Here is a 55,574-nt window from a genome sequence, read left to right on the forward strand (position 1 = left end):
TCGACCTCATTGAGCCAGCGCTCGGCCGCATGCCGACCGCGCCGGGAGGTGGCGCGCGCCGCGTCGTATTCCTGCGGCGTCGTCGCGCGAGCCTCGTCGAGATAGGCGCGCAGCTTCGGCGGCAGCTCCTCGCGATGGTTGGCGTATTCCCAGGCGAGTGCCTGCGTCGCCTCCCAATTCTGCAGCGGGCCGTGGGCATGGAAGGTCTCGGCGAGCTCGATCGGCGTTGCGATGTCCATCACGGTCGCGCCGCCTTTACGGGCGAAATCGGCGATGCGCTGCAGCGCACCCTCGCAGGAGGGTTCCGGCTTATCGGTGAACTCCTGCCGGCAGAGGCCAAGTTTCAGCCCGTCCAGCGTGGCCTCGGGCGCATCGAGATCCGGGCGGCCGGTCAACGCCGCCAGGGCGAAGCCAAGATCGTCGGCGCTGGCCGCCATCAGGCCGAGCGTATCGAGCGACCAGGAGAAGGGCTTCACCCCGACCGTCGGCAGAAGTCCATAGGACGGCTTGATCGCGGCGACGCCGCAATAAGCGGCGGGGCGGATCACCGAGCCGCCGGTCTGGGTGCCGATGGCGAGCGGGATGAGGCTGGCAGCGACTGCCGCAGCCGAGCCGGCCGAAGAGCCACCGGGACTGGCCGATGGGTCATGCGGATTGCGGGTCGGGGCGGGATCGAGGAAGGCGAAGGCCGTTGTCTGGGTCTTGCCGGCGACGGTCGCGCCGGCCGCCTTCAGCGCCATCACGATCGGCGCATCCGCCTTGGGCCGGTGGCCGTCATAGATCGGCGAGCCCATGCCGGTCGGCAGATCGGCGGTGTCGATGATGTCCTTGATGCCGACGGCGATGCCGGCCAACGGCCCCTCGCCGGCCGGGAGACTCTCGGGGCGGGCCGCGAAGGCGCGCAGATCGGCGTCCCGCTCGTCGATTCGCCGCTCGCTGTCGGCGAGAGCGGCCTGGGCAGATATCTCGCCATTGGCGACGCGGCGAGCGATATCGCGAACCGAAAGCATGAGCTTGTCCCTGGAATGCCTGACCGAGCGGCCGATGCGGCCATGCTGGCACGAGGCCGACGCCGGAAGGAAGCCGGGAACGGGCTCTTGCAGACAGGGTATGCAGCCGGCGCGCCGCGACGGGGCGCGACTCAATAGGTCGCGCGTCCGCCCGAAAGATCGAAGATGCCGCCGGTCGAGAAGGAACAGTCGTCGCAGGAGAGCCAGAGTACCAGCCGCGCCACCTCCGGCACCTCGACGAAACGCCCCATCGGGATGCGCGACATGATGTCGGCTCGCCGCTCGGCCGAGATCTCCCTGGCCATCGCGGTCTCGGCGGCGGCCGGCGTCACCGCCGTGACGATGATGCCCTCCTTGGCCGTCTCCTTGGCGACGCTCTTGGTCAAGGCGATCAGCCCCGCCTTCGAGGCGGAATAGGCGGCGGCCAGCGCCATGCCCTCCTTGCCCTGGATCGAGGCGATGTTGACGACATGGCCGCGCAATGGATGGCCGTCCGGCGAGCGCCGCGGCTCCTGGCGCAGCATCCGGCCGACGACGGCGCGGGTGACCAGATAGGCGCCGAACAGGTTGACCTGCAGCACGCGCTGGAAATTCTCCGGCGTGGTCTCCCAGATCGGCTTCACTTCGCCGAGCACGCCGGCATTGTTGATCAGGATGTCGATGCGGCCATGGGCGGAGACAGCAGCATCGGCGGCAGCATCGACCGCGTTGACGTCGCGGATGTCGAGCTGGCGCTGGCTCGCCCGGCGCCCAAGATCGGCCACGGCCTGCGCCAGGCTGTTCGCATCCTGGTCCCAGAGCTCGACGCTGGCGCCGGCCTCGATCAGCGCCCGGGCGATGCCGCGGCCGAGCCCGCCTGCCCCCCCGGTGACGATCGCATGCCGGCCGGAGAGATCATGACGCACGCTCATCAGCCGGCGCTCCAGGCGGTCTTGGTCCGAGTGATCTGGTGGCGGTAGAGGCCGAGCGAGAACGGCCCCTCGCCGCCGAGCGCCTGCAGCGCCTCCGCCGCGAGCTGATCGCGCGCCAGCGCAGCGAATTCGGCCTCGTCGCCCCAGCCTTCGACCAGCAGCACCCAGCGCGGCACGGCATTGGCGACGCCGCGCGCCTTCTGCTCGGCGGTGGCGACACCGCTCGCTGCGCCATCCGCCGCCAGCAGGTGGACACCGGCGACGCCGCGGGTGGCGAGGAGATCCGGCACCAACCCGCGCAGCAGCGCCGCCTTATGGGCCGATGCGATGTTGTCAGGCACGTCGTAGCGCAGGGTCGCGATGAGCCCGCCCTGGGCCGGCCCGCTGGTATGGGCGACACGGCAGATGGCGCGCGACACGGACCGAAAATGCTTCACCGCCGAGAGCGTCCAAGGCGTCGGCGCGTTGACCCTCGCCGTATAGTCCTGCCCCTTCAACACCTCGACCGTCTGTGCCTCGTAGAGGTTGAAGAATTCGAGGTCGGCGTCGATCGCGACATAGCGGCGTCCGCGCAGGAAGCCGGGGATACCGACCCGCTCCGGCATGTGCTCCTCGCCATGCCAGGCATAGAACTCCGCCCTGCCCTCCGGCGCGATGTCGTGCCAGATCGCGACCGCCCCCTCACCTGCCAGGCTCATCGTTCTCTCCACCGACTCACTCTGCGGGCCGCGTTGACTCGGCCTCGCCCCATCTCTATACGAAAACGAAATCCAAATTGGAAATGATTTCCAATTCTAATCGAAACAGGGCGGGAACGGGTGACGATCGCGGCGGTCGAACGTGCATTCAAGCTGCTGGAAGCGCTGGCGGACGAGGCCGACGGCGCCGATCTCACCGTGCTCGCCGAGCGGCTCGACCTGCCGGTCAGCGCGACCCACAGGCTCCTGGCGAGCCTGGCCGAGCGCGGCTTCGTCACGCAGGATCCGCAATCGGGCGCCTATGGACTGACGCTGAAGCTGTCGCAGCTCGCCTTCCGCAATCTCGACCTGCGCGGCCTGCCCGATGCCGGCCAGATCGTGCTCGACGAACTCGCCCGCGCCACCCGCGAATATTGCCGCCTCGCCGTGGTCGAGGGCGAGAACCTGACCTGGATCGCCCGCGCCCAGGGCGCGACCGCCGGCCTGCGCTACGAACCCCCGATGGGGATGGGCATCGTCCTGCACGCCACCGCCACCGGCAAGGCCTGGCTCGCCTCGCTGCCGGAGCAGGAGGCGCTGCGCATCGTCTGTGCACGCGGCTTCGATGCCGACGGGCGCACCGGCCCGAACGCGCTCGGCGATGTCGACGCCCTGCGCCGGCATCTCGGCGAGACACGCCAGCGCGGCTTCGCACTTGCCATCGAGGAAGGGGAGATCGGCACCGTCGCGATGGCGACGACCTTCCGCGCCGGCCCCGATGCGGGCGCACCGATCGCCGGCACGCTCAGCGTCGCCGGGCCGTTGCCACGCATGCACGAGCCGCGGCGCGGCGAGATCGCGGCGGCGCTCGCCGCCGCCGCACGGGACATGGCGGCGATCTGGCCGCTCAGGCGGCGACAGATCGGCGCCGTCCCCACCGTTTCGACAGAGGCAGCGCTGCGCGCGCTGCCGACAGAGACATCAGCATGAGCAGCGACACCGCGACCACAGGGGCCACTCCTCAGACCGCCGGCAAGGCGGCCGCCTGGGCCTCGGCCATCGCCTGGCCACTGGCGAGCTTCGCCGTGCTTCTGGTCGCCTGGCAGCTCCTGGTGCCGATGGCGGGCATACCCGAATACATCCTGCCGGTACCGAGCGCCTTCTTCGAGCGGCTCTGGATCGACCGTGCCCTGATCTTCCAGCACACGCTGGTGACGGCCAACGAGATCGTGCTCGGCTTCCTGATGGCGGCGGTGATCTCGATCCCGCTCGGCTACACCATCGTCTCGGTGAAGCTCTTGGAGAAGGCGATCTATCCGCTGATCGTCTTCTTCCAGCTCGTGCCGAAGATCGCGATCGCGCCGCTCTTCGTCGTCTGGTTCGGCTTCGGCCTGTTCCCGAAGGTGCTGCTGACCTTCCTGCTCTGCTTCTTCCCGACGCTGGTCGCGAGCATGACGGGCTTTCGGGCGCTGGACGAGCGCGTGCTCTATCTGACGCGCTCGATGGGCGCCTCGGCCTGGCAGACCTTCCGCTATGTCCGGGTGCCGGCGGCGCTGACTTACATCTTCTCCGGCCTCAAGGTCTCGGCCGTGTTCGCGGCGACGGGCGCGATCGTCGGCGAGTTCGTCGGCGCCAATGCCGGCCTCGGCTACCTCTTGCTGCGCGGCACGAGCTTCCTCGACATGCCGCTGATCTTCGCCTGCCTGGTGGCGCTCAGCGTCGTCGGCATCCTGTTCAGCTATCTCGTCGACGGGCTCGAAGTGCTGCTGATGCCCTGGCAGCGCAAGGGCTGATCCGATCGCATCTCGCCGGAGCCAACCGGCAACACTGGGAGGAGACAAAGATGAAACGCAGGATCTTGCTGACGAGCGCCGCCATCCTCGCCCTGAGCAGCGGCATGGCCTTCGCCCAAGGCGCCAAGCCGATGAAGATCACGCTGAACTTCCTCGCCGCGGCGCCCAATGCCGGCTTCATGATGGCCAAGCAGATGGGCCTCTACGAGAAGGCCGGCATCAACCTGACGATCGAGGAAGGCAAGGGCTCGGGCACCACCGCGCAAATGGTCGCGACCGGGCAGACCGATGTCGGCTTCGCCGACGCGCCTGCCGCGATGCAGCTGCGCACCAAGGGCGCGCCGGTGAAGATCATCGCGCCGGTGCTGCAGACCAATGGCTTTGCCATCATCGCGCTGGAAGACAGCGGCATCGCCTCGCCCAAGGACCTCGTCGGCAAGAAGCTCGCGGTCCAGCCCGGCACGGCCCAGACGACGTTGCTCGACGCGATCCTCGCCAGCAACGGCATCGACAAGGGTAAGGTCGACGTCATCAACATCGACCCCGGCGCCTTCGTCGGCGCGCTCCTGGAGAAGAAGGTCGACGCCATCCTCGGCGGCGCCGACTTCCATTCGGTGCAGATCCGCGAGCGCGGCTTCAAGGTCCGCGACATCTTCTATCGCGATGTCGGCGTGCCGACGGTCGGCCTCTCGATCATCGCCCGTGACGACAAGATCAAGGCCGATGCCGAGCTCTACAAGAAGTTCATCGAGGCGAGCCTGCAGGGCTGGGACGCCGCCCGCAAGAACCCTGACGCAGCCGCCGACGCAGTCGTCGCGCAGTTTCCCTCGGTGAAGAAGGCGCAGGTGCTGGCGCAGTTCGACGTCGTCAACAAGCTGCTCTGCGCCCCCGGCGCCGCCTCGCTCGGCAAGGTGCCGGAGAAGAACTGGAGCGTGAGCTTCGACCTGCTGACGCAGTATCTCGGCCTGCCCAAGGACAAGCCGATCACCGACTACTACACGACCGAGCTGCTCCCGGCCTCCGCACCGGCCTGCTCGTAGTCGACGAGGACAGGGTATGACTGCAGCAGCCGCCTCTCCCGCCGCCTCCATCACCGGGCGCGGGATCGTCAAGAGCTTCGGCGGCTTCACTGCCGTCGACGATCTTACGCTCGACATCAGGAGCGGCGAATTCGTCAGCCTGATCGGCCCGTCCGGCTGCGGCAAGAGCACCTTCATGCTCATGGCGGCCGGGCTGATCCCGACCAGCGGCGGCGAACTGCTGGTCAACGGCAAGCCGTTGAGCGAGCCGCTGACCGATATCGGCATCGTCTTCCAGGATCATCTTCTGCTGGAATTCCGGACGGCGCTGGAGAACGTCATGCTGCAGGCCGAAATCCGCGGGCTGCCGCTCGCTCCGGCCAAGGAGCGGGCGCTCGAGCTCTTCGCCAAGCTCGGCATCAGCCATGCGGCCGATCGCTATCCGAAACAGCTCTCCGGCGGCATGCGCCAGCGCGTCTCGATCGCTCGCGCGCTGATCCACAACCCATCGGTGCTGATGATGGACGAGCCCTTCGGCGCGCTCGACGCGATCACCCGCACGCAGATCCGGCATGACCTCGAACTGCTCTGGCTGGAGACGGCCAAGACCGTCGTCTTCATCACCCATTCGATCGAGGAGGCGATCGGCCTCTCCGATCGGGTGCTGGTGATGTCGCCGACGCCAGGCCGGGTCGTCGACGAGATCAAGATCGAGCTGCCGCGGCCCCGCCCGGCGCATCTCGGCGACTATCCGAGCTTCAACGCCTATGCCGACCGCATCCATGATGCGTTCCGGCGGTTCGGGGTGATCAAGTACTAGTGGGCGTCATTCTCGGGCGAAGCGAAGCGCAGACCCGAGAATCTCGTAACGAGAAGGCGCTTTTCGGCGCCTCTTCCGGCCTGAGATGCTCGGGCCAAGCCCGAGCATGACGTGCCCCGCTCCCTCAGCCCGGCCGCTTCGGGATCTCCAGACCGCGCTGCACGGCGGGACGCGCCAGACCACGCTCCAGCCACGCCGGGACGAGCTTCAGCTTGTCGTATTCGACCAGCTCGCCAGCGCCGTAGAAGCCGACGAGGTTGCGGACCCAGCCGAGCGTCGCGATGTCGGCGATGGTATACTCGTCGCCCATCAGCCAGTCGCGGCCGGAAAGCCTGGTCTCGAGCACGCCTAGCAGGCGCTTGCTCTCATTGGCGTAGCGGTCGCGCGGGCGCTTGTCCTCGTATTCGCGGCCGGCGAACTTATGGAAAAAGCCGAGCTGGCCGAACATCGGGCCGATCGCCGCCATCTGGAAAAACACCCATTGCAGGGTCTCGTAGCGGCGGGCCGGGTCGGTGGGGAGGAACTTGCCGGCCTTGTCGGCGAGATAGACCAGAATCGCACCCGATTCGAAAAGCGCGAAGGGCTTGCCGCCCGGACCATCCGGATCGAGGATCGACGGGATCTTGCCGTTCGGGTTGAGCGAGAGGAATTCCGGCGTCCAGGTCTCGTTCTTGCCGATGTCGATGGTGTGCGGCTCATAGGGGATGCCGGTCTCCTCCAGCATGATCGAGACCTTCACGCCATTGGGCGTCGGCAGCGAATAGAGCTGCAGCCGGTCGGGATGCTTGGCAGGCCAGCGCTGCGTGATCGGAAAAGCGGAAAGATCGGACATCGAGATTTCCTGGGGTAGCGGGCTAGGCGCCGGCATTGCCTGGCGCGCCCTGTAGGCGGGACGCCGATGGCGCGTGCCATGACGTTGCAGCGTAGCTTGGAGCGGCCCGTCGGACGACGCAACCGCACGGAGCTTGCAGCGCTGCCGAACCACCACGGCAAATCAGAAATCAGGGGGTTAACAGCACACCGGCCGGAAAGCGCAGCGTTAACCGCCGCTTAACGCCATCGGCAAAGTTAATCCGCCCGTGGCTTCCAGGACGCAGCCGGTCAACAAACCGTTCACCCAACGCCTCGCATTTGATCAGTCATGCGTCGCGTTCATCTCACCCTCATCGCGCTCGGCGTCATCGGCGTCGGCCTTGCCGGCTGCGGCAAGTTCCAGAAGCCGCAGCGCGCCGCCTGGCGTGACCAGGCCGAAGCCCAGTGCCTGGCCTCGCGCCAGGTACCGCTCTCGGCCTATGTCAGCCTGCGCGAGAAGGCCATAGACGGGCCGGGCACCTGCGGCATGGAAAAACCCCTCAAGGTCGCCGCCTTCGCCAATGGCAGCGTTGCCCTGACTAGCAATGCGACGCTCGCCTGCCCCGTCGTCGCGACCACCGACAAATGGTTCACCGAAGTGGTGCAGCCGGCGGCGATGAACGTGCTCGGTGCGCAGGTGATCGAAATCCGTGCCGGCTCCTATTCCTGCCGCGCCATGAACAACGGCACCGGCACCAGCCGCACCTCCGAGCACGCCTTCGGCAACGCCGTCGACGTCTTCTCCTTCCGGCTGAACGACAACCGTGTCGTCACCGTCAAGGATGGCTGGCGCGGCTCACCGGAGGAGCAGGCCTTCCTGCGCGAGATCTTCGTCGGCGCTTGCGAGCACTTCTCGACGGTGCTCGGCCCCGGCGCCGACGCCTTCCACTACGACCATTTCCACATCGACCTGGCGCGGCATTCCAAGGGCCGGCACATCTGCAAGCCGGTGATCAAATACGAGCCCAACTACAACCTGCCGCCGCCGGACCCGGCGCGGCCTGACCGGATGGCGCTGCAACAGCAGCAGCCCGGGATGCGCGATACCTTGCCGCCGCCGATGGTGGCTAGCAATTCCGGCGGCCTGCTGCGTCAGCCGAGCGGCGGCCTGCGCCCGCCCGGCGCGGTCAACGGCGGCTATCCGGTCGCACATCAGCAACATGGCGGCCTCGAAGGGCAGCGGCGCTATATCGAGGAGGCGCCGCAGCCGCAGATGACGCAGCGCTATCAGCCGCAGCCGGTGCCGAGCGAGATGCGCGGGCCATTGCAGCTGCCGGGCTCTACGCCACCGACCGAGGAGCTGATCGTCGGCGACGACGAGGGCAACGGCATCCTCGACGGGGCGGGCGAGAGCGAGCCGCCGATCAGCCCACGCAACGACCCGTTTGCCTATCGGCCGCAAGGCCAGCAGACCGGGACGATCCGACGGTGAGAGCGTAGCGGCGGCCTGTCATGCAGGTCGCCGCTACCATCCTCAGGCTTTGGCGACCTCCCGGGCAGCCTCGTCGATCAGCCCAGCCACCTCCCCCGCCCGCGAAGCCAGGGAGGCATGGCTCGCATCCAGCGTGAGGATGCGGCGCGGCTTCATCCGCTCGGCCATGCGATACTGGTTGTCCGGATGGATCATCCGGTCATCGGTGGAGAGCTGGTACCAGACCGGCTTCTTCTTCCAGGCCGGCGCCGTGATCGTATCGCCGAAGGTCGATGCCAGCGGCGCCTTCTGCGCGACCGCCATGGCGAGCGCCTCGTCGGCGCTAAGATCCGGGCAGAAGCTCTCATGATACTTGTCGTATTTGATCCAGAGATAGCCATCGCTGTCGGGAGCGAGATTGGCGAAGGCCGCCGGCGGAGCCGCCTGGCTGATGCCGCCGGGGCTTTCGCCGGCATCCGGCGCGAAGGCGGCGATGTAGACGAGGCCGACGACATTCGGCAGGTCGCCAGCCTCGGTGATGACGGCGCCGCCATAGGAGTGGCCGACGAGCAGCACCGGACCGGCCAGCTGCTTCACCATCTTGCGGGTGCGCTCGGCGTCTTCGGCGAGCGAGGTCAGCGGCATCTCGACGGCCCGCAGGTCGGCATGGCCCATGCGGGCCAGCTCGACGATGACCTTGCTCCAATGAGCGGCCCCGCCCCAGAAGCCGTGAACGAGAACGATGGTCGGATTGGCACTCATCATGCTCTCCTCTGATCGACAGCATAGCCACACGGGCGGGACGCCCCGCGCCCAGCCAGGCTGGGCCGCCACTATGACAGAGGAAAGGTGGGCCCGACTACTTTGCTAGCGCGACACCAGAACCTGCCGGCACTCGGCCGGCAATGCCTCGATCGACATCGGCGGCTTGGGCTTCGGCCGAGGCCCCGGAGGGGGCTTGGGCTTTGGTCCGAAGATCGCCTTGTGCTGGCGCTCGACCCAACCCGTGAGCTCCTCGCCGCAGCCATCGCCGAAATTGGGCGGCTCCTGGCCGTCGCAGCCCTCGACGCCCGGCGGGCAGCTCAGCCTGATGTGGAAATGATAATTATGCCCCCAGATCGGCCTGACCTTGTTCAGCCAGCTCTTGTCCGCGCCGGCCTCGCGGCAGAGCGCGACCTTGAGCGCCGGATTGACGAAGATGCGCTCGACCCTGGGCTCGCTGGCGGCCGCCTTGATCAGGCGGGTATGCGCCGGGGTCCAGTTCTTCGGGTCGATATCGCGCCAGTCGGAACGGGCCATATTGATCGCCGACATGTTCTCGCGGTCGTCGCTGTCGAGCCGCTTCCGCGGCATCGGCGTCAACCAGATGTCGGCGTCGAGCCCGATCTGGTGCGAGGCATGGCCGGTCAGCATCGGCCCGCCGCGCACCTGCGAGATGTCGCCGACCAGCAGGCCGGACCAGCCGGTGATCTTGGGCACCTCGCGGGCAAAGCGCTCGAGGAAGGAGATCAGCTCCGGGTGGCCCCAGTTGCGACTGCGGGCGAGACGCATGACCTGCCAGTTCTCGCCGTCGACCGGCAGCGCGGTCGCACCGGCAAGACAGCCGCGGGCATAGGAACCGATGGCGCGCGCCCTCATCGCGGCAGGGGTAGTCTTCTGGCCGAACAGAGCACGAGCCGCGTCGGGGTAGGCTGCGATATTGGCGGCGCGCGTTTTCGCCTCCGCCTCGGCGGTGGACTGCGCGTGGACGGTCCCGGCCGTTGCCAGCATCGGCAGGAGAATCAGGAGGGCGAAGCGGCGAAGCAGCTGCATGTCGGGAGAATCGCAGGCCACTCGCACCGAGGTCAAGCCGCAGCTCGATCAATGGGCTGGACAGGGCGCACGGGAGCCGGCAGCGTCTGCGCTGCCGAAGAACGGGCGGCAAGCCCTCCGGCGAACGCAGCTGGAGGAGAAACCCGACGATGAACTGCTTTTCTCTCGATCGCCGTATGCTGCTCGGCGGCCTCGGCGCCTCGCTCGCTCTGCCCACGGCTGGCCATGCGCAAAACCCCTGGCCGCAGGGACGCACGCCGAAGCTGGTCGTGCCGTTCACGCCCGGCGGCGCCACCGACATCCTCGGCCGGCTGGTCGCCGACAAGGTCGGGCAAGCGCTCGGGGCGACCTTCGTAGTCGAGAACCGCGCCGGCGCCGGCGGCAATATCGGCGTCGAGGCGGTGGCGCGCTCCGAGCCGAACGGCGACACGCTGCTGATCGTCTCGGTCGGCCTCGTCGCCAACCCGGCGCTCTACGCCAAGGTCAACTACGACCCGCTCACCGATTTTGCGCCGATCACCATGGTGGCGCTGGTGCCGAACCTGCTCGTCGTCAGCCCCGATCTCAAGGTCAAGGACACGGCTGAGCTGATCGCCTACGGCAAGGCCAATCCGGGCAAGCTGACCTATGCCTCCTCCGGCGTCGGCACCTCGATCCACCTCGCCGGCGAGCTTTTCCAGAAGCTGACCGGCATCAAGATGGTGCATGTGCCCTATCGCGGCTCGGCCCAGGCGATGCAGGACCTGATCGGCGGACGCGTCGACCTGATGTTCGACAACATCACCGCCGCGCTGCCCCAGGTCCGCGCCGGCACGGTGCGCGGTTTTGGCGTCACCACGGCGCAGCGCGCGCCGACCGCCGCCGAATTTGCACCGATCAATGATCTCGTGCCGGGCTTCGACGTCTCCTCATGGTTCGCCCTGTTCGCGCCGGCGAAGACGCCGCAGGCGATCATCGACCGGCTCCAGGCCGAGACCAAGGCCGCGATCGCCGACCCGGCCGTGCGCGGCAAGATGGACCAGCTCGCGGCCCAGCCGGTCGGCAACACGCCGGCGGAACTCGCCGCCTTCGTCCGCGCCGAGCAGGCGAAATGGGTCAGCCTGATCCGCGAGGTCGGCATCAAGGCGGAGTGATACTCCGGGAACCTACCGTTCGCGCCCGACGTTCTTTGGACGCACGCCCGTCGATCGGCGACGAGGCAAGCGGACGGAAGAAGGGGCGCGAGCCATGTCCACACTTCTCATCATCATCCTGCTCATCGTCCTGCTCGGCGGCGGCGGATATTATGGACATCGCAGCTATGGCGGCGCCGGGCTCGGCGGCGTGGTCGGCCTCGTGCTGATGATCGTGATCGTGCTGTGGCTGCTCGGGGCGCTCGGTGGTCCGGTCGTCAGGGTCTGATGTTGCGACAAGCGCAGGGCTGGGCCCTGCGCTTCAGTTCGCCAGCTTCCAGACCAGCATGGCGGCGGCGAGATCCTCGAGCGCAGTGCCGACCGATTTGAACAAGGTCACGTCGTCGCGCTCGGCCGCGGGGTCATATTCGCCGCGGCAAAGGCCGGCCAACGTTCCGGAGACCTGCTCCGCTCCATAGGCGCCCGCCTTGATCGCGACGGCGACGTCGCCGCCCTCATGCAACGCCGCTTCGGTATCGACGAAGACATGGGCGCGCTGCAGCGCCTCGTCATCGGCTTCCCGCATCGACAGATTGAAGGCGCCGACCAGGTCGAGATGGGCAGTGCGCTTCAGCCAGCGGCCGTGGATCAACGGCTCCCGCGACAGGGTCGCACAGGAGATGAGATCGGCCTGGCGCGCCTCGGCCTCCAGGTTCTCCGCGACGCGTGCTTCGATGCCGTCGCGCGCCAGCTCGGCGACGACCTCGGCCGCGGCCTCCGGGCGACGCGCCCAGATCGCGATTTCCTCGAAATTGCGGACGCTGCGATGCGCCTTGACCAGGAAGGTCGAGAGCGCGCCGGCTCCGACCATCAGCATCCGCTTGGTATCCGGGCGCTCCAGCATGCGCGAGGCGAGCGCCGAGGCTGCCGCGGTGCGCCACAACGTCAGGCGCGCCCCGTCCAGCGCGGCCAGCGGCGCGCCGGTCGCACCGTCCATCAGGAGGTAAGAACCCATCACGCTCGGCAGGCTGACCGTAGCGTTGCCGGGAAACACCGTGACGACCTTGGTGCCGAGGAAGGCGGGCTTTTCCTCCGACGCGGTCCAGGCCGGCATCAGCAACAAGGTCGCGGCGGCACCGGGCCGCTCGATCTCATGATGATGGCGCACCGGCGTGACGATGTCGCCGCGGAAGGCCGCGGAAAGCGCATCGATCAGCGCGGGGAAGTTGAGCAGGCCATCGATCTCGGCCGCGGAAAAGAAGCGCATGGTCGCAGCGTCAGACGCGGTTGGTCAGTGCGGGCAGTGCCGAATCCGGCACGGCGGCGCGCAGCGACTGCGCCTCGCCACGCAGCTTGTCGGCTTCGCGGCGGTTGACCCTCGCGGCCTTGCGGTGCTTGCCCTGCGCCAGCCAGGAGGCGAAGCCCCCGATCAGGATGCCGATGGCGATGGCGGCGAGGACCACGGCGAACAGCGGCAGGTCGAGGGCGAATGCCGGCGCATCGCGGCTGATCGGGTCGAGCGAGACCCGGACCGGGGCGCGGTTCGCCACCGAAAACAGCACCACGATCAATGCGACCGGGACAAGCACCAGCGCCTTGAAGAAAGCCTTCATCCCGCTCCTCCGGTCCGCTCAGGCCTTGCCGTTCAGCCGCATGCGCAGCTCCTTGCCGGTCTTGAAGACCGGCACGAACTTCTGATCGACCTTGACGGAATCGCCGGTACGCGGGTTGCGGCCGACGCGGGCGGCACGCTCCTTGGTCGAGAAGGCGCCGAAGCCGCGCAGCTCGACCCGATCGCCGCGCGAGAGCGCCTTGACGACCTCGTCGAGGATCGAGCCGACGATGTTCTCGATATCCCGCTGGTAGAGATGGGTGTTGCGCTCGGCAATGCGCTGGACGAGTTCTGATTTTATCATGGGTCCAATATAACCGCTTGTAACATCGTCACTTTTCGACGGCAGGCTGCCAGAGCGCCAAGGGCGCGTCAAGCCGCAGTCCGATGGGAGTTTCCGCAGCGCGCGAGATCAGCGCCGCAAGCTCCTCCAGGCCGGCGGCGCGCGCCATCGCCTCACTCGCGCTCCACAGCCCGTAGGAGGAAGATTCGCTCCGGCGGCGCCAGTCGCGCACCGGCAGGTCCTTGCCGACCCCCTTCTCGCGCTCGAGCCAGGCGATCGCCTCCTGCTCGCTGCCGACTTCGTCGATGAGCTTGAGCTTGACCGCCTGGCGGCCGGAATGGACACGGCCATCGGATACGGCGGCGACCTCGGGGTCGGCGAGCTTGCGGCGCTCGCCGACCAGCCGCTTGAACCAGTCGTAATTGTCGGCGATGACGCGCGCGGTTTCGGTCGCTGCCTCGGGCGAGGTCGGCTCGAGGCCGCTCGGAGCCGCTTTGAGCGGGCTCGAGCGGGTGATCTCGAACTTGACGCCGATCGTGTCGAGCAGCCTTGCTACATTGGGAATCTGGGCGATCACGCCGATCGAGCCGACCATCGAGGTCTGGCGCGCGACGATGCGTTCGCTGCCGAGCGCGACGATGTAACCGCCGGAGGCGGCGATACCGTCGACCACCGCAATGACCGGTTTCTTCGCGGCGAGACGACGAACCGCGTCGTACACCGCTTCCGAGCCAGTCACCGTGCCGCCAGGGCTGTCGATGCTGAGCAGCACGGCGCTGGCGCGGCTGTTCTCGAGCGACTTGATCAGCTCGAGCGTGCGGCGGTCGCCGGAGATGAAGCCGGAAATGGTGACGCGGGCGATATGGGCCTGGCTGGTGCTGCCCGGCAGGCGCCCGCTCCAGGTGAGCGCGCCGGCGACGATCAGGGCGACCACGCCGACCAGGGCAAGCAGCCGCCAGAGCGAGAGCTTGCGCCTCAGGCTGCGACGATCGGCGAGCAGATCGGCATCGGACGACATGTCTGCGGCTCCGGCTCTCACTTTGCGACAGAGGCCACGCTCCGATCACTTGCAGCGCAAGCTGGTCGGCGCAGGCTCCAGGGGCCCTGTGATGTAGCCCCACGGTGCGGGAGGGGCAAGGCAACAATGGCCGCGACAGGATGCCCGGCTCAGGCCTCGGCCAGCGCCCGCTGACGATCGAGCGCGAGCAAGGCGAGCCCGCTCGCCACCGAGCGGAAAGCGTCGCCGATATGAATACGCTCCGGGCTGAAGCGCCGGTCGAACAGCGCGCGCACCGCTGGCACATAGGAGGTGCCGCCGGTCATGAACACCGCCTCGATCTTGTCGCCATCGACACCGGCGGCGGCCAGCGCGTCGTCGAGCGCGCCCTCGATCGCCGCGACATCGTCGGCGATCCAGCGTTCGAACAGGGTCCGCGTCACGGTGCGGTCAATACGCACGCCCATCTGATCGAAGGCGAGTTGGGCCTCTTCCTGCGAGGAGAGCGCGATCTTGGTCGCCGAGACCGCGCGGTAGAGTTCGTAGCCGAGATCGTATTCGATCACCGTCATCAGATCTTCGAGCCGCTCGGGCTCGACCGCATCGCGGATCAGCGCCTTGAGCTCGGTCATGGTTTCGCGGCTCTTCATCAGCGAGAGCCGGTGCCATTGCGCGAAGGCGGCGTGGTAATGCGCCGGGATCGGCAGGCGCTTGCCGAAGGACAGATAGTCCGAGCCCTTGCCGAGCAGCGGCGAGACCGCATGCTCGATGATGCGGTAGTCGAAGCTGTCGCCGGCGATGCCGACACCGGCATGGGAGAGCGGAACCGCCTGTAGCCGACCCGCGCCACCGGGTTCGAAACGCATCACCGAGAAATCGCTGGTGCCGCCGCCGAAATCGGCGACCAGCATGGTCTGCGGGGTCTTGAGCTCGCGGGCGTACCAGTAGGCGGCGCCGAGCGGCTCATAGGCGAAGTCCACCGTCGGCATGCCGGCCTTGCCATAGGCTGCCGAGAGGCGCGAGAGCGCCAGCACCTCGTCGGGCCGATCGCCGGCGAAGACGACTGGGCGGCCGGAGAGAACGGCGCGTTCGCCGAGATCGTCGAGACCGGCGGAAAGATCCTTCAGGAAGACCGCGATCAGGTCCTCAAGCCGGAAGAGCTTGCCGAACAGGCGGGTCTCCTGGAAGGCGCGGCTCGACAGATACGTCTTCAGCGATTGCAGGAAGCGGTGCTCGGTGGTCATGCCGAGCGCCATGTCGAGCGCATCGGGGCCGCTGACATGGGTGACATGGGAATTGGGCGGCCGGCCCTCGCGCCAGAACATCAGGGCCGAGCGGTAAGCGTCGACGGCGCCCTGCCTGGTCGCGAAGCTGCGGGTCGTCACCGAACCATCGGGACGCGCGAGCGCGACCACGCTGTTGGTGGTGCCGAAATCGATCCCGATCGCCGCGTCCTGCATGTCCGTCTCCACTCATCTCGTCATGGTCGGGCTTCACCCGACCATCTCGGAAACCAGTGCCCTCTGGTCCCGAGCTTCTCGGATCTACGCTTCGCTCCGTCCGAGAACGACGACCTCGGCCGAAACAAAAGCCCGCGCGGATTTCTCCGCGCGGGCCGGTGGTCTGGTCGGGCCGCGAGACGCGGCCCGAAGATCACTTCTTCTCGGTCGTCGCCTTCTTGAGAGCCGCGCCGAGGATGTCGCCGAGCGAAGCACCGGAGTCGGCGGAGCCGTACTGGGCCATCGCCTCCTTCTCTTCGGCCATTTCCAGAGCCTTGATCGAGACCTGGATCTTGCGAGCCTTCTTGTCGAAGAGGATGACGCGGGCATCGACCTTCTCGCCGGCCGCGAAGCGCTCGGGGCGCTGCTCGGAGCGTTCACGCGCGATTTCGGCGCGCTTGATGAAGGTGGTCATGTCCGTGCCGGCGATCTTGACGTCGAGACCGCCTTCCTTGACCTCGACGATCTCGCAGGTCACGACCTGGCCCTTCTTGAACTCGCCGGCATCCACGAAGGGATCGCCGCCGAGCTGCTTCAGGCCGAGCGAGATGCGCTCCTTCTCGACGTCGACATCGAGAACGACCGCCTGGAGCATGTCGCCCTTCTTGTACTCCTCGATCACCTGCTCGCCCGGACGGTTCCAGTCCAGGTCCGACAGATGGATCATACCGTCGATATCGCCTTCCAGGCCGAGGAACAGACCGAACTCGGTCTTGTTCTTGACCTCGCCCTCGACCACGGCACCCGACGGATGCTGCTCGGCGAAGACCTCCCACGGATTGCGGAGGGTCTGCTTGAGACCGAGCGAGATGCGGCGCTTGACCTGATCGACCTCGAGGATCGCGACGTCGACTTCCTGCGAGGTCGAGACGATCTTGCCGGGGTGGACGTTCTTCTTGGTCCAGGACATCTCGGAGACGTGGATCAGGCCTTCGATGCCCGGCTCCACTTCGACGAACGCGCCGTAGTCCGTGATGTTGGTGACGCGGCCCTTAAGGCGCGTACCGACCGGATAACGGGCGGCGATGCCATCCCACGGATCGGCCAGCAGCTGCTTGATGCCGAGCGAGATGCGGTGCGTCTCCTGGTTGATCTTGATGATCTTGACCTGGACCGTCTGGCCGATGGTGACGACCTCGGACGGATGGTTGACGCGGCGCCAGGCCATGTCGGTGACGTGCAGCAGGCCGTCGATACCGCCGAGATCGACGAAGGCGCCGTACTCGGTGATGTTCTTGACGACGCCGTCGATGACCTGGCCCTCTTCGAGCGAGGCGACGAGCTCGGAGCGCGCCTCGGCGCGGGTCTCTTCGAGCACGGTACGGCGCGAGACGACGATGTTGCCGCGGCGACGATCCATCTTGAGGATCTCGAAGGGCTGCGGCTGACCCATCAGCGGGCCGACATCGCGGATCGGGCGGATGTCCACCTGCGAACGCGGCAGGAAGGCGACGGCGCCGTCGAGATCGACGGTGTAGCCACCCTTAACCGTGTTGAAGATGTTGCCCATGACCTTTTCGCGGGCCTCGAACGCCTTCTCGAGCTTGACCCAGCTCTCTTCGCGGCGGGCCTTGTCGCGCGAGATCACGGCTTCGCCGAGCGCGTTCTCGATCCGCTCGAGATAGACCTCGACCTCGTCGCCGACCTTCAGTTCGCCTTCCCGGCCCGGGCCGGTGAATTCCTTAAGCGCGACGCGACCTTCGGTCTTCAGACCGACGTCGATGATCGCCATGTCCTTCTCAATGGCAACGACCTTGCCCTTGATGACGGTACCTTCGAGGGCTTCGTTACGGGTGAACGATTCCTCGAGCAGGGCGGCGAAATCCTCGCGGCCCGCGTGATAGCTTTCGACAGCTGACATAAATGCTCCTGAACGCCGGCCGCGTATCCCGCGGATGTCCGGCATGGCGCCGCTTGGGTTGGTGTTGCACGCCGGATCGATCCGCGCGGGGCTCCGGTTACGGAGCTTGCCGTCCCTCAGGACGGCGGCGCCTGGCCGCAGGGGCCGATCCGCATCCGACAGGCCGTTTTCCAAACACCAAACGGGAGCCGGCCATTTCGGCCGCCCCCGGCTGTGATCGATCACGGCCCTTCGGACGAGGTTGACCTAGCGATTTCCGCCGCCAGTTGCAAGTTGCGCAACCAGAATCCTGCTATCGCCCCGGACGACAACGGCGAGCACACCGAACAGCGCCTCGCCAAATGCCGGTCGCACATGCGTGGAGCGGCCTTGCGAGGCGCCGGAAGGCTGCCGATCTTTCGCGGCGAAGCCCGGCCGCGAGCCGGCGCGATGCAAGGGAAAAGCCCAATGTTCCCGCTTTCCATCCTCGACCTCGCCTTCATCGCCGAAGGCGCGACCGCGGCAGACGCCCTCCACAACAGCCGCGACCTCGCCCGCCATGCCGAAAAGCTCGGCTACACCCGCTTCTGGCTGGCCGAGCACCACAACATGACCGGCATCGCCAGCGCCGCGACCTCGGTCGCGATCGGCTATGTCGCCGAAGGCACCAAGACGATCCGCGTCGGCGCCGGCGGGATCATGCTGCCGAACCATTCGCCAATCGTGATCGCCGAGCAGTTCGGCACGCTGGAGACGCTCTATCCCGGCCGAATCGACCTCGGGCTCGGCCGCGCGCCCGGCACCGACCAGCGGACATGGCGGGCGCTGCGGCGCGAGGCCGACGCGTCCGAACGCTTCCCGCAGGACGTGCTCGAGCTGCAGGCGCTGCTCGGGCCGCTGCAGCCGGACCAGGTGATCCAGGCCGTGCCGGGCACCAACACCAATGTCCCGCTCTGGATCCTCGGCTCCAGCCTGTTCGGCTCGCAGCTCGCCGCGGTGCTCGGCCTGCCCTATGCCTTCGCCTCGCATTTCTCGCCGGACGCGCTGATGGACGCGCTTTCCGTCTATCGCGAGCGCTTCCAGCCTTCGGCGCAGCGCGACAAGCCCTATGCCATGGTCGGCTGCAATGTCATCGCGGCCGAGACCGATGCCGAGGCGCAGTACCTCTTCACCTCGGTGCAGCAGCGCTTCGCCGACATGCTGCGCGGCCGGCGCGGCCTCCTGCCGAGGCCTATCGACGACATCGAGGACTATTGGTCCGGCCCGGAGAAGGCGCAGGCGCAGCGCATGCTGGCCTGCTCCTTCGTCGGCTCGCGCGAGAGCGTGCGGTCGCAATTGCAGGCCTTCATCGAGAAGACCAAGGCCGACGAGTTGATCGTCGCCTCGGCGATCTTCGACCACGCCGCGCGCAAGCGCTCCTATGAGATCCTGGCGGAGATCCAGCCGGCGCTGGGACTGGCGGCGGTCGCCGCCTGAGCGAGCGGTCGTTCAGGACCGGCCTTCGTGCTCGGCTGCGGTGAGGTTTCGCCGCAGCCGCACCATCTCCTCGCGCAGATGGCGCTGCTCCTCGGGGGCCAGGCCGGCCGAGCGCTGCATGCTGACCCGGACCGCCCTGCCCCGCTCGCGGAGCGCCCGGCCTTGCGCCGTCAGATTGAGGCGCACCTGGCGCTCGTCCTGCGGGTCACGGCGACGGGTGAGCACGCCCATCGCCTCCAATCGCTTGAGCAGCGGCGTCAGCGTGCTCGAATCCAGGAAGAGCTTATCGCCGAGCCCGCCGACAGTCTGGTCGGCTTCCTCATAGAGCGCGACCAGCGCGATGTATTGCGGATAGGTCAGCCCGAGCTCGTCGAGGAGCGGCTTGTAGACGCGGTTGAAGGCAAGATTGGTCGAATAGACCGCGAAGCAGAGGAATTCGTCGAGCCCTGGCAGCCGCTCGGCGCCGGCCTGCTCCTGTCCTGAATCGTCCGCCAATGCGTCTCTCCGGAAATTGATCGCTCACAGATATTTGATGCGCGATTTATTTTCAAGCGGTTGAACGGCCTCGCTCCATCATTTAATTGTCGAGAGATTAGATCGCTCGACAAGTAAATGATGGAGCACGAGATGACCCGCATCGCTCCCTTAACCGTCACGGCGCCCAACCCGGGCCGACCAGAAACCGCTCCTGCTCCGCGTCGCCTGCTGCTGGCGGCGATGCTGGCGGCGGCTACGAGCTTCGCCATGGCCTGCAGCGCCTTCACCGGCCCGCGCAGTTACGGGGCCGCCCCGGTCGCGTCATCAAACCCGCCGCCGCGGCGCGGCGCAACCCGCCCCTGACGCCCCGAGGAGACGTTCCATGAACCTCGCTCTCGCCTATCTCACCGGCGTCCTGACCATCGCCAGTCCCTGCATCCTGCCGGTCCTGCCCTTCGTGCTGACGCGTGCCGGTCAGCCTTTCCGCAGCAGCACCTTGCCGATGCTGCTCGGCATGGCGCTGGCTTTCGCTGCCGTGGCAAGCCTCGCCGCCGTCGCCGGCAGCTGGGCGATCGCGCTCAACAGTCATGGCCGCAGCATCGCCCTCGGCCTCGTCGCCCTGTTCGGGCTCGCCTTGCTGTTCCCGGCTCTGGCGATGCGTCTCGCCGCCCCGCTGACCGCTCTCGGCGAAAGGCTGACGCGCAGCACCGGTGCGGACGGTCGCACCGATCTGCGGCCAGCCTCGTCCGCCCTGCTCGGCGTCGCCACCGGCCTGCTCTGGACGCCCTGCGCCGGACCGGTGCTCGGCTTGATCCTGGCGGGAGCCGCGCTTGGCGGGCCGAGCCTCAGCACTGCTTTCCTGCTCTTCGCCTATGCCGCCGGCGCGGCGACGGCGCTGGCCGCCGTACTGCTGTTGGGCAACCGGCTGCTGGCGCGGGCTCGGCGACCCGCAGCTCTACTCGAACCTATCAGACGTGGCCTCGGCCTCGCCGTGGTCGCGAGCACGATCGCGATCGGCTTGGGCTTCGACACCAGTGTCCTCACCCGCCTGTCGGCCCCTACCACGGCCGCGATCGAGCAGCGCCTCCTCGACATCGCCATGCCAGCGGCACCTGGCCTCGTCACCACGGCGCAGGCGCAGCCCGCCTCCAAGCCACTGTTCGGCGCGAGGCAATGGCTCGACCGCGAGCCACTCACTGCCGAGAGCGTGCGCGGCAAGGTCGTGCTGGTGAATTTTTGGACCTATTCCTGCATCAACTGCCTGCGCACGCTGCCTTATGTCCGGGCCTGGGCCGAGAAGTACAAAGATCGCGGCCTCGTCGTGGTTGGCGTGCACACACCGGAATTCGCTTTCGAGAAGGACATAGGCAATGTCCGCAAGGCGGTCGCGGCGCTCGGCGTGAGCTATCCGGTCGCGATCGACAACGACTATGCGGTCTGGCACGCCTTCAGCAACCAGGCCTGGCCGGCGCGCTATTTCATCGACGCGCAGGGCCGGACCCGGCATCACGAGTTCGGCGAGGGCGACTATGCCGCCTCCGAGCGGGTGATCCAGTCGCTGCTCGCCGAGGCCGGTGGCAAGGTCGAGCCCGGCATCGCCAAGGTCTCGGGTGAAGGCGCGCAAGGAGCGCCCGATTTCGCCAATCTGCGCTCGCCCGAGACCTATCTCGGCCATGCCCGCAGCAACGGCTTCGCCTCGCCGGGTGGGATCAGGGCCGATGCGCCGGCCACCTATGAAGCCGCCACCTCGCCGCGCCTCAACCAGTGGAGCCTCTCCGGCAATTGGACCGTCGCCGGCGAGTTCGCCACGTCGCAGCAGGCGGGCGGGCGGATCACCCATCGCTTCCATGCCCGCGACCTGCATCTGGTGATGGGTCGTGCGCCCGGCAGCTCGCCGGTCCGCTTCCGCGTCACCATAGACGGCGCCGCGCCCGGCAGCGCCCATGGCGCCGATATCGACGCCGACGGCTATGGCACAATCAGCGGCGAGCGCCTCTATCAGCTCGTCCGCCAGGACGGGGCGGTGAAGCCCCGCGACTTCTCCATAGAGTTCCTCGATGTCGGCGCCCGCGCCTACGCCTTCACCTTCGGCTGACGGAACGCCTCAGCCCGTCCTGACCTGCGAGGGCGAGCGGCCGAAGCGCTTGCGGAAGCTGCGGTTGAAATAGGAAAGGTCGCCGAAGCCGCACTCGAATGCGACACTGCTGATCGAGATGGCGTCGTCCTCGGCTGACGTCAGCTTGAGCCAGGCGCGCTCGAGCCGGCGCTCCATCACATAGTCCGAGAAGGTGCGCCCCTCGGCGCCGAACGCCTTCTGGATGGCGCGCGGGGTCACGCCGTAAAGCCCCGCGATCATGTCGACCGAGAGTTCGCGCCGCTCCAGCCTGGTCTCGATATCGGCCTTGATCGCGGCGAGCCGGCCGCCGCGCCGGGGCGTGGCCGTAACCGGCGGCGCGCTGCGATCGGCCAGCATCACGCCGATCAGATCGTGGACGTGGCCGATGGCGAGATCGCGCAGCGGCGCCGAATTGAGCGGGAACAGGCCGCGCAGCAGCAACGCCCCGTAATGCGCCAGCACCTGCAGGCCGCGATTGCCGCGCGGGATGGCCCGCATCAATTCGTCAGAGGCAAGCTGAGCAAGCGGTGGGAGGCGCGCCGGATCGAGCGCGATCAAGTCGATGCGGCCAAGCTCGACCAGGGTGAAACGCGTCTCCTGCGCGAGGTCGAGGACTGCGGCATCGCGGGCCCGGAGCGAGACGCGGCGGCCCTCCTGCTCGATCACGCAGCGGCCATCGGACGGGCGAACGAGGATATAGCGTGCCTCCCGCCCGTTCCGGCGCGCCGGCCAGGTCCAGGGCGTCACCGGGGCAAAGCAGGACATCAGCCCGATATCGGGCCGCGTGGTCAGCACGCTGCGGGCGGCGAAAGGGAGGACGGCATCGGCGCGGATATCGTCGCCACCGGGAACATGGCCAAAAATCCTGAGTGCCATCGTCCGGATCTCATCCGGGGCCGCCTCGCCCGAGACCAGCCAGAACGGCGCGAAGGTCTCGGCCTCGATCGCCTCGGCGTTCACAGACCGTGACATCGCTGCCACAGGCGCTTCGTCCCGCATTGGAGTTCGCTTTTGTCCCATAGCGCGTTCGCGCAAGTCCAAGATGATGCTTTAGATATAACTTTAGAGATCACAAGAACACAACGCAGTGCGATCCCTTCGCCGCATAGATCAATGAATAAAACTAGTTTATTCTAGTTCTAAACTAAGATCGACACGGCACCACAACTTCAGATCGAGCGCCCGCGAGCGATACTCTCGCGCACAGACGCCGATCCGGACCGACGACGACAGGTGTCTTCATGAGCAAGCGCGCTTCCCTCTCCATCAGCCTGCCGGCTCTGCTTTGCGCTTCCGCAGCGGTGGCGCAGTCGCCCCAGTCCCGATCCAATGTGATCGACCTCGACACGATCACCGTTACGGCGGCGCGCACCGAGCGCAGCACGGCCGAGACGCCGCAATCGATCCAGGTGCTCGACCGGGCGCAGATCGAGGAGCAGCTTAAGTTCAGCCCGAATGCGGCGGCCGCGCTCGGCAAGCTGGTGCCCGGCTATTCGATGGCGACGCAGACCGTCTCGAGCGCATCGGAGAATTATCGCGGCCGCGACCTGCTCGTGCTGATAGACGGCGTGCCGATGAACACGCCGCTGCGCGACGTCTCGCGCATCCTCTCGCTGATCGACCTCAATACGGTCGAGCGCATCGAGATGGTCGCCGGCGCCTCCAGCCTCTACGGCGCCGGCGCAACCGGCGGCACGGTCAACTTCATCACGAAGAAGGCTGCGGACGGCAAGCCGAGGGTGACAGTCAACACCGCCGTACGCGGCTTCACCCAGGCTCTGGGCCGCTCGCTGGCGCCGGAAGCCTCGGTGACCGTCTCCGGCAAGATTCCTGATGGCTTCGACTACCTGATTTCCGGCAGCGGCCGCGGCGCGGGCCGTACCTATGACGGCGCAGGGCGCGAGCTGCCCTCGGATGGCCTGCTCGGCCAGGGTGGCGGCGACCGCTACAAGGCCGGCAACCTGCTCGCCAAGCTCGGCTATGATTTCGACGCCAGCAAGCGCATCGAACTGCAGGGCTCGCTGATCGCTTTCGACCAGGATCCGAAATACCTGACCAACTACGCCGCGCCCTTCGCCCGGCCGGACCGGACCAAGCTCTATACCGGCGAGAACGTCATCGAAGACACCAAGTCGGTCTCGCTGCGTTACAGCGACAGCGACTTCGCCCTCGGCAAGCTCAGCATCCTCGGCTACTACAACGACATCAAGAAGCGCTTCAATTTCTCGACCTTCTCCTACCCCTACAACAGCCAAGTCTACTACTCCTTCAACCCGGCCTCGCCGACGAGCCCGGACAACCAGACCACGCTCTATTCGCAGCGCGGCGGCGTGAACCTGACGATCGACACCCCGCTCGACCGGCTGCTGCCCGGCGCCAAGTTCACCTGGGGCGGCGACCTCAGCCATGAGAAGACCTGGCAGACCCTGACCAGCGGCCAGGACGTGTTCACGCCGCTGAAGCAGACCACCAGCGCGGCCTTCGGCCAGCTGCAGATCCCGATCGGCGAACGCATCACCCTGCGCGGCGGCTTGCGCTACGAGTACTTCTCGCTCGCGGTCAGCGACTATGTCCGCCCGGCCGCGTTTGCGGCGGTGGCCGCCAACAACGCGCAGGGCTTCCAGAGCTTCGTGCTGCCGGCCCTCAACGTCACCGGTGGCAACTTCGACTACAAGGCCTGGACCGGCAATCTCGGCGCGACGGTCAAGCTTTCCGAGAGCAGCGAGATTTTCGGCGGCTTCTCGCAGGGCTTCGCGCTGCCCGATGTCGGCGCCTTCACCCGGCGGGCCGGCATCTCCACCGCCTTCGCCTGCCCGGTCGCAAACCCGAACTGCCTGCCTGCCAACCGGCGCAATGTCAGCTACAGCACCATCGCGCCGGAAGCGCAGATCGTGAACAATTACGAACTCGGCATCCGCGGCAGCCATGGCATCTTCAAGGGCTCGCTGACCGGCTTCATCAGCACCTCCGGAAAGGGCGTGACCTTTGACCAGGCGAGCAACACGATCTCGCAGCAGAAGGAGCGGATCTGGGGCGTCGAGGCGACCGGCGATGTCGCCGTCACCGAGCAGTTCACCCTCGGCACCGTGCTGGCCTATCGCGAGGGTCGCTACGACACCAATGGCGACCGCAAGCTCGACAGCGCCCTGCCGAACAACCGCATCGGCTCGCCCTATCGCGGCATGCTCTATGGCAGCTACCGCTTCACCAACGGCATGCAGCTGCGGGTCGAGGGCGAGGCGTTCTCCGATCGCGACGTTGCGACCGATCTGCGTGGCACCCGCAACAAGCTGAAGGGCGCCGCGACGATGAACGTCGCCTTCACCGCGCCGGTGCTCGAGGGCGAGGCCTATGTCGCGGTCAACAACCTGTTCGACCGGAACTACCAGAATCCGACCGCGACCTCGGTGCGCAACCTCGCCAACTATGCCTGGGGCCGGACCGTGACGCTCGGCTTCCGCAAGACCTTCTGACGATGGTCAGCCTCGACAGCGATGCGGACGGCATCGTGACGCTGCGCTTCACGCCGCCCTATGCCGACAATGATGAGCGCGCCTATCTCGACGCGCTCGCCGAGCTCGGCCGGCGCGAGGAGCCTTTCCTGCTGCTGACCATCTTCGGCGGCGGCGGCAAGCTGTCCCAGGCCGGCGAGCGCGAGCAGGCGCTCTGGTTCAAGCGGACACGGGCGCAGTTCGGCGCTCTCTGCGGCGCCTGCGCCATCGTACGTCCCGGTGCGACCGAGGCGATGGCCGATGTTTTCCGCCGGCTCTGGCCCTTCCCGATCAGCCTGGAAGCCGACGAGTCCGCGGCGCGGCTCTTCCTGCTGAAGCACAGGAGAGCGGCATGAGCACGAGCGAGGCGACCATCGACGCTGCGCCGACCAGCAATGCCGCGCGCTACCGGCTTTTCGCCGTGCTCGGCGGGCTCTATCTCGCGCAGGCGATCCCGTCCTATCTCTTCGTCGCGGCGCTGCCGCCGATCATGCGCGAGGCCGGCGTTTCGCGCACCGCCATCGGTTCGATGAGCATCCTGCTGCTGCCGCTGGTGCTCAAATTCATCTGGGCGCCGTGGATCGACCGAATCAGGCCGTTCGCACGGGCGCACCGGGCCGGCTGGGTCTTCATCACCCAGACCGGCACGATCCTATGCATGCTGGCGTTGATCGCAGTCGGGCCGCTCGATGTCGGCAAGATCATCGCGATCGGCTTTGTCGCCTCACTGCTGATCTCGACCCAGGACATCGCCACCGACGGCTATGCCGCGAAATACCTGCCGGAGGCCGACCGCGCCATCGGCAACGCCATCCAGGGCGGCTCGATCGCCTTCGGCGTCGTCATCGGCGGCACGCTCGGCCTCGTCCTGCACCATTACATCGGCTGGACCGGCATGCTGGTCACCATCGCCGCGATCTCGTTACTGCCGCTCGTCGCGGCGGCGATGATGCGCGAGGGCGACCCGACGCCGGCCGAGAAAGCGAAACGCCCCTCGATCCGCGCCTTCCTGCGCCGGCCCGAGGCACGCCAGATCCTCTGGATCGCGCTGATCTATCGGGCGAGCGAGGGCCTGGTGAAGGCGATGGAAGGCTCTTACCTGGTCGACGCCGGCGTGCCGCTGAACCAGATCGGCTATCTCTCCGGGATATCGGCGACGACGGCCGGCCTCGCCGGCTCGGCGATCGCCGCCTGGCTGGTCAAGCGCCGGGGCATCGCCTTCGTGCTCGCCTTGCTCGGCGGCATGCGCACGCTCTGCTTCCTGCTCTTCGCCTGCCATGCGCTCGGGGTCGTCGTCGGCGCCTGGCCGCTGTTCGGCGCCGCCGGCTTCCAGACCCTGATCCGCTATATGGAGATCGTCGCGCTCTATTCGCTGTTCATGGCGGTGACGACGTCGGACCAGCCCGGCACCGACTTCACCATCCTCGCCTGCGCGCAATTGCTGGTCTATCTCGCCGGCTCGATGCTGGCCGGCAAGCTCGCCGATACGCTGGGCTATGGCGCGCTGTTTTCGCTGGCGACCGCGATCTCTGCGGTAGCGGTCATCGCCACGGTCAGGATGATCGCGCGCAGCAGCGTTGGAAAGCCGGCCTGACCGGCGCAAAGCGCTCGCGGCAAGCGGCGGCAGCTTCCCTAGCGTCGCCCTTCATGCGAGGTTGCCGGCGAGATCGCCTGTGCCGCAAGATCGCCTGTGCCGAAGGAGAACACCATGGGTTGGGTCGTCCTTGGACTGATCGTCGTCGTCGTGGTCTGGTTGATCATGACCTATAACGGCCTGGTCGCGATGCGCCAGCGCGTCAACCAGGCTTTCGCCGACATCGACGTGCAATTGAAGCAGCGCCACGACCTGATCCCGAACCTGGTCGAGACCGTGAAGGGCTACGCCAGCCACGAGAAGGAAACCTTCGACGCGGTGATCAAGGCGCGCAACCAGGCGCAGGCTGCATCCGGTCCGCACGACCAGGCGGCGGCCGAGCAGCAGCTCACCGGCGCGGTCGGTCGCCTGCTGGCACTGGGCGAGGCCTATCCGGACCTGAAGGCGAGCGCGAACTTCCAGCAGCTCCAGCAGGACCTCGGCAATGTCGAGGACAAGCTCGCAGCGGCACGGCGCTTCTTCAACAACGCGGTCAGCGAGTTCAACGCAGCGATCCAGGCCTTCCCGGCCGTGTTCTTCGCGCCGCAGATGGGCTTCTCGCCGCGCGAATTCTTCGATGTCGGCGATGAGACGCGCAAGCAGATCGAAGTCGCGCCGACCGTGAAGTTCTGAGTGGCGCGGTAGCCTCACAGCGGAGCTGCGGCGATGCCGGGGGAAGCCTTCGGGCTCTACACCCATCAGCGCAACAACCGGACCCGGTCGATCGCCCTGATCATCGGGCTCTTCCTGATGGTCTATCTCGCCGTCTGGGGCGTGATGCTGGTCGGCTACGGCTATGTCGGGGTGCCGCGCGGGCGCACGGTGCTGAACTTCGTCGGCCAGCGCTTCTGGGCCTGGCTGCCTTTCATCACGCTCGGCACCGCCGCCTGGGTCCTCATCGGCTTCCGGATCAATGTCGCGCTGATCGAGGCTGTCTCGGGCGCCGAGGGCGTGACGCGGGAAGCGCAACCCAAGCTCTACCGGATGCTGGAGAACCTCTGCATCTCGCGCGGCATGGTGACGCCGAAGCTCGCCATCCTGCAGAGCGATGCGCTCAACGCCTTCGCCAGCGGCGTCAACGACAAGCAGTTCACGGTGACGCTGACCACCGGGCTGATCGAGCAGCTCAACGACGCCGAGATCGAAGCGGTGATCGCGCATGAACTGACCCATATCCGCAATGGCGACGTCAGGCTGATGGTGATCGCCGTGGTGATCGCCGGCATCATCTCCTTCGTCGGCGAGGTCGTGTTCCGCAATCTCGGGCGGGTTCGGATCTCCTCGGACGGCGACAAGAAGGGCAGCGGCTTTGCGATCATCCTCGGCTTTGCGGTGATCGCCGTCGCCTGGCTGCTCGCGGTGGTGATCCGGCTGTCGCTGTCGCGGGCTCGCGAATACCTCGCCGATGCCGGGGCGGTCGAACTGACCAAGAATCCTGACGCGATGATCTCGGCCCTGCTGAAGATTTCCGGCCGTGCCGACATCGACAATGTGCCGTCCGGTGTGATGGACATGTGCTTTGAGAACGACCCCGACGATTTCGCCGACCTGTTCTCGACCCACCCCTCCGTCACCAAACGCGTGCAGGCGCTGGTGCAGACCGCCGGCGGACGCCTGCCGCCGCAGGCACCGCCCGGCCCGCCGAAGATCAGCGAGCGCCAGACGCTGCCGGAGATCGCCCAGACCTCGGCCACGCATGGGCCATGGTCGCGGTCGGCGCCGCCGGCTTCAGGAGCCTAGCGACCGTCCTTGGCCCAGGCGAGCGCTTCCTCGAGCCTGTCATCGCCCCAGAACAGCTCGCCATCGCCGGTGACGAAGGTCGGCGCGCCAAAGATGCCGAGCGACTTGGCGAGTTCGATCTCGGCCTTGAGCCGGCCCTTGACCTCCTCGCTGCGCGAGGCGGAAACGGCGGTGGAGGGATCGACGCCCGCCTCACGAAGGGCTGCGCTCAGCACCGCTTCCTCGGCGATGTTGCGGCCTTCGCAGAATTCGGAGCGGAACAGCGCCTTGGAAAAGACAGGCAACCAGCCGGCCTCGCGTCCCGCGAGCGCGAGCCGCGCCGCGACGAGAGAGTTCTGCGGGAAGGTCTCGGGCCGCTTGATGGTCAGCCCGTAGCGGGCGGCGCGGCGCGCGGTGTCGCGCCACATATAGCGGCCCTTGTTCGGGTAGAGATTGAAGGGCGAGGTCGCCCAGCCCTGCGTCGCAAAGATTGGCCCGAGCAGGAAGGGACGCCAACGCACCTCGACACCGGCCGCCTCGGCCAGCTCTTCGATCCGCAAGGCGCTGAGACAGGAATAGGTCGACGCGAACTCGTACCAGAAATCCAGAACAGGACGATTCGGCATCAAACCTCCACGCGAGAGCGGCTGGGAAATTGAGCCGACTCTCCGCCCCCGCGAGTCAGCCCGCAAGCCAGAAGCCGCAAACGCGCCAACGGACAGCGATCCATCAAACGATGGCGCGCAATCGATCAGAAGGTTCCGATTGCGTCGCCCCGAACCCTGCGATAGTGCCCGGTTACGTCCGAAATGCGGCCGGCTAAGCCGCATTCTCACACTGTGCACGATCCTTCGTGCCGCCACTGCAGGAAGACTACGTCCATGGCAGACAAGCGCGTCAACAAGGTCGTACTCGCCTATTCCGGCGGGCTCGACACCTCGATCATCCTGAAATGGCTGCAGACCACCTATAATTGCGAGGTCGTGACCTTCACCGCCGATCTCGGCCAGGGCGAGGAGCTGGAGCCGGCCCGCCAGAAGGCGCTGCTGCTCGGCATCAAGCCCGAGAACATTCATATTGAGGACCTGCGCGAGGAGTTCGTCCGCGACTATGTCTTCCCGATGTTTCGGGCCAATGCTGCTTATGAGGGCGTCTACCTGCTGGGCACCTCGATCGCCCGGCCGCTGATCGCCCAGAAGCTGATCGAGATCGCCGAGCGCGTCGGCGCCGACGCGATCTCGCATGGCGCCACCGGCAAGGGCAACGACCAGGTCCGTTTCGAGCTGACCGCTTACGCGCTGAAGCCCGATGTCCATGTGATCGCACCCTGGCGCGAATGGGATCTGCGCTCGCGCGAGCAGCTGATCGCCTTCGCCGAACAGCACCAGATCCCGATCGCCAAGGACAAGCGCGGAGAGGCCCCGTTCTCGGTCGACGCCAACCTCCTGCACGCCTCCTCGGAAGGCAAGGTGCTCGAGGACCCGGCCCAGGAAGTGCCGGACTACGTCTATTCGCGCACGATCTCGCCCGAGGAAGCGCCCGACAAGCCGACCGTGATCTCGATCGACTTCGCCAAGGGCGATGCGGTTGCGATCGACGGCGTCCAGCTCTCGCCGGCGACGCTGCTGGCCAAGCTCAATGAACTCGGCCGCGACAACGGCATCGGCCGGCTCGACCTGGTCGAGAACCGCTTCGTCGGCATGAAGAGCCGCGGCATGTACGAGACGCCCGGCGGCACGATCCTCGCGGTCGCGCACCGCGCCATCGAGTCGATCACGCTCGACCGCGGCGCCGCCCATCTCAAGGACCAGCTCATGCCGCAATATGCCGAGCTGATCTATAACGGCTTCTGGTTCTCGCCGGAGCGCGAGATGCTGCAGGCGCTGATCGACAAGAGCCAGGAGTTCGTGGCGGGCCAGGTGCGGCTGAAGCTCTACAAGGGCGGCGTCCACGTCATCGGCCGCTCCAGCCCGTACTCGCTCTACGACCAGGACCTCGTCACCTTCGAGGAAGGCGCGGTCGCCTACGACCACCGCGACGCCGCCGGCTTCATCAAGCTCAACGCCTTGCGCCTGCGCACGCTCGGTCAGCGGAAGAAGAAGCTGGGCCTGTAAATGATTTAAGGCAGCAACCTGAGCTTGCTGCGAAATCCCAATGAAAAGGCCGGCGAGCATTGCTCGCCGGCCTTTTCATTTTGACGAGGCTTACTTCGCCAGCTTGCCGAAGGCGAAGAACTGGGTCTCGCCGGAGGAATCGTCGACGCCGTCATTGTCGGTGACGACGAAGAGGCTGCCTTCCTTGTCGACCGCCATGCCCTCGACCTTGTCGAGCCCATAGCCGCCGAGCTTCATCAGGTCCGGCGTCAGGTCGCGCAGCAGCTTTTTCTCGACCGTCGGGATCTCCGAGGCGCCGAACGGGGCCGGCTTCAGGCCCTTGACCGAGAAGGTCGCCAGCGTCTTCACCGCCTTGGCGCCGAAGAGATTGTCGCGCTCGATCACGGCGAAGCTGTCGTCACCGAGATAGGTCAGCTCGGAGAGGCCCATCCAGGCGCCGGCAGCCGGAGCGGTCAGCGGATAGTAGAGGATGCCCCAGCTCTTGGTCGAAGGCTTGTAGGTCAGGAGCTTGACCTTGCCCTTGGGGTCATCCTTCCACTCGCGCTGGACTGCGATCCAGATTGTCTCGTCCTGGCCGGTGCCGGTGACGGCGACGCCCTCATAGCCCTGATTGATCGCCTTGGCGGCGAACTCCTCCGGCAGGGCGATCTCCTCCTCGACCTCGCCCTTGGCCGAGACGCGCAGAAGCAGGTTCCCGGTCGGCTTCTCCTTGCGCTCGGGCGCGCCTTCCGAGGCCAGCCAGAAACCGCCGCCGGGACGGGTGGCGATCCCCTCGAGATCATAGGAAGCGGGCTTGCCGTCCTTGGTCACGGTGATCGCGCCGGTGATCGTCGCCGGCTTCTTCGTCGCGTCGATCTCGAGGATGCGCGAGGGCGTATAGGCGCTGTCGGTGACGCTGAAGAGCCGGCCCGGCAGTTCGGGATGGGCGGCGAGACCAGACAATGCGCCCCAGCCGAGCGGCACGCCGTCGACATCGGCCGAGACGATGGTGGGATAGGTAACCGGAGCTTCGCTACGCTCGTAGATCGTCACCGCCGAGCGGGCGCCGCCCTTCTCGCCGAGATCGGCCTCGGAAGCACTGACGAAGAGATTGCGCTGCGGAATGGCGAGCAGACCTTCCGGCGCGATGCCGCCCGGCAAGGCCTGCAGGAAGCGCGGCGCACGGCCCGCTCCCTCGTCCTTGAAGACCAGTACGAGCGAGGCGCGCTCCAGACCGACGAAGATCAGACGGTCATTCCCGTAAGTGCCGACCTCGATGCCCTCCGGCTCACTGCCCTTGGCGGCCGAGCGGCGCTCGGGATAATGGCCGAGGCGAATGGCGATGTGGTCGACTGTGCTACCGGAGTCGAACTCGACCGTGCCATCCTTGCGGAAGATGGTGAAGCCGCGCGAGCCGCCCTTCCAGTCGCCCTCATTGGCAGTAACGAAGCGGTCATTGTCGATCCAGCGCACCGCGTCCGGCTCGCGCGGGACGCCCTTTAGTTCTTCGACCGGCTTGATCTGGCCGTCGCGGGTCTTGTCGATGTTCTTGAGATCGACGGTGCCGGCCGAAAAATGCGTGACGAGCTTGCCGGTCCTGGTGTCGACCACGGCAAGGTGGTTGTTCTCCTGCATCGTCACGACGGCAAGGCCATCCTGGTTGACGTCGACGAATTCCGGCTCCGGATCGGTCGGCTCGACAGCGGCAATGCCGGTGAGATCGACAACGTGCTTCGAAGCACAATCGGCCTCGCCGCCCTTGATGCCGATCAGCGTCAGATTGCCGGCGGGAAGCTGCGGCAAGTCGCCCTTGTTCAGCTTCTCGTCGCGCTCGTTCTCGATGACGATGGCGAGCTTGCCCTTGTCCTTGGTCAGCGTGATCGAGTCCGGCTGGCCGCCGAGCTCGCACTTCGCCGAAACCTGCTTCGTCTTGAGATCGATCGTGGCGAGATGACCGGCCGGCTCCTTGAAGTTGTCGCCAGACGAGACGACGACCGCGAAGGCACGCTCGCCGAGGATGACGACCGAGGTCGGCTCGCCGCCGACCGGGATGAAGCCGGCGGGCTTGGGAGCGTTGGCGGTGCTGATGTCGATCAGGCCGATCGCCTTATGCTCGGCGTCGGTATAGGCGAGCAGTGTTCCGGCCTCGTTGGCGGTGATGATCTCCGAGACCGTTTTCTTTTTCGCGTCGCGGTCGGCCGGCAGGTTCAGCGGCACCTGGAAGGTGGCGATTCGGTTGAAATTCGGCTCGGCGAGCGCGGTGCCGGCGAGCAGGAAGGTCGCGAGGGCGGCGAGGGCGAAGGGCTTGCGCATGGGATGATCCTGTCCCGCAATGGATGTCGAGGCGGCGGATCATCCGGCTAGTCAGCGCATACGACAGTTGCGTGACAGGCTGTCGCAAACAAAGGCCGCCACGGCACGAGCCGTGGCGGCCTGGCTTTTTTTAAGTGAATGCGCGATCAGTGCAGCGCGGCCTCGGCTCCGGCAGCTTCCGTGACCGACTTCTTCAGGCCAATCACCTCGAGCTCGGTGACGACCGCCACCGCCGCCGCCTGGGCCAGGACGAAGGCGATGCCGAGCGTGGTGGGCGTAAACCAGCCGGCAACCAGGATCAGCACGCTGTCGGCGATCCAGAGGATGTTGACGCCGATCACTGCATAGATGGCGAGCCGCGGCAGGCGTGTCCGGCTGGCGAAGAAAGCCAGCAGGGCGGCACAAGGCAGAAGCACTAGGCCGGGGCCGCGCAGGAACTCCGCGGGGAAGCCGAGCAGATTGGCAAGCGAGCCCGCGCCGAAGCTGAGCAGCAGGCCGGTCGCGGCGCAGGCGGCGGCGTCGAGAGCGAGAGCGTTACGCAGGAAACGCGAGGACTGGATGAAGGCCATGGCTGTTCTCCGATTGGGGCCCTTTCGTCCGGGCCGTTGCTGATGGAAGCCATGCTGACGAAGCCTGAGCGGCCCGTCGATTAAGCGCGAGGTAATTGGACGGCGGCCCGGCTGCGGCTAGCTTGCCTGCCATGAACAAGCACCAGCAGCCCGCGATCGGGCATCTCATCCGCGACTGGCGCCAGTTGCGCCGTCTCAGCCAGCTCGATCTCGCGCTCGAAGCCGAGATCTCGCAGAAGCATCTCAGCTTCGTCGAGAGCGGCCGCTCGGTCCCGAGCCGCGACATGGTCCTGCTGCTCGCCGAGCATCTCGGCGTGCCGCTGCGCGAGCGCAACGCGCTCCTGCTCGCCGCCGGCTATGCGCCAGTCTATCTCGAACGCTCGCTGGAGGATCCGAGCCTGCAGGCGGCGCGCAGCGCGATTGAGCTCCTGCTCAAAGGGCATGAGCCCTATCCGGCGGTCGCGGTCGACCGGCATTGGACCCTGCTCGCAGCGAACGCCATGATCGCGCCGCTATTGACGCTGGTCGAGGACGCCGACCTTCTGCGCCCACCGGTCAATGTGCTCCGGCTCAGCCTGCATCCGCGCGGGCTCGCCCCGGCGATCCTCAACCTCACCGAATGGCGCGGCCATCTGATCGCTCGGCTGCGCCAGCAGATCCGCGCCACCGCCGACCCGCTGCTGGCCGAGCTGCTGATCGAACTGCTGAGCTATCCCGTGCCGGCTGCGTCGGCCGGCAAGGGCAAAGGCAAGGCGCAAGAGGAGGCGGAGCCGCCGATCGTGGTGCCGCTACAGTTGCGGCTGGGCGAAAGCGTGCTCTCGCTGATCTCGACCACGACCGTGTTCGGCACGCCGGTTGACGTCACCCTGTCCGAGCTGGCGCTGGAGACCTTCTTCCCGGCCGACGAGGCGACGGGGCAAACATTGCGGGCGATCGCCAAGGCCAATGCATCTGCCTGAAAGGCGGAACCAAAGCCGGCCGATGACGTTCTCCCTGCGGACCGGCGCCAACGCGCCGATCATGCATCATTCGAGAAGGAACACGTCCATGGGCAGCACCGCCGACAAGATCAAGGGCATGGCCAACGAGGCCGCCGGCAACGTCAAGCAGGCCGCCGGCAAGGCGATGAACAAGCCTGGGCTTCAGGCCGAGGGCATCGCGCAGGAACGCAAGGGCGAAGCCCAGCAGGCGATCGGCAAGACCAAGGACGCGGTCAAGAAGGTGATCGACAAGGCCTGACCGCAAAGTCAGCTTCGATCGAAGAAAGACGGGCGCCGCAAGGCGCCCGTTTTTTTGTTCTCAGGCTGCGCCGCCGAGGCCGCCGAGGAAATCCTTGACCCGGCCGAAGAAGCCGGCGGTCTCGGGATGGGTGGCGCCCGAGCTTTCGCGCTCGAACTCCATCAGCAATTCGCGCTGGCGGGCGGTGAGCTTCTGCGGCGTCTCGACCAGGACCTGGATGTAGAGATCGCCCATCTCGCGCGAGCGCAGCACGCTCATGCCCTTGGCCTTGAGCCGGAACTGCTTGCCGGTCTGGGTGCCCTCGGGAACCTTCACACGGGCCTTTTCACCGTTCAGCGTCGGCACCTCGATCTCGCCGCCGAGTGCGGCCGAGGTCAAGCCGATCGGCACGCGGCAGAACAGGTCGGAGCCGTCGCGCTGGAATATGGCGTGCGGCTTGATCGAGAGGAAGATGTAGAGATCGCCCGCCGGGCCGCCGCGCAGGCCGGCCTCGCCCTCGCCGGCGAGGCGGATGCGGGTGCCGTCCTCGACGCCGGCGGGGATGTTGACCGAGAGCGTGCGCTCGCGGGTGACACGGCCGGCGCCCTGGCAACCGGCGCAGGGGTCGTCGATGATCTCGCCGCGGCCATTGCAGGTCGGGCATGTCCGCTCGACCGAGAAGAAGCCCTGGCTGGCGCGGACGCGACCATGTCCGCCGCAGGTCGGGCATTGGCGCGACTTCGAGCCCGTCTTGGCGCCGGTGCCGGAGCAGACCTCGCAGGTCACCGAGGTCGGGACGCGGATCGTCTCGTTCTTGCCGGCATAGGCGTCCTCGAGGCCGATCTCGAGATTGTAGCGCAGATCGGCGCCGCGCTCGCGGGAATTGGCGCCGCGAGGACCACGCCCGCGGCCCTCGCCGAAGAAGGATTCGAAGATGTCGGACATGAAGTCCGACATGTCGGCCGGACCGCCTCCGCCGCCGCCATTGTCGAAGGCCTGGTGGCCATAGCGGTCATAGGCCGCGCGCTTCTGGCCATCGGAGAGGATCTGGTAGGCCTCGTTGATTTCCTTGAACTTGATCTCGGCCTGCTTGTCGCCCGGGTTCTTGTCCGGGTGATGCTGCATGGCGAGCTTGCGGAACGAGCCCTTGAGCTCGATCTCCGTCACGGTCTTGGTGACCCCGAGAATCTCGTAATAATCGCGCTTCGACATTCAACCAGCTGCCCCTGCGCCGTCCTGCACATCCTGCGAGGCCAGCGAGTCATGTCCTGCCGACGCCATCACCGTAACGCAATGGCCGGGTCAAGCCCCGGCCATGACGTCGTTCCGGAAAAAGAGCGAAATCAGGCGCTCTTCTTCTTATCGCCCTTGTCGTCGCTGACATCCTTGAAGTCCGCGTCGATGACGTCGTCCTTCTTCGGCTCCTCGGCAGCGGCGCCCTCGGGAGCGTTCGCCTCGGCCTGGCTGGCGGCATACATCGCCTCGCCGAGCTTCATCGACGCCTGCATCAGCTCGTTGGTGCGCGAGGAGATCGCCTCGACATCCTCACCCGTGAGCGCAGTCCTGAGAGCTTCGAGCGCCGTCTCGATCGCGCCCTTGTCGGCGGCCGAAACCTTGTCGCCATAGTCCGCCAGCGACTTCTCGGTCGAGTGCACGAGGCCCTCGCCCTGGTTCTTGGCCTCGACAAGCTCGCGACGCTTCTTGTCCTCGGCGGCATTCGCCTCGGCGTCCTTGACCATCTTCTGGATCTCGGCCTCGGAGAGACCGCCGGAAGCCTGGATCTTGATCTGCTGCTCCTTGTTGGTGGCCTTGTCCTTCGCCGTCACCGAAACGATGCCGTTGGCGTCGATGTCGAAGGTCACCTCGATCTGCGGCATGCCGCGCGGCGCCGGCGGAATGCCCATCAGGTCGAACTGGCCGAGCGCCTTGTTGTCGGACGCCATCTCGCGCTCGCCTTGGAAGACCCGGATCGTTACCGCGCCCTGGTTATCCTCGGCGGTGGAGAAGACCTGGCTCTTCTTGGTCGGGATCGTGGTGTTGCGGTCGATCAGGCGGGTGAAGACGCCGCCCAGCGTCTCGATGCCGAGCGAGAGCGGGGTCACGTCGAGCAGCAGAACGTCCTTGACGTCGCCCTGCAGCACGCCTGCCTGGATCGCGGCGCCAATGGCGACGACCTCGTCAGGGTTGACACCCTTGTGCGGCTCCTTGCCGAAGAACTGCTTCACCACCTCCTGGACCTTCGGCATGCGGGTCATGCCGCCGACCAGGACGACCTCGTCGATCTGGCCCGCGGACAGGCCGGCATCCTTGAGCGCCTTGCGGCAGGGCTCGATGGTGCGCTGGATCAGGTCGTCGACCAGGCTCTCGAACTTGGCGCGCGAAAGCTTGATGGCGAGATGCTTCGGGCCCGAGGCATCCGCCGTGATGTAGGGCAGGTTGATCTCGGTCTGCGCGGTGGTCGAGAGCTCGATCTTGGCCTTCTCGGCAGCCTCCTTCAGGCGCTGCAGAGCGAGCTTGTCCTTCTTCAGGTCGATGCCCTGCTCGCGCTTGAACTCGTCCGCCAGGTACTCGACCAGGCGCATGTCGAAGTCCTCGCCGCCGAGGAAGGTGTCGCCATTGGTCGACTTCACCTCGAAGACGCCGTCGCCGATCTCGAGGACCGAGACGTCGAAGGTGCCGCCGCCGAGGTCATAGACCGCGATCGTACCGGCCTGCTTCTTGTCGAGACCATAGGCGAGCGCCGCCGCGGTCGGCTCGTTGATGATGCGCAGCACTTCGAGGCCGGCGATGCGGCCGGCATCCTTGGTCGCCTGGCGCTGGGCGTCGTTGAAATAGGCCGGGACGGTGATGACCGCCTGCGTGACCGGCTGGCCGAGATAGGCCTCCGCGGTCTCCTTCATCTTCGTCAGCGTGAAGGCGGAGATCTGCGAGGGCGAGTAATCCTTGCCGTCGGCCTCGACCCAGGCGTCGCCCGAGGGGGCCTTCTTGATCTTGTAGGGAACGAGATCGATGTCCTTCTTGGTCATCGGATCTTCGAAGGTGCGCCCGATCAGGCGCTTGATGGCGAAGAAGGTGCGCTCCGGATTGGTGACCGCCTGGCGCTTCGCCGGCTGGCCGACCAGACGCTCGCCGTCATCCGTGATGGCGACGATCGAAGGCGTGGTGCGGGCGCCCTCGGAATTCTCGATGACCTTGGGCGTCGACCCTTCCATCACTGCAACGCAGGAATTGGTCGTTCCAAGGTCGATACCGATTACTTTACCCATGGATGGGATCCCTTTCGATTTAGCAGATCGCCGGAAGGCCGCGTCCAGGACGCCGTCCTCCGGCCCATGGCCCCGGATCGCCCCCACCAGCTGCGGCGAACGAACCCGAGATATCCACGTCTGGCGGAGAAGTGACGGAACGGAGCCTTGAACCCCGAGCCGGCTTCACCCGCCGGTTACAACAAATCGACCGGCCCTGCGTTTCGACGCTCGCATGTGAATGCTGGCGTCTGGCGCAATCCGGCCCCGATGGCCTTCAAAAGGCACCGCTTCGCGGCGTATATAGGGAGGGTGACGCCCTGCTTGCAAGGCACGGAGCCGGATTAAGAATCGGCTTTGTGCAGTATCCTGTACAGAATTCGCGGGCCTGACCATTCCGGATAAGTGTTGCCCGCATGCTCTTGCGCAACGGTCGTAGCCAATCCATTCAGAATGGACCTTGCGCCAACAGGAAACAGCCGTGACGACGCTCCGCCGCCCGACTGCCTCTCGCCTCGCTGCCGGTGCAGCGCTGGCTTGGCTCGGCCTCGCAGGCGTGGCGCAGGCGCAGCCGCTGCAGCTTCCCGGTGCGCAGCCCTTCAACCAGCCGGGTGCGCAACAATCGGCGCCGGCCTCGATGGGCGGCCCGGCGACGCCGCGCCCGCGAACCATGCCGGCCATCAAGATCCCGAGCGAGGATTCGATCCTCGGCAAGACCTTGCGGCGCAATGGCGGCTTCGGCGAAGCAACGCTGGAGAAGACCGGCAGTGGCTATGGCCTGAAGCTGCGCGCCGAAGGCTTCCAGCCCAGCAACCTCACCGAGCCCTGCGCGATTTCCCTCGGCGACGCGCCCGTGCCGGTGACCTCGCTCGGCAAACCGGCAGGACTGCCGCGCTACAAGCTCGAGGCGCCGGCCTGCCCGATCGTCTTCGACGTGCTCGAGGGCGCCTTCCTGGTGATCGAGCCGGAACAGCCCTGCGTGATCGAGGCTGCCGCCTGCCGCATCGACGCGCGCGGTGTCTGGGGCCCGGACGTACGCACCCTGCCCGCCCACGCCAAGGAGATCGAAGCCGAGCGCGGCAAGGCGGAGACGGCGGTCCGCGAGGGCTTCCGGACGCTCTCGGCCAAGGCCGACCTGCCGGAGCAGCGTTCGATCGCCCGCGAGCAGGCGGGCTTCTCCTCGGAGCGCGAGCAGATCTGCCGCGACTTCCAGCGGGAGGGATCGCACGGCTTCTGCGGCGCCCGCATCACCGAGGCACGCGCCGCCTCGATCCGTTCCCGCCTCGGCCTGCCCGAACCGAAGCCCGAGACGGCGAAGCCGCGCCCGGCCACGGCGAAGCGGACGCCTCCGCCCGCGGCGACGCCCGCTCCAACCATCCAGTAAGATTTCGGCTCAGGCGGCCTCGCCGCCCGTGACCTGCCCGGCCTCCCAACCGAGGATGGCGCGCTTGCGCGTCAGCCCCCAATGATAGCCGGTGAGCGCGCCCGACTTGCCGATGACGCGATGGCAGGGAACCACGAAGGAGATCGGGTTCTTGCCGACCGCCGCACCGACCGCGCGCGCCGCCGAGGGCTTGCCGATATGGCCGGCGACGTCGCCATAGGTGGTGGCGCAGCCGACCGGGATGCGCAGCAGCGTCTCCCAGACGCGGACCTCGAAATCGGTGCCAATCAGCACGACGCGCAGCGGCGTCTGCGGCGACCAGCTTCCCGGCTCGAAGACCCGGCTGGCATAAGGCGCCGTCATCTGCGGATCGAAGCGATAATCCGCATGCGGCCAGCGCCGCATCATGTCGGCCAGCGCCTCGGCCCGGCCGCCGATGACCTTGCCACCGTCGAGATTGTTCGAGACCCAGCCGAGGCCGGCAAGGCCGCGCTCGGTCACCACGATCAAGGCTTCGCCGAAGGGCGAGGTATGGAAACCGTAGGACATGCGCAGCCCCTCGCCGCCGGTCTTCCATTCGCCCGGCGACATCGCCTCATGGGTGACGAAGAGGTCGTGCAGACGGCCTGGACCGGAGAGCCCGACCTCGAAGCTGGTGTCGAGGATGCTGGCGGAAGAGGCCAGCAGGCCCTTGGCGTTGTCGAGCGTGATCGCCTGCAGAAAGGCTTTCGGCGTCAGCCCGCACCAGCGCCGGAAGAGATGGTGCACGTCGGTCGGCGTCGCGCCGGCCGCCTCGGCGATCGCCTCGATCGTCGGCTGCTGGCGCCAGTTGTTGGTGATGTAGGCCAGGATGCGGCGGACCGTGTCGTAGTCCGAGCCGGGGGCGACCGCCGGAAAATCGGCTTCCGAGGGGATGGCCTCGGCGGCGCGGGCGAGCACGGCATTGGAGACTATGATCGGTTTCATCGCCGTCCTGAGACTGGAATGGGCGTTCATTGTCCTGTCCTCGCGACCTGATCTCTCATGCTCACGAAACTAGTGACGGCAGCATGCGTATCCCACCCGAAAGCTGGCAAGCTCGTCTTCGTCGCCCAGGGCGCGTAGAAATCCGTGGATGACCAGCTCGGCCGATACCATCGTCTCGCTCTACGCCCGCCACGCCGCCGCCTATGACCGCCAGCGTGGGAGATCGCTGATGGAAGCCGCCTGGCTCGATCGCCTCCTTTCGCTGCTGCCGGCGACGCCATCGGTCCTCGACATTGGCTGCGGCATGGGCGAGCCGATCGCGCGGCATCTGATCGAGCGAGGCTGCTCTGTCACCGGCATCGATTCGTCGCAGCCGCTGATCTCGCTCTGCCGCGAACGCTTTCCGCAGCAGAGCTGGCAAGTCGCCGACATGCGCGAACTCGCGCTCGGCCGGCGCTTTGACGGGCTGATCGCCTGGGACAGCTTCTTCCATCTCAGCCCGGACGATCAGCGGCGGATGTTCCCTCTCTTCAAGGACCATGCGGCCAAGGGAGCGGCGCTGCTTTTCACCAGCGGGCCGGGCCATGGCGAAGCCATCGGCAGCTTCGAAGGCGAGCCGCTCTACCATGCCAGCCTCGATCCGGCCGAGTACCGGAGCCTCCTCGATGAGAACGGCTTTGCCGTCATCGAGCACGTCGTCGAGGATCCCGAGTGCGGCGGCCATACGATCTGGCTGGCGCAGCAGCAGTGACGTTCCTCTTCAGAGGAAGCGGCGCAGCTTCTCCCGCGTCAGCCGCTGGTTGTTGCGATGCCATTCATCGTCGGTGAAGAAGACCGGCGAGCTCTCGTCCCAGCCGCTGCAGCTATAGCCCGACTGCTCGGCGAAGAAGGCGACGAACTCATCGCGCGAGCGCCACTCGGCGATGGCCTCGCCGGGATGATGGCCGTCGAGGATATCGCAGAGCTTGACGCCCGCTTCCGTGCGGATCAGCCCATGGCCGCAGAAATCGCGATGGAATTCGTGGATCAGCCCCTCCCCGACCGGGCAGTTCATCAGGCGATCCCAGACCTGCCCTGCCAGCATCGGGCCGAACAGGGCGTGATCGAGCCTGTCGCGCAGGACGAGTCCGTAGGCCCGGACCGCTTCCTCACCGCCGTTCTGGCTGGGCAGCGGGCCGCGAGGGCCACGATTGGCGCGCACCGCCGCGACAATGACGAAGATGATCACCGCCCATGCGATCAGGGGGATGATCGTAGCGGCCATGCTCAGGCGGGTTCGAAGTCTGGGCCACGCTTGGCCTTGGCGAGTGCCGTGCCGAGCGCTTGCGCGAAGCCCTCGCGCTCCTGCGGCGAGAGCGCGGAGGCGACCACGGTGCGCTGCCCGCGCGAAACCAGCGAAAGTTCGAGCAGGCCGTAATCCTCGTCATCGTCGCGTTCGAGCTTGGTCCAGGCGGGATTGGAGCGCCAGATCTTCTCGCGGCCATGATGCGAGACCTTGCGCAGCAGCACTTCGAGCGGCGTCACGACGATGCGCTCGAAGGCGCGCGCCGCGTTGAAGTTGGCCTTGAAGGCGATGAAGATCGCGACGATGTCGAGCCCGAAGAAGCCGGCGACCGGCCAGGCGCCGAGCACCATGAAGGGGATCGAGGCAGCGACGCTGATCACGCAGACCAGGGTCATCACGATGCGGAAGCCACCCTGACCGAGCGAGCGATGCGGCGTGATCGTCGCGTCGAAGACCGGCCGCTCGGCCGCCTCGCCTGCACGCTCTGAATTGGGCTTGCCCAAGGTCATCCGCCAATTATAACGCCGCGATGCCCGTGCCGAACAGTCCGAAACGCCGCAGCCCGCCACTGAGTCGGATCACGAGTCCGAAGCCACGCAACGCTGCCGAGGTCTACGAGATCTTCAGCCGCTTCCGGGAGCAAAGACCCGAGCCGAAGGGTGAGCTCGACTATGTCAACGCCTTCACGCTGCTGGTCGCCGTGGTGCTCTCGGCGCAGGCGACCGATGCCGGCGTCAACAAGGCGACGAAGAAGCTGTTCGAGCTCGCCGATACGCCACAGGCAATGCTTGCCCTCGGCGAGGACCGGGTGCGCGAGCTGATCAAGACGATCGGGCTCTACCGCAACAAGGCGAAAAACGTGATCGCGCTCTCGGAGAAGCTGATCGCAGAGTTCGGCAGCGAGGTCCCGACTGCGCGCGAGGCGCTGGAGAGCCTGCCCGGCGTCGGCCGCAAGACCGCGAATGTCGTGCTCAACATCGCCTTCGGCGAGATCACCCATGCAGTCGACACCCATGTCTTCCGCGTCGCCAACCGCTTGCGCATCGCGCCCGGCAAGAATGTGCTGCAGGTCGAGCTCGGGCTGGAAAAGGCGGTGCCGGCCGAGTTCGGCCGGCACGCGCATCACTGGCTGATCCTGCACGGGCGCTACACCTGCAAGGCGCTGCGCCCTGTCTGCGAGACCTGCGTCGTCGCCGATCTCTGCGATTCCGCCGACAAGCGGATCGCGTGACGCACCTCAATTGATGGCGAGGCGGGCCTGCTTGATGATCCCGGCCCAACGGCGCGACTCCGCCTCCATCATCGCCGCGAACTCCTCGGGCCTGTTGCCGATCGGCTCGGCGCCCTCGTTCTGCAGGCGCTCGCGGATGAGCGGGCTATTGATGGTCTCGACCGTCGCCGCGCGCAGCTTCGCCGCGACCTCCTTCGGCGTGCCCTTGGGCACGACGAAGCCGTACCAGGCCGTCGCCTCGTAATCCGCCCAGCCGCTCTCGGCGACCGTGGGAACCTCCGGGAAGAGCTTGGCGCGCGCCTTGCTGGTCACCGCCAGCACCTTGACCTTGCGGCCCTCGATCAGGCCGAGCACGGAGGGCACGGTGGTGATCATGAAGTCGCTGTTGCCGGCGAGCAGGTCGGTCAGCGCCGGCCCGGCGCCGCGATAAGGCACATGTACGGCCTCGAACCGCGCGGTCTGCGCCAGCAGCACGGTCGCCAGATGACTGGCGGAGCCGTTGCCGGCCGAGCCATAGGTCAGCTTGCCCGGATTCTTCTGGCCGTGGCCGACGAGCTCGGCAAGCGTCTTGTGCGGCGAATTCGGCGAGACGACAACGACGAGCGGCGCGGCGGAGATCAGCGTCAGCGGGTCGAAGGCGGTGAGCGGGTCGACTTTCACGTTCTTGAAGAGGTGCGGGTTGACCACCATCGGGCCCTGATTGGCCATCAGCACGGTGTAGCCGTCAGGCGAGGCTGCAGCCGCCTGGGCGGTGGCGAGGTTACCGCCAGCCGAGCCGTTGTTCTCGACCACCAGCGACTGGCCGAGCCGCTCGCCGACGCCCTGCGCGACGAGGCGCGCGATCGCATCCGTGCCGCCGCCGGCGGCATAGGGCACGAGCAGCTTCATCGGCTTGTCCGGAAAGGCGGCCTGGGCGAGCGCGAGCTCAGGCAGGCAGGCGCTGGCCGCGGCGGCCGTGATCAGGCTGCAGAGATGGCGGCGGGTGATCGTCATGGGTCAGTTCTCCTCCCGTTTCCGTCCTCTCTGCAAGCGCGAGGATCGTGCTTGCGGGGACGATGACGTGTCCTTCGAAAATGCGGCGCGCGGTGCGCACCAGGCTCGCGCGGGTCACCTGACCGGCTGCATCGAGCGAAAGATCGACCTGGATCGCGCCGCTCGGATGCTCGACGCTGACCAGTGAACCGTTGCCGGGCGAGAGCATCTCGGCAGCGACGCTGCCGGCAATCCGGCTCGCGGCGGCGACGCAGAGCGCGCCGGTGACGGCATGGCTGCGATGGCAGCGATCCGGCGTGAAATAGCGCGAGGTCAGGCTGCCGCCGCGGCGGGCGGGCGAGAGCACGCCGACCTTGGGAATGACACGGCCGGTGACATCGCCAAGCCCCATGCGGCGCCCGGCCTCGCGGCGCAGCCGCTCCAGCCGCGCCAGCAGGGCTGCGTTGGCATCGAGTTCGGCCGGTGTCTCGTCGCCAGCGAGGCCGAGATCGGCGGCCCGCAGCAGCAGCATGGGCGTGGCGTAGTCGACCAGCGTCACCGGGACGCCATCGATCTCTTCGCGAGCGAAACCGGTCGGCAGCAGCGCGCCGGTCTTCGATCCGATCGCTTCGAGAAAGCCGAGCTTGATCGGGGCGGCCGTTCCGGCGACGCCGTCGATCGCGGTCGCCCCGTCATAGGCGACGACACCGCCCGGTGTCTGCACGGCGGCCTCGATCAGTGCGCCGGTGTTGCGGTTGTGGATGCGGACGATCGTCTCGCCATCGACCGCCGACACAAGACCGGCCTCGATCGCGAAGGGGCCGACGGCGGAGAGCATGTTGCCGCAATTCGGACTGAGATCGACATGGGCGCGCTCGACCGCGACCTGGGCGAAGAGATAGTCGACATCGGCACCCTGCCGGCTGGAGCGGCTGACGATCGCCACCTTGCTGGTCAGCGAATTACCGCCGCCGAGCCCGTCGAGCTGGAGCATGTGCGGCGAGCCCATCGCAGCGAGCAGGACGCGATCGCGCGCCGCCGGATCAGACGGAAGGTCGCGCTCCAGGAAGAACGGGCCGCGCGAGGTGCCGCCGCGCATCAGCACGCAGGGGATGCGCAGGGCCTGAGCGTGCGGGAGTTGGAAAGGAGCGGACAAGGGCGTGACCCGGCGATTGGCGATGCCCTGTCATCCCAGATCGAATAATCGCTGTGAAATGCAGAGATCGGCGCTATTAATGCGTCATGAGCATCAATTTCGAAGCCCTCGACCTGCGCGCCTTCATCTCGGTGGTCGACCTCGGTGGCTTCCACCGCGCCGCGGAGGCGCTCAACATGTCCCAGCCGGCGCTGAGCCGGCGCATCCAGCGCCTGGAAAGCGCGGTCGGGGCGGCGCTGCTGGAGCGGACGACGCGCCGGGTTGGGCTCACCATGGTCGGACGCGAAATGCTGCCTTTGGTCCGGCGCATGCTCGACGAGTTCGACACCTCGATCTTCGCGATGCGCGATCTCGGCAGCCGCCGTGCGGGGCTGATCGCGCTCGCCTGCGTGCCGACCGCCGCCTTCTACTTCCTGCCCTCGGTGATCGCGCGCTTCCAGACGCAGTATCCCAACATCCGCTTCCGCATCCTCGACCTCTCGGCCAATGACGGGCTGGAAGCGGTGGCGCGCGGCGAGGTCGAATTCGGCATCAACCTCCTCGGCGGCTCCGATGCCGAGCTGACCTTCGAGCCGCTGATGGACGATCCCTTCGTGCTCGCCTGCCGGCACGACCATGCGCTGGCGGGAAAATCGTCATTGGACTGGAGCGATCTCGAAGGCCACCCGCTGGTTACCGTCAGCCGCAGCAGCGGCAACCGCGCCATCCTCGACGCGGCGCTGGTCAAGGTCGGCGTCCGGCTCGACTGGTCGTTCGAGGTGACGCACCTCTCGACTTCGCTCGGCCTGGTCGAGGCGGGTCTCGGCATCTCGGTCCTGCCGAAGCTGGCGACGCCGGGCGAGGATCATCCGATCATCGTGACGCGGCCGATCCGCGATCCCGAGGTCTCGCGCACCATCGGCGTGGTCAGGCGCCGCGGAGTCAAGCTGGCACCGGCAGCGGAGCGCTTCCTTGAGATGCTGCTCGGTACCTGGCGCGGGCCGTTGCCTGCGCGCGAGTGAGGATCAGCCGAAAACCCAGAGCCCGGCGAGGCCGGCCGAGCCGACGATGATCCGCCACCAGGCGAAGGGCGTGAAGCCGCGCTTCGAGACGAAATCCAGGAAGCTCCGGACCACGATCAGCGCCGAGATGAAGGCAGTGACGAAACCGATTCCGATCAGGGTGAGATCGTTGGCCGTCAGCTCCTTGTAGTTCTTGAGGAGGTCATAGGCGAAGGCCCCGGCCATGGTCGGCATCGCCAGGAAGAAGGAGAACTCGGCCGCGGCCCGCTTGTCGGCGCCGAGCAGCATCGCGCCGACGATGGTCGAGCCCGAGCGCGAAACGCCGGGCACCATGGCGAGACACTGGATGAAGCCGATCTTGAGGTACATCAGCAGCGGGAACTTGGTGGCATCGTGGTGTTTAACCTCCAGCTCCAGCTCGTCGACGACGAGCAGGACGAGGCCGCCGGCGATCAGCGTGGTGCAGACCAGGAACGGATTGAACAGCACGCCCTTAATGAAGCCGTGCGCCAGCGCGCCGATCACCGCCGCCGGCAGGAAGGCGACGAGCACGCCAAGGACGAAGCGCCTCGCGGAAGGATCGGTCGGCAAGCGCAGCGCGATGTCGAGCAGCCGGCGGAAATAGACCAGCAGGATCGCCAGGATCGCTCCCAACTGCACCAGGATCTCGAAGGCCTTGCCCTTGGATTCGAAGCCGAGGAAATGCCCGAGCAGCAGCAGATGACCCGTCGAGGACACCGGGAGGAACTCGGTCAGCCCCTCGACCACGCCGAGCACGGCAGCGACAAGAAGGTCATGCATGGGAGGGTCCTTCCAAGCCTTGCGAGTGCGACGCAACAAAAGCGCACCGGACGCGTTAAAGCTATGGCGCACGGTCTTTGCAAATTGGTTACCAGATCGGCAAGGATTCCCGCGCAACCCGCCCCTTTTCCCGGTCTCGGGTTGTGAGGCTTAGCCGGCAGGCCTATACGGGGGCGCTCTATCGCGCTGCATCAGGCGCCTGCCTACCCCACCCAAACCCTCCTCAGTTCCAGCAATCGATGGCCACGCTTCACCATTATCCGCTTTGCCCGCATTCGCGTTTCATCCGGCTCGCGCTCGGCGAGTTCGGCCTCGACGCCACGCTGGTCGAAGAGCGCGTCTGGGAACGGCGGCGCGAGTTCCTCGAGCTCAATCCGGCCGGGACGACGCCGGTCCTGCGTGAGGATAGCGGGCTCGTCGTGCCCGGCCCGGGGCCCATCGCTGAATATCTCGACGAGACCCGCGGGCTGGCGCTGGCCGAACGCCGCCTCCTCCCGGAAGGCCCGGGCGGACGGATCGAGGTGCGCCGGTTGCTCGACTGGTTCAACATCAAGTTCAACGAGGAGATCACCGCCCCGCTCGTGCTGGAAAAGGTGATGAAGCGCTTCATGAGCCGGGACGAGGGCGGCGGCCCGCCGGAAATGAGCGCGATCCGCGCGGCGCGCGGCAATGTGCGCTATCATCTGCGCTACATCGCCTGGCTGACGGCGAAACGGAACTGGCTCGCCGGCGACAATCTGAGCTATGCCGATCTCGCCGCGGCGGCGCATCTCTCCTGCGTCGACTATCTCGGCGACGTGCCCTGGGACGAGGATGAGGCTGCCCGCGCATGGTATGCGAGGATCAAGTCCAGACCGAGCTTCCGGCCGCTGCTGAGCGACCGGATTCCCGGCATGGCGCCCTCAGCCCATTACGACGACCTGGACTTCTGAGCGGCGACAAGCTCAAGGCCGCGATCGCCGCTCGCGCTGAAGCCGAGGGCTTCGCGGTCATGCGCGTCGCCAGCGTCGATGCGATTCCCGAGGCGCCGGGGCGCCTCGCCAGCTGGCTGGATGCCGGCCATCACGGCGACATGGCCTGGCTGACCGAGCGCACGGCGGAGCGCGCGGATCCTGCGACCCTGTGGCCGGCGGCGCGCTCGGTCATCATGCTCGGCATGAGCTATGGCGGCGAAGGCGATCCGCTCGCCGTCCTGGAGCAGCGCGACCGCGGCGCGATCTCGCTCTATGCCCGCCGCCGCGACTATCACGACGTGATCAAGGGCAAGCTCAAGAGCGTCGCCTCGTTGCTGGCGGCGCGCGGCGACGCCGAGGTCAAGGTCTTCGTCGACACCGCCCCGGTGATGGAAAAGCCGTTGGCGCAGGCGGCAGGCCTCGGCTGGCAGGGCAAGCAGACCGTGCTGGTCTCGCGCCAGCATGGCGCCTGGCTCTTCCTCGGGGCGATCTACACCTCGGCCGAAATGCCGCCGGACGAGCCCGAGCGCGACCATTGCGGCTCCTGCACGCGCTGCCTCGACATCTGCCCGACCAAGGCCTTCCCGGCACCCTATCAGCTCGATTCGCGCCGCTGCATCGCCTATCTCACGATCGAGCATGCCGGGCATATCGACACCCAATTCCGCGAAGGCATCGGCAACCGCGTCTTCGGCTGCGACGACTGCCTCGCCGTCTGCCCCTGGAACAAGTTCGCCGAGGCCTCGCACGAGACGCGCCTAGCGCTGAAAGGCGAACTCGACGCACTGCCGCTTGCCGATCTCGCCGGACTCGACGACGCCGCCTTCCGCTCGCTCTTCGCCGGCACGCCGGTCAAGCGCACCGGCCGCGACCGCTTCGTCCGCAATGTGCTGATCGCGATCGGCAACAGCGGCGTTCCGGCCCTGGCCGCGAGCGCCGAAGCCCTGCTAGACGACGCTTCGCCGCTGGTCAGGGCGATGGCAGCCTGGGCACTTTGGCAGCTCGTGCCCAGCCGCGCGGCTGAGCTCGCGCCGGCACGCCTCGCGCGGGAAACCGACCCCGAGGTCAGGGCCGAATGGGCTCAGCCTTCTCCGAACCAATTGGAACCCGCATGAAGCTCGTCATCTTCGGCCTCGGCTATTCCGCCGGGTTCTTCGCGCGCGCCGCTCTGGCGAAGGGCTGGGAGGTCACCGGCACGGTCCGCTCGGCCGAGAAGGCGGGCGAGCTCAGCAAGCAAGGGCTGCATACGCTGGTCTTCGGCGGCTTTGCGGTGTCGACGCCGCTCGCCAAGACGCTCGCCGAGGCGGATGCCGTCCTGATCTCGGCCCAGCCGGACGAGAACGGCGATCCGGTGCTCGGCGCGCTCGCTCAAAAGCTCGCGGCGGCCGAGAATCTGCGCTGGATCGGCTATCTCTCGACCATCGGCGTCTATGGCGACCATGGCGGGGCCTGGATCGACGAAACCGCTGAATGCCGGCCGACCAGCCGGCGCTCGCGCCAACGGCTGGAGATCGAGCAGGAGTGGGTCGCCTTCGGAGCAAAGAACGGCAAGCCGGTCCAGATCTTCCGCCTCTCCGGCATCTACGGCCCCGGCCGCAATCCGATCACCAAATTGCAGGCCGGCACCGCCAACAGGCTGGTCAAGCCCGGCCAGGTCTTCAACCGCATCCATGTCGATGACATCGCCGGCGTGCTGATGGCCTCGATCGAGGCTCCGCGCGCCGGGGCGGTCTACAACGTCACCGATGACGAGCCGGCACCGCCGCAGGATGTCGTCAGCTTCGCAGCGGAGGTTGCGGGGCTAGCGCCACCGCCGGAGACACCGTTCGATCCGGCGAAACTCTCGCCGATGGCCGCGAGCTTCTACAGCGAGAACAAGCGGGTCTCGAACGCGCTGGTGAAGCGCGAACTCGGCTATGCGTTCCGTTATCCGGATTACCGGCAGGCGCTGCGCGACCTCGCCACGGCAGGCGAGTGAGTTCACTCAGGCGGCGTAGCGTCCGGCATCGCCGTCGAGATACTCGATATAGCGCCGGTCGATCGCAGCGACCGGCAGGATGACCAGCACATCGGTGGTGCCGAACTGCTTGTCGATCACGGCGCCCGCACCGAAGCGAGCGCCGACGCGCATATAGCCCTTCACCAGCGGCGGCAGGCATTTCAACGCGAGCTTGGCGTCGATCATGCCGGAAGGCAGGCGATCCATCGCCACGAGCCGCCCCGGCTGCGCCGCGACCCGCCAATCGCCTTGGGCGGTGGCGTGGTGGTGGATGAAGCTGAGTGGCAACGCCAGCATGTCGGGATCGACGCCGTCGAAGCTGGCGCAGCCGAACATCGCGTCGATGCGGTGATGCCGGCAATAGGCCCAGATGCCATGCCAGAGCAGCTCGACCGTCTTCTTGGTGCGGTAGGGCTTCAGCACGCAGGAGCGGCCGAGCTCGAGGAAGCGCAGATCGGGATGGCGCGCCAGCAGCGGCGCGATGTCGAATTCGGACTGGGTGTAGAAGCCGCCGAGCTTGGCCACGGCCTGCTCGCGCATCAGCCGGTAGGTGCCGACCACCTTCGGCTTGATCCCGCCGAACCGGCCGCGCGCGGCATGGTCGATGACGAGGAGATGGTCGCAGACGGCGTCGAAGCGATCGGCATCGCGACGAAACATGCGGGAGACCACGTCCGGCTTGGCCGACATCTCCTGGTAGAAGACGCGGTAGCGCAGGCGCTGCGCCCGCCAGATCTCACGCGGGCCGCGGGCCAGCCTGACTTCGAGCGTGCCGGAGCGGCCGAGCGTGCCGGAGAGGGCGTCGGCTCCGGGAAAACCGAAGCCGCCGAGCTGCTTGCCGGCAGCCAGCAGGTTCGAGGGCGAGAAACGCTGCAACAGGGCCTGGCCGGCGAGCTTCTGCTTTGCCGGCTGACGAGAACCCTGAAAAACGTCGTGCGTCATAGACGGTCTGGCCCTTGCGATCTCGGATCGGCGCACGACAGCTCTGCGCCGACCGTCTTACGGGATCGCGACAAAACTACGTCACTGCGATGACGAAGCCAACCGCCCGTCGGTCGAAGTCGGCTCAGGCCGACAGAAACTCGACCGTTCGCGACTGCGAAAGGCGGCCGATCAAGCCGCGCAACTGCTCGCGCGAGAGCGGCTTAGCCAGGCAATCGTCCATGCCGGCGGCGAGCGCCTCGCGCCTGTCGTCCTCGGCCGTATTGGCGGTCACGGCAACGATGGGCAGCCGGTCCGAACCGAGCGCCTTCTCGGCGGAGCGTATCCGCCGGGCGACGGCGAGCCCGTCCAGCACCGGCATGCGGACATCGAGCAGGGCGAGATCGAAGCTATGCGCCTTGCCCGAGCGCGCCTCCTCGATCAGGCGGACAGCCTCGCCGCCATCGCGCGCCCAGACCGCGCTGCAACCGAATCGCTCCAGGGTGCGGGTCAGCAGCAGCGCGTTGATCTCGTTATCCTCGGCGACGAGGACCCGCAGGCCGGCGTCAGGCGGCAGCGCCGATGCGGCGGTGGCCGGTGCCGCAACGGCGCCCTGCGAACGCCCGACCGGATCGAGACGCACCTGCAGCGAGCGGGCTCGGACCGGCTTGACGAGGAAGCCGGTGAAGCCGGCTGCATAGGGCGAGCCAAAGCTGCGGCGCTCGGCCGGCGCGAGCATGATCACGATGTCGGCGACGCCGGCGCCCCGTGCCGCAGCGGCCAGCGCCTCGACCTCGCCGCCCGGAAGATTGCGATCGACCAGCACAGCGGACAAGCGCGAATCGGCGGCGAGAAGGGCCAGGGCTTGCGCATGATCGCCGGCGTGCAGGACCTGCGTGCCCGTGCGTTCGAGACAGGCGGCGATATGGGCGGCGCTGAACGGCGCCGAGGACGCGACCAGGATGCGCCGGCCCTGCCAGTCAGGTGAAGCGGGAGATGCGCCTGCGCCTGCATCGGCTTGCAGAGGCAAGGTCAGCCGGAACAGCGCGCCGCCGTCCTCGCGATTGCTCGCTTCGATCTCCCCGCCCATGGCGCGGGCGAGCCGACGCGCAATGGCGAGGCCGAGGCCGGTGCCGACATGGTCGCGATGGCCGCTCATCTCGCCCTGTTCGAACTCCTCGAAGATCGACGCCAGGCGTTCCGCCGGGATGCCTGGACCGGTATCGGCGATGGTGACGACGAACGCGCCCGCGGCGCTGTCCGCCTCGATGCCGACGCCGCCAGCTTGCGTGAATTTCACGGCATTGCCGACGAGATTGAGCAGGATCTGGCGCAGGCGCTCGGCATCGCCGACGAGCCTCCCCGGCAGATCAGGGCCGAGGAGAGCGGAGATCTCGATACCCTTCGCCTGGGCGCGGGGCGCCATCAGTTCGGTGACGTCCTCGATCAAGCCGAGTGGATCGAACGGCGCCCGCGCAAGCTCGAGCTTGCCGGCCTCGACCTTGGCGAAGTCGAGAATGTCGTCGACTAGGCCGAGCAACGCCTCGCCCGAGCTCCGCAGCGCCTTGACGTAAGTGCTCTGCTCCGGATCGAGCCTGGTGTCGCCGAGCAGGTCGGCCATCCCCAGGATGCCGTTGAGCGGCGTGCGGAACTCGTGGCTGACGGTCGCGAGGAAGCGCGACTTGGCGGCGCTTGCCTCCTCGGCCCGGCTGCGTGCCTCCTCCAGAGCGGTTTCGGTCGCAATGCGCCCGCTGATCTCGCGGCCGACACGTTGCAGCACGGTCTGCCCCGCGGCGACCGGAACGATCGTCTCGACCCAGGACAGCCAGCGCTCGCCCTCTTGCGTCTCGATGCACTCGTCGACGACGCGGGCACCACCTGGCAGCGCCTGCACCGGCCGCGCGATGCGAACGCGCGGCTGCTCGACGCTGCCCACGGCCTCGGCCTCGCTCTTGCCGAAGAGCGCCGCATAGGCGGCGTTGGCATAGATGATCCGGCCCTCGCTGCGGCGCACGATCAGATCGCCCTGCGCCTCGATCAGGCTGCGATAGCGCTCTTCGCTGTCGGCAAGTTCCCAGAGCCGATCGCTCAGCTTCTCGACATCGGCCGTCAGCACCCGCGCCTGCTGCGTAACCTCTCGCCGCTCCCGCAGCAGGCGGATCGCGACGACGGCACAGGCGATCGCCATGGCGACGGCGGCGCCTGACAGCAGGACGAGGAAGGACGGCAGCTCGATCATACAATCTCATCTAGCATCCACCCTCTTGAGAAAGGGTTCGCCTCAGCTGCGAGGATGCCGAATGGTTTGAATGGTTTCGTTAACCTTTCATCAGGCGGCAATCCTTCATCAGGCGGCTTGGGCCGCCTGGTCGATGCGCGAGCGATAGGACAGCGCCTCGGCGAGATGGATGCGTCCGAGCCTGTCCTCGCCGTCGAGGTCGGCGAGGGTGCGGGCGACCTTGAGCACGCGATGATAGCCGCGCGCCGTCAATCGCATGGCATCGGCGGCATTGCGCAGCAGCGCGAGCCCGGCCGCATCCGGCCGCGCGACATCATCGAGCAAGGAAGCGGGGCAGCGAGCATTGGTCGTGCCCCCCGGCAGACCGAGCGCGGCATAGCGCGCCGATTGGCGGGCCCGGGCCGCCGCGACACGAGCAGCGACTTCGGCCGAGCCTTCGGCCGCAGCGGGCAGGATGAGATCGGCGGCCGTCAACGCGGGAACGTCGATGGTGATGTCGATCCGGTCGAGCATCGGGCCGGAGATTCTGGCCTGATAACCGGCCATGCAGCGCTCGTTCGGCCGGGTGCGGCAGGCATAGCCCGGCTCGGTCGCCTTGCCGCAGCGGCAGGGATTCATCGCGGCGATGAGCTGGAACTTTGCCGGATAGACGCTGCGGTGATTGGCACGCGAGATCAGCACCTCGCCGGTCTCCATCGGCTGGCGCAAAGCATCGAGTACCTGCGCCTGGAACTCCGGCAATTCGTCGAGGAAGAGCACGCCGTGATGGGCGAGCGAGATCTCGCCGGGCCTGGCCTGCTGGCCGCCGCCGACCAAAGCCGCCATCGAAGCCGAATGATGCGGCGCGCGGAAAGGGCGCCGGTCGGTCAACTCGCCCTCGGCGAGATGGCCGGCGACCGAGAGCACCATCGAAACCTCGAGCAGCTCGCGCGGATCGAGCGGCGGCAGGATCGAGGGCAGACGGCTTGCCAGCATCGACTTGCCGGCACCGGGCGGCCCGTTCATCAGGAGATTATGGCCGCCGGCAGCAGCGATCTCGAGCACGCGCTTGGCGCTCTCCTGGCCCTTGATGTCGCGCAAATCCGGCAGCGGCCCGCTCTGGCGGGCGACGGCGGGCTGCGGCCGCGCCATCACCTGCGTGCCCTTGAAATGATTGGCGAGCTGGATCAGCGAGCGCGGCGCGAGGATGTCGAGATCGTGCGCCGCCCAGGCCGCTTCCGGCCCGCTCGCGGCCGGGCAGATCAGTCCCTGCCCTCGGCCATAGGCCGCGATCGCCGCCGGCAGCACGCCGGCGACCGGCGTGATCGAGCCGTCGAGGGCGAGCTCGCCGAGCACGGTGTAGCCGGCCAGCGCATCGGCCGGGATCGCGCCGATCGCCGCCATCACACCGAGTGCGATCGGCAGATCGTAATGGCTGCCTTCCTTGGGCAGATCGGCCGGGGCGAGATTGACGGTGATGCGCTTGGCCGGCAGCGCCAGCCCCGAGGCGATCAGCGCCGCGCGCACCCGCTCCTTGCTCTCGCCGACCGCCTTGTCTGGAAGCCCGACCAGGATGAAGGCGACGCCGCCCGGCGTGACCTGGACCTGGACATCGACGGCGCGCGCCTCGATGCCTTCGAACGCCACAGTCGCGACCCGCGTCACCATCCCAGCGCACCCCGTCCCCGCGCAGTGACGCTAGCGGAAGCGCGCCAAGGTTGCAAGAACATATAGGGAACTTCTATGCGGGGGCGACAACGGCCTTGCGGGCGATGATCTGCCTCAGCAGCACCGGCGCCGCGATGACGAGACCGATTGCGACGCTCATCGGCGTCGCCAGGATCAGCGGCAGGGCTGCGATGCCGAGCACCACCCGCTCCCACATCGCCAGCGGCGCCAGCAGCCACCCTGCGAAGCTCGCCGACAGCAGGGCGATGCTGGTGATGCATGCAGCCGTCGAGCCGATCAGCTCAGTCCAGGTGAAGCCCGGCACCATGATCAGCATGGAGGGCGAGAACACGAAGACGAATGGCACCAGCACCTTGCCGAGCGCCAGCCGGAAGGCGGTGTTGCCGGTCCTGAATGGATCGGCGCCGGCCATGCTCGCCCCGGCATAGGCCGCGATCGCCACCGGCGGCGTCACGTCGGCGAGGACGCCGTAATAGAAGACGAAGAAATGGGCGACGAGCGGATTGACGCCGAGCATGCCGAGCGCCGGCGCTGCCACCGTCACCATGATGATGTAGTTCGCAGTGGTCGGCACGCCGCAACCGAGCAGGATGCAGACGATGCCGGTCAGGACGAGGGTGAAGAACAAGGTCGCGCTCTTCAGGTCGAAGGGCAGGAAGGGTGCGATCGCGAGCACGCCATTGGCCCATTGGTCGGCGAGCGAGGTGACGATCCAGGAGATCTTGAAGCCGACGCCGGTCAGGGTGACGACGCCGACGATGACGCCGACCGTCGCGGCCGCGGCGCCGACGCCGATCGCGTATTTGGCGCCGAGGATGAAGGCGTCGATCATCTCGGCAATGCGCTTGCGCCCGTCCGCCCAGCGGATCAGCACGCCATGAGCCATGGCAGCGAAGGCGGCGAGGGTCAGCGCCGCATTGACGCCGGGCATGCGCAGAATCTCGCTCGGCGCGGCGATGCCGAGTGCGACCGCGAGTACCAGCGCCGAGGCCGCGCGGTA

General features: G+C 67.2%; 53 protein-coding genes (2 of these 53 cut by a window edge). 24 read left to right on the plus strand and 29 right to left on the minus strand.

From position 1 onward, the window contains the following. The 3 genes from ASE66_RS03490 to ASE66_RS03500 form a co-directional block, all read right to left on the minus strand. Positions 1 to 1,010: the 5' portion of an amidase gene (locus ASE66_RS03490; protein WP_057188148.1), read on the minus strand. It extends 235 nt beyond the left edge of the window; the window shows 1,010 of its 1,245 coding nt (coding positions 1-1,010); its start codon is at positions 1,008 to 1,010; its stop codon lies beyond the left edge, outside the window. Between the two features lie 131 nt (positions 1,011 to 1,141). Continuing rightward, the gene (locus ASE66_RS03495; protein ID WP_057188149.1) at positions 1,142 to 1,921 is read right to left on the minus strand and encodes an SDR family NAD(P)-dependent oxidoreductase; all 780 of its coding nucleotides are present in this window, start codon (positions 1,919 to 1,921) and stop codon (positions 1,142 to 1,144) included. Then, on the minus strand, positions 1,921 to 2,619 hold the full coding sequence (locus tag ASE66_RS03500) for a hypothetical protein (RefSeq protein ID WP_057188150.1): 699 nt from the start codon (positions 2,617 to 2,619) through the stop codon (positions 1,921 to 1,923). Before ASE66_RS03500 ends, ASE66_RS03495 begins: the two co-directional genes overlap by 1 nt. 120 nt (positions 2,620 to 2,739) lie before the next feature. Between ASE66_RS03500 and ASE66_RS03505 the strand changes: the two genes are divergently transcribed. The 4 genes from ASE66_RS03505 to ASE66_RS03520 are packed head-to-tail and all read left to right on the plus strand — an operon-like array spanning position 2,740 to position 6,230. Continuing rightward, entirely contained in the window at positions 2,740 to 3,588 is an 849-nt protein-coding gene (locus ASE66_RS03505) for an IclR family transcriptional regulator (RefSeq protein WP_057188151.1), read from the plus strand. Continuing rightward, positions 3,585 to 4,391, plus strand: coding sequence for an ABC transporter permease (locus ASE66_RS03510; protein ID WP_057188152.1), 807 nt, complete (start codon positions 3,585 to 3,587; stop codon positions 4,389 to 4,391). The genes ASE66_RS03505 and ASE66_RS03510 overlap by 4 nt, the downstream gene beginning before the upstream one ends. Positions 4,392 to 4,441: 50 nt before the next feature. Next, positions 4,442 to 5,431 (plus strand): ABC transporter substrate-binding protein, encoded by a 990-nt coding sequence (locus tag ASE66_RS03515; protein ID WP_057188153.1) that lies wholly within the window; start codon positions 4,442 to 4,444, stop codon positions 5,429 to 5,431. A gap of 16 nt (positions 5,432 to 5,447) precedes the next feature. Beyond that, positions 5,448 to 6,230 (plus strand): ABC transporter ATP-binding protein, encoded by a 783-nt coding sequence (locus ASE66_RS03520; RefSeq protein ID WP_057188154.1) that lies wholly within the window; start codon positions 5,448 to 5,450, stop codon positions 6,228 to 6,230. 124 nt (positions 6,231 to 6,354) lie between these two features. Here the strand turns inward: ASE66_RS03520 and ASE66_RS03525 are convergent, their stop codons facing one another. Then, on the minus strand, positions 6,355 to 7,062 hold the full coding sequence (locus ASE66_RS03525) for a glutathione S-transferase N-terminal domain-containing protein (protein ID WP_057188155.1): 708 nt from the start codon (positions 7,060 to 7,062) through the stop codon (positions 6,355 to 6,357). Between the two features lie 309 nt (positions 7,063 to 7,371). Here ASE66_RS03525 and ASE66_RS03530 point away from each other — a divergent pair, with 309 nt between their 5' ends. After that, a complete protein-coding gene (locus ASE66_RS03530; protein ID WP_057188156.1) occupies positions 7,372 to 8,514 on the plus strand; it encodes an extensin family protein in 1,143 nt (380 codons plus the stop codon). 42 nt (positions 8,515 to 8,556) lie between these two features. Here ASE66_RS03530 and ASE66_RS03535 read toward each other — a convergent pair whose 3' ends face one another. Both ASE66_RS03535 and mepA read right to left on the minus strand, forming a co-directional pair. Next, positions 8,557 to 9,255 carry an alpha/beta hydrolase gene (locus ASE66_RS03535; RefSeq protein ID WP_057188157.1) on the minus strand — a complete coding sequence of 233 codons (699 nt, stop codon included), beginning with the start codon at positions 9,253 to 9,255 and terminating at the stop codon, positions 8,557 to 8,559. Positions 9,256 to 9,360: 105 nt separating this feature from the next. Beyond that, positions 9,361 to 10,305, minus strand: a complete 945-nt coding sequence (gene mepA, locus ASE66_RS03540; RefSeq protein ID WP_057188158.1) for a penicillin-insensitive murein endopeptidase — start codon at positions 10,303 to 10,305, stop codon at positions 9,361 to 9,363. A 149-nt stretch (positions 10,306 to 10,454) separates the two neighbouring features. On the opposite strand from mepA, the gene ASE66_RS03545 reads away from it, so the two are divergent. Both ASE66_RS03545 and ASE66_RS31215 read left to right on the plus strand, forming a co-directional pair. Next, a complete protein-coding gene (locus ASE66_RS03545) occupies positions 10,455 to 11,438 on the plus strand; it encodes a Bug family tripartite tricarboxylate transporter substrate binding protein (RefSeq protein WP_057188159.1) in 984 nt (327 codons plus the stop codon). A gap of 94 nt (positions 11,439 to 11,532) precedes the next feature. Then, positions 11,533 to 11,706 (plus strand): DUF3309 family protein, encoded by a 174-nt coding sequence (locus ASE66_RS31215; RefSeq protein ID WP_082613164.1) that lies wholly within the window; start codon positions 11,533 to 11,535, stop codon positions 11,704 to 11,706. 33 nt (positions 11,707 to 11,739) lie between these two features. Here the strand turns inward: ASE66_RS31215 and ASE66_RS03550 are convergent, their stop codons facing one another. The 6 genes from ASE66_RS03550 to rpsA form a co-directional block, all read right to left on the minus strand. Continuing rightward, positions 11,740 to 12,684 (minus strand): ornithine cyclodeaminase family protein, encoded by a 945-nt coding sequence (locus ASE66_RS03550; protein WP_057188160.1) that lies wholly within the window; start codon positions 12,682 to 12,684, stop codon positions 11,740 to 11,742. A gap of 10 nt (positions 12,685 to 12,694) precedes the next feature. Further along, complete coding sequence (locus ASE66_RS03555; RefSeq protein ID WP_057188161.1) at positions 12,695 to 13,030, minus strand: LapA family protein; 336 nt, start codon at positions 13,028 to 13,030, stop codon at positions 12,695 to 12,697. Positions 13,031 to 13,048: 18 nt separating this feature from the next. Next, the gene (gene ihfB, locus ASE66_RS03560) at positions 13,049 to 13,333 is read right to left on the minus strand and encodes an integration host factor subunit beta (protein WP_057188162.1); all 285 of its coding nucleotides are present in this window, start codon (positions 13,331 to 13,333) and stop codon (positions 13,049 to 13,051) included. 28 nt (positions 13,334 to 13,361) lie between these two features. Then, positions 13,362 to 14,330, minus strand: coding sequence for a signal peptide peptidase SppA (gene sppA / locus ASE66_RS03565; RefSeq protein ID WP_057188163.1), 969 nt, complete (start codon positions 14,328 to 14,330; stop codon positions 13,362 to 13,364). Between the two features lie 149 nt (positions 14,331 to 14,479). Then, positions 14,480 to 15,769, minus strand: a complete 1,290-nt coding sequence (locus ASE66_RS03570; protein ID WP_057188164.1) for an Hsp70 family protein — start codon at positions 15,767 to 15,769, stop codon at positions 14,480 to 14,482. A gap of 193 nt (positions 15,770 to 15,962) precedes the next feature. Then, a complete protein-coding gene (gene rpsA, locus ASE66_RS03575) occupies positions 15,963 to 17,669 on the minus strand; it encodes a 30S ribosomal protein S1 (RefSeq protein ID WP_057188165.1) in 1,707 nt (568 codons plus the stop codon). Positions 17,670 to 18,116: 447 nt separating this feature from the next. Here rpsA and ASE66_RS03580 point away from each other — a divergent pair, with 447 nt between their 5' ends. After that, a complete protein-coding gene (locus tag ASE66_RS03580; protein WP_057188166.1) occupies positions 18,117 to 19,124 on the plus strand; it encodes an LLM class flavin-dependent oxidoreductase in 1,008 nt (335 codons plus the stop codon). 12 nt (positions 19,125 to 19,136) lie between these two features. Here ASE66_RS03580 and ASE66_RS03585 read toward each other — a convergent pair whose 3' ends face one another. Continuing rightward, positions 19,137 to 19,619 carry a MarR family winged helix-turn-helix transcriptional regulator gene (locus tag ASE66_RS03585; protein WP_244494787.1) on the minus strand — a complete coding sequence of 161 codons (483 nt, stop codon included), beginning with the start codon at positions 19,617 to 19,619 and terminating at the stop codon, positions 19,137 to 19,139. Positions 19,620 to 19,983: 364 nt separating this feature from the next. Here ASE66_RS03585 and ASE66_RS03590 point away from each other — a divergent pair, with 364 nt between their 5' ends. Then, positions 19,984 to 21,696 carry a cytochrome c biogenesis protein DipZ gene (locus ASE66_RS03590; protein ID WP_057188167.1) on the plus strand — a complete coding sequence of 571 codons (1,713 nt, stop codon included), beginning with the start codon at positions 19,984 to 19,986 and terminating at the stop codon, positions 21,694 to 21,696. 9 nt (positions 21,697 to 21,705) lie between these two features. Here the strand turns inward: ASE66_RS03590 and ASE66_RS03595 are convergent, their stop codons facing one another. Then, entirely contained in the window at positions 21,706 to 22,689 is a 984-nt protein-coding gene (locus tag ASE66_RS03595) for a helix-turn-helix transcriptional regulator (RefSeq protein WP_162262437.1), read from the minus strand. Positions 22,690 to 22,958: 269 nt separating this feature from the next. Here ASE66_RS03595 and ASE66_RS03600 point away from each other — a divergent pair, with 269 nt between their 5' ends. From ASE66_RS03600 to ASE66_RS03620, 5 genes are all read left to right on the plus strand, one after another. Continuing rightward, positions 22,959 to 25,190 (plus strand): TonB-dependent receptor, encoded by a 2,232-nt coding sequence (locus ASE66_RS03600; RefSeq protein ID WP_082613166.1) that lies wholly within the window; start codon positions 22,959 to 22,961, stop codon positions 25,188 to 25,190. A gap of 2 nt (positions 25,191 to 25,192) precedes the next feature. Continuing rightward, positions 25,193 to 25,564 (plus strand): hypothetical protein, encoded by a 372-nt coding sequence (locus ASE66_RS03605; protein WP_057188169.1) that lies wholly within the window; start codon positions 25,193 to 25,195, stop codon positions 25,562 to 25,564. After that, on the plus strand, positions 25,561 to 26,802 hold the full coding sequence (locus tag ASE66_RS03610; RefSeq protein ID WP_057188170.1) for an MFS transporter: 1,242 nt from the start codon (positions 25,561 to 25,563) through the stop codon (positions 26,800 to 26,802). Before ASE66_RS03605 ends, ASE66_RS03610 begins: the two co-directional genes overlap by 4 nt. A 114-nt stretch (positions 26,803 to 26,916) precedes the next feature. Then, on the plus strand, positions 26,917 to 27,474 hold the full coding sequence (locus tag ASE66_RS03615; protein WP_057188171.1) for a LemA family protein: 558 nt from the start codon (positions 26,917 to 26,919) through the stop codon (positions 27,472 to 27,474). Positions 27,475 to 27,507: 33 nt separating this feature from the next. Further along, a complete protein-coding gene (locus ASE66_RS03620) occupies positions 27,508 to 28,581 on the plus strand; it encodes a M48 family metallopeptidase (RefSeq protein ID WP_057188172.1) in 1,074 nt (357 codons plus the stop codon). Here the strand turns inward: ASE66_RS03620 and ASE66_RS03625 are convergent. After that, on the minus strand, positions 28,578 to 29,186 hold the full coding sequence (locus tag ASE66_RS03625; RefSeq protein ID WP_057188173.1) for a 2-hydroxychromene-2-carboxylate isomerase: 609 nt from the start codon (positions 29,184 to 29,186) through the stop codon (positions 28,578 to 28,580). The genes ASE66_RS03620 and ASE66_RS03625 overlap by 4 nt on opposite strands. Before the next feature lie 255 nt (positions 29,187 to 29,441). Between ASE66_RS03625 and ASE66_RS03630 the strand changes: the two genes are divergently transcribed. Beyond that, positions 29,442 to 30,674: an argininosuccinate synthase gene (locus tag ASE66_RS03630; RefSeq protein ID WP_057188174.1), complete on the plus strand. Its 1,233-nt coding sequence runs from the start codon at positions 29,442 to 29,444 to the stop codon at positions 30,672 to 30,674. A gap of 90 nt (positions 30,675 to 30,764) precedes the next feature. On the opposite strand, the gene ASE66_RS03635 is transcribed toward ASE66_RS03630, so the two are convergent. Next, positions 30,765 to 32,966: an esterase-like activity of phytase family protein gene (locus ASE66_RS03635; RefSeq protein ID WP_057188175.1), complete on the minus strand. Its 2,202-nt coding sequence runs from the start codon at positions 32,964 to 32,966 to the stop codon at positions 30,765 to 30,767. A 146-nt stretch (positions 32,967 to 33,112) separates the two neighbouring features. Next, a complete protein-coding gene (locus ASE66_RS03640; protein WP_057188176.1) occupies positions 33,113 to 33,535 on the minus strand; it encodes a hypothetical protein in 423 nt (140 codons plus the stop codon). Between the two features lie 131 nt (positions 33,536 to 33,666). On the opposite strand from ASE66_RS03640, the gene ASE66_RS03645 reads away from it, so the two are divergent. Continuing rightward, on the plus strand, positions 33,667 to 34,494 hold the full coding sequence (locus ASE66_RS03645) for a helix-turn-helix domain-containing protein (RefSeq protein WP_057188177.1): 828 nt from the start codon (positions 33,667 to 33,669) through the stop codon (positions 34,492 to 34,494). A gap of 88 nt (positions 34,495 to 34,582) precedes the next feature. Continuing rightward, positions 34,583 to 34,774: a CsbD family protein gene (locus ASE66_RS03650; RefSeq protein WP_057188683.1), complete on the plus strand. Its 192-nt coding sequence runs from the start codon at positions 34,583 to 34,585 to the stop codon at positions 34,772 to 34,774. A 60-nt stretch (positions 34,775 to 34,834) separates the two neighbouring features. Here ASE66_RS03650 and dnaJ read toward each other — a convergent pair whose 3' ends face one another. Together dnaJ and dnaK are read right to left on the minus strand one after the other, a co-directional pair. Then, a complete protein-coding gene (gene dnaJ, locus ASE66_RS03655; RefSeq protein ID WP_057188178.1) occupies positions 34,835 to 35,965 on the minus strand; it encodes a molecular chaperone DnaJ in 1,131 nt (376 codons plus the stop codon). A 131-nt stretch (positions 35,966 to 36,096) separates the two neighbouring features. Then, complete coding sequence (gene dnaK / locus ASE66_RS03660) at positions 36,097 to 38,019, minus strand: molecular chaperone DnaK (RefSeq protein WP_057188179.1); 1,923 nt, start codon at positions 38,017 to 38,019, stop codon at positions 36,097 to 36,099. Positions 38,020 to 38,479: 460 nt separating this feature from the next. Here dnaK and ASE66_RS03665 point away from each other — a divergent pair, with 460 nt between their 5' ends. Beyond that, positions 38,480 to 39,382, plus strand: a complete 903-nt coding sequence (locus tag ASE66_RS03665; protein ID WP_057188180.1) for a hypothetical protein — start codon at positions 38,480 to 38,482, stop codon at positions 39,380 to 39,382. Positions 39,383 to 39,391: 9 nt separating this feature from the next. Here the strand turns inward: ASE66_RS03665 and ASE66_RS03670 are convergent, their stop codons facing one another. Beyond that, positions 39,392 to 40,378, minus strand: coding sequence for a methylated-DNA--[protein]-cysteine S-methyltransferase (locus ASE66_RS03670; protein WP_244494788.1), 987 nt, complete (start codon positions 40,376 to 40,378; stop codon positions 39,392 to 39,394). A gap of 118 nt (positions 40,379 to 40,496) precedes the next feature. On the opposite strand from ASE66_RS03670, the gene ASE66_RS03675 reads away from it, so the two are divergent. Continuing rightward, positions 40,497 to 41,099, plus strand: coding sequence for a class I SAM-dependent DNA methyltransferase (locus ASE66_RS03675; RefSeq protein WP_057188181.1), 603 nt, complete (start codon positions 40,497 to 40,499; stop codon positions 41,097 to 41,099). 9 nt (positions 41,100 to 41,108) lie between these two features. On the opposite strand, the gene ASE66_RS03680 is transcribed toward ASE66_RS03675, so the two are convergent. Next, positions 41,109 to 41,612, minus strand: a complete 504-nt coding sequence (locus ASE66_RS03680; protein ID WP_057188182.1) for a hypothetical protein — start codon at positions 41,610 to 41,612, stop codon at positions 41,109 to 41,111. Between the two features lie 2 nt (positions 41,613 to 41,614). Beyond that, positions 41,615 to 42,142 carry a DUF2244 domain-containing protein gene (locus tag ASE66_RS03685; RefSeq protein WP_057188183.1) on the minus strand — a complete coding sequence of 176 codons (528 nt, stop codon included), beginning with the start codon at positions 42,140 to 42,142 and terminating at the stop codon, positions 41,615 to 41,617. Between the two features lie 20 nt (positions 42,143 to 42,162). Here ASE66_RS03685 and nth point away from each other — a divergent pair, with 20 nt between their 5' ends. Further along, positions 42,163 to 42,864, plus strand: a complete 702-nt coding sequence (gene nth / locus ASE66_RS03690) for an endonuclease III (protein WP_082613167.1) — start codon at positions 42,163 to 42,165, stop codon at positions 42,862 to 42,864. Between the two features lie 6 nt (positions 42,865 to 42,870). Here the strand turns inward: nth and ASE66_RS03695 are convergent, their stop codons facing one another. Both ASE66_RS03695 and ASE66_RS03700 read right to left on the minus strand, forming a co-directional pair. After that, positions 42,871 to 43,857, minus strand: coding sequence for a Bug family tripartite tricarboxylate transporter substrate binding protein (locus tag ASE66_RS03695; protein ID WP_082613168.1), 987 nt, complete (start codon positions 43,855 to 43,857; stop codon positions 42,871 to 42,873). Beyond that, the gene (locus tag ASE66_RS03700) at positions 43,790 to 44,992 is read right to left on the minus strand and encodes a 4-oxalomesaconate tautomerase (RefSeq protein WP_274532931.1); all 1,203 of its coding nucleotides are present in this window, start codon (positions 44,990 to 44,992) and stop codon (positions 43,790 to 43,792) included. The genes ASE66_RS03695 and ASE66_RS03700 overlap by 68 nt, the downstream gene beginning before the upstream one ends. An 86-nt stretch (positions 44,993 to 45,078) precedes the next feature. Between ASE66_RS03700 and ASE66_RS03705 the strand changes: the two genes are divergently transcribed. Then, positions 45,079 to 45,993 carry a LysR family transcriptional regulator gene (locus ASE66_RS03705; RefSeq protein WP_057188185.1) on the plus strand — a complete coding sequence of 305 codons (915 nt, stop codon included), beginning with the start codon at positions 45,079 to 45,081 and terminating at the stop codon, positions 45,991 to 45,993. Positions 45,994 to 45,996: 3 nt separating this feature from the next. Here the strand turns inward: ASE66_RS03705 and ASE66_RS03710 are convergent, their stop codons facing one another. Further along, the gene (locus ASE66_RS03710; RefSeq protein ID WP_057188186.1) at positions 45,997 to 46,794 is read right to left on the minus strand and encodes an undecaprenyl-diphosphate phosphatase; all 798 of its coding nucleotides are present in this window, start codon (positions 46,792 to 46,794) and stop codon (positions 45,997 to 45,999) included. Positions 46,795 to 47,033: 239 nt separating this feature from the next. On the opposite strand from ASE66_RS03710, the gene ASE66_RS03715 reads away from it, so the two are divergent. Genes ASE66_RS03715 through ASE66_RS03725 form a run of 3 tightly spaced genes read left to right on the plus strand, consistent with a single transcriptional unit; the run spans position 47,034 to position 49,725 of the window. Then, complete coding sequence (locus ASE66_RS03715) at positions 47,034 to 47,726, plus strand: glutathione S-transferase family protein (protein ID WP_057188187.1); 693 nt, start codon at positions 47,034 to 47,036, stop codon at positions 47,724 to 47,726. Beyond that, positions 47,624 to 48,862, plus strand: coding sequence for a tRNA epoxyqueuosine(34) reductase QueG (gene queG / locus ASE66_RS03720; protein ID WP_082613169.1), 1,239 nt, complete (start codon positions 47,624 to 47,626; stop codon positions 48,860 to 48,862). Before ASE66_RS03715 ends, queG begins: the two co-directional genes overlap by 103 nt. Continuing rightward, a complete protein-coding gene (locus ASE66_RS03725; RefSeq protein WP_057188189.1) occupies positions 48,859 to 49,725 on the plus strand; it encodes an SDR family oxidoreductase in 867 nt (288 codons plus the stop codon). The genes queG and ASE66_RS03725 overlap by 4 nt, the downstream gene beginning before the upstream one ends. A 6-nt stretch (positions 49,726 to 49,731) precedes the next feature. Here the strand turns inward: ASE66_RS03725 and ASE66_RS03730 are convergent, their stop codons facing one another. The 4 genes from ASE66_RS03730 to ASE66_RS03745 form a co-directional block, all read right to left on the minus strand. Beyond that, positions 49,732 to 50,688, minus strand: a complete 957-nt coding sequence (locus ASE66_RS03730; protein WP_057188190.1) for a GNAT family N-acetyltransferase — start codon at positions 50,686 to 50,688, stop codon at positions 49,732 to 49,734. Between the two features lie 124 nt (positions 50,689 to 50,812). Further along, positions 50,813 to 52,906, minus strand: coding sequence for a response regulator (locus ASE66_RS03735; protein ID WP_057188191.1), 2,094 nt, complete (start codon positions 52,904 to 52,906; stop codon positions 50,813 to 50,815). A gap of 108 nt (positions 52,907 to 53,014) precedes the next feature. Then, positions 53,015 to 54,553, minus strand: coding sequence for a YifB family Mg chelatase-like AAA ATPase (locus ASE66_RS03740; protein ID WP_057188192.1), 1,539 nt, complete (start codon positions 54,551 to 54,553; stop codon positions 53,015 to 53,017). A 73-nt stretch (positions 54,554 to 54,626) separates the two neighbouring features. Beyond that, on the minus strand, positions 54,627 to 55,574 hold the 3' portion of the coding sequence (locus ASE66_RS03745; RefSeq protein WP_057188193.1) for a TRAP transporter permease. The gene runs 1,218 nt beyond the window's last position; the window shows 948 of its 2,166 coding nt (coding positions 1,219-2,166); the start codon falls outside the window, past its right edge; the stop codon is at positions 54,627 to 54,629.

It is taken from the genome of Allobosea sp. Root483D1 (genome assembly GCF_001429505.1).
In the GTDB taxonomy this organism is placed as follows: Bacteria; Pseudomonadota; Alphaproteobacteria; order Rhizobiales; family Beijerinckiaceae; genus Allobosea.

Bases quoted from the DNA above. Each gene is read 5' to 3' on its own strand.
- ASE66_RS03535 (WP_057188157.1), bottom strand. From the start codon at position 9,255: ATGAGTGCCAATCCGACCATCGTTCTCGTTCACGGCTTCTGGGGCGGG.
- ASE66_RS03650 (WP_057188683.1), top strand. From the start codon at position 34,583: ATGGGCAGCACCGCCGACAAGATCAAGGGCATGGCCAACGAGGCCGCC.
- queG (WP_082613169.1), top strand. From the start codon at position 47,624: ATGGTATGCGAGGATCAAGTCCAGACCGAGCTTCCGGCCGCTGCTGAG.
- ASE66_RS03680 (WP_057188182.1), bottom strand. From the start codon at position 41,612: ATGGCCGCTACGATCATCCCCCTGATCGCATGGGCGGTGATCATCTTC.
- dnaJ (WP_057188178.1), bottom strand. From the start codon at position 35,965: ATGTCGAAGCGCGATTATTACGAGATTCTCGGGGTCACCAAGACCGTG.
- ASE66_RS03730 (WP_057188190.1), bottom strand. From the start codon at position 50,688: ATGACGCACGACGTTTTTCAGGGTTCTCGTCAGCCGGCAAAGCAGAAG.
- ASE66_RS03510 (WP_057188152.1), top strand. From the start codon at position 3,585: ATGAGCAGCGACACCGCGACCACAGGGGCCACTCCTCAGACCGCCGGC.
- ASE66_RS31215 (WP_082613164.1), top strand. From the start codon at position 11,533: ATGTCCACACTTCTCATCATCATCCTGCTCATCGTCCTGCTCGGCGGC.
- ASE66_RS03715 (WP_057188187.1), top strand. From the start codon at position 47,034: ATGGCCACGCTTCACCATTATCCGCTTTGCCCGCATTCGCGTTTCATC.
- ASE66_RS03670 (WP_244494788.1), bottom strand. From the start codon at position 40,378: ATGAACGCCCATTCCAGTCTCAGGACGGCGATGAAACCGATCATAGTC.
- ASE66_RS03495 (WP_057188149.1), bottom strand. From the start codon at position 1,921: ATGAGCGTGCGTCATGATCTCTCCGGCCGGCATGCGATCGTCACCGGG.
- dnaK (WP_057188179.1), bottom strand. From the start codon at position 38,019: ATGGGTAAAGTAATCGGTATCGACCTTGGAACGACCAATTCCTGCGTT.
- ASE66_RS03725 (WP_057188189.1), top strand. From the start codon at position 48,859: ATGAAGCTCGTCATCTTCGGCCTCGGCTATTCCGCCGGGTTCTTCGCG.
- ASE66_RS03645 (WP_057188177.1), top strand. From the start codon at position 33,667: ATGAACAAGCACCAGCAGCCCGCGATCGGGCATCTCATCCGCGACTGG.
- sppA (WP_057188163.1), bottom strand. From the start codon at position 14,330: ATGTCGTCCGATGCCGATCTGCTCGCCGATCGTCGCAGCCTGAGGCGC.
- ASE66_RS03625 (WP_057188173.1), bottom strand. From the start codon at position 29,186: ATGCCGAATCGTCCTGTTCTGGATTTCTGGTACGAGTTCGCGTCGACC.
- ASE66_RS03500 (WP_057188150.1), bottom strand. From the start codon at position 2,619: ATGAGCCTGGCAGGTGAGGGGGCGGTCGCGATCTGGCACGACATCGCG.
- ASE66_RS03605 (WP_057188169.1), top strand. From the start codon at position 25,193: ATGGTCAGCCTCGACAGCGATGCGGACGGCATCGTGACGCTGCGCTTC.
- ASE66_RS03545 (WP_057188159.1), top strand. From the start codon at position 10,455: ATGAACTGCTTTTCTCTCGATCGCCGTATGCTGCTCGGCGGCCTCGGC.
- ASE66_RS03615 (WP_057188171.1), top strand. From the start codon at position 26,917: ATGGGTTGGGTCGTCCTTGGACTGATCGTCGTCGTCGTGGTCTGGTTG.
- ASE66_RS03740 (WP_057188192.1), bottom strand. From the start codon at position 54,553: ATGGTGACGCGGGTCGCGACTGTGGCGTTCGAAGGCATCGAGGCGCGC.
- ASE66_RS03635 (WP_057188175.1), bottom strand. From the start codon at position 32,966: ATGCGCAAGCCCTTCGCCCTCGCCGCCCTCGCGACCTTCCTGCTCGCC.
- ASE66_RS03550 (WP_057188160.1), bottom strand. From the start codon at position 12,684: ATGCGCTTCTTTTCCGCGGCCGAGATCGATGGCCTGCTCAACTTCCCC.
- ASE66_RS03600 (WP_082613166.1), top strand. From the start codon at position 22,959: ATGAGCAAGCGCGCTTCCCTCTCCATCAGCCTGCCGGCTCTGCTTTGC.
- ASE66_RS03555 (WP_057188161.1), bottom strand. From the start codon at position 13,030: ATGAAGGCTTTCTTCAAGGCGCTGGTGCTTGTCCCGGTCGCATTGATC.
- ihfB (WP_057188162.1), bottom strand. From the start codon at position 13,333: ATGATAAAATCAGAACTCGTCCAGCGCATTGCCGAGCGCAACACCCAT.
- ASE66_RS03595 (WP_162262437.1), bottom strand. From the start codon at position 22,689: ATGTCACGGTCTGTGAACGCCGAGGCGATCGAGGCCGAGACCTTCGCG.
- nth (WP_082613167.1), top strand. From the start codon at position 42,163: ATGCCCGTGCCGAACAGTCCGAAACGCCGCAGCCCGCCACTGAGTCGG.
- ASE66_RS03520 (WP_057188154.1), top strand. From the start codon at position 5,448: ATGACTGCAGCAGCCGCCTCTCCCGCCGCCTCCATCACCGGGCGCGGG.
- ASE66_RS03590 (WP_057188167.1), top strand. From the start codon at position 19,984: ATGAACCTCGCTCTCGCCTATCTCACCGGCGTCCTGACCATCGCCAGT.
- ASE66_RS03580 (WP_057188166.1), top strand. From the start codon at position 18,117: ATGTTCCCGCTTTCCATCCTCGACCTCGCCTTCATCGCCGAAGGCGCG.
- ASE66_RS03675 (WP_057188181.1), top strand. From the start codon at position 40,497: ATGACCAGCTCGGCCGATACCATCGTCTCGCTCTACGCCCGCCACGCC.
- ASE66_RS03630 (WP_057188174.1), top strand. From the start codon at position 29,442: ATGGCAGACAAGCGCGTCAACAAGGTCGTACTCGCCTATTCCGGCGGG.
- rpsA (WP_057188165.1), bottom strand. From the start codon at position 17,669: ATGTCAGCTGTCGAAAGCTATCACGCGGGCCGCGAGGATTTCGCCGCC.
- ASE66_RS03685 (WP_057188183.1), bottom strand. From the start codon at position 42,142: ATGACCTTGGGCAAGCCCAATTCAGAGCGTGCAGGCGAGGCGGCCGAG.
- ASE66_RS03515 (WP_057188153.1), top strand. From the start codon at position 4,442: ATGAAACGCAGGATCTTGCTGACGAGCGCCGCCATCCTCGCCCTGAGC.
- ASE66_RS03620 (WP_057188172.1), top strand. From the start codon at position 27,508: ATGCCGGGGGAAGCCTTCGGGCTCTACACCCATCAGCGCAACAACCGG.
- ASE66_RS03710 (WP_057188186.1), bottom strand. From the start codon at position 46,794: ATGCATGACCTTCTTGTCGCTGCCGTGCTCGGCGTGGTCGAGGGGCTG.
- mepA (WP_057188158.1), bottom strand. From the start codon at position 10,305: ATGCAGCTGCTTCGCCGCTTCGCCCTCCTGATTCTCCTGCCGATGCTG.
- ASE66_RS03705 (WP_057188185.1), top strand. From the start codon at position 45,079: ATGAGCATCAATTTCGAAGCCCTCGACCTGCGCGCCTTCATCTCGGTG.
- ASE66_RS03570 (WP_057188164.1), bottom strand. From the start codon at position 15,769: ATGCAGGACGCGGCGATCGGGATCGATTTCGGCACCACCAACAGCGTG.
- ASE66_RS03610 (WP_057188170.1), top strand. From the start codon at position 25,561: ATGAGCACGAGCGAGGCGACCATCGACGCTGCGCCGACCAGCAATGCC.
- ASE66_RS03640 (WP_057188176.1), bottom strand. From the start codon at position 33,535: ATGGCCTTCATCCAGTCCTCGCGTTTCCTGCGTAACGCTCTCGCTCTC.
- ASE66_RS03695 (WP_082613168.1), bottom strand. From the start codon at position 43,857: ATGACGATCACCCGCCGCCATCTCTGCAGCCTGATCACGGCCGCCGCG.
- ASE66_RS03735 (WP_057188191.1), bottom strand. From the start codon at position 52,906: ATGATCGAGCTGCCGTCCTTCCTCGTCCTGCTGTCAGGCGCCGCCGTC.
- ASE66_RS03530 (WP_057188156.1), top strand. From the start codon at position 7,372: ATGCGTCGCGTTCATCTCACCCTCATCGCGCTCGGCGTCATCGGCGTC.
- ASE66_RS03525 (WP_057188155.1), bottom strand. From the start codon at position 7,062: ATGTCCGATCTTTCCGCTTTTCCGATCACGCAGCGCTGGCCTGCCAAG.